The sequence below is a fragment of the Desulfitibacter sp. BRH_c19 genome, from assembly GCA_001515945.1.
In the GTDB taxonomy this organism is placed as follows: domain Bacteria; phylum Bacillota; class DSM-16504; order Desulfitibacterales; family Desulfitibacteraceae; genus Desulfitibacter.
Genome location: LOER01000037.1, coordinates 1 through 47602, shown reverse-complemented (window position 1 = coordinate 47602; position 47602 = coordinate 1). Strand labels below are relative to the sequence as shown.

Annotated in this window: 44 protein-coding genes, 6 tRNA genes and 1 rRNA gene; 14 read left to right on the top strand and 37 right to left on the bottom strand. The window is 35.7% G+C overall.

Features of this window, described 5'->3' with window-relative positions:
* The 8 genes from APF76_00255 to APF76_00220 form a co-directional block, all read right to left on the bottom strand.
* Window positions 1-386, bottom strand: a 16S ribosomal RNA gene (locus tag APF76_00255); the annotation flags it as partial.
* A 382-nt stretch (window positions 387-768) separates the two neighbouring features.
* Window positions 769-1029 (bottom strand): 4Fe-4S ferredoxin, encoded by a 261-nt coding sequence (locus tag APF76_00250; GenBank protein KUO49647.1) that lies wholly within the window; start codon window positions 1027-1029, stop codon window positions 769-771.
* A 12-nt stretch (window positions 1030-1041) separates the two neighbouring features.
* A complete protein-coding gene (locus tag APF76_00245; protein ID KUO49646.1) occupies window positions 1042-1608 on the bottom strand; it encodes a ketoisovalerate oxidoreductase in 567 nt (188 codons plus the stop codon).
* Window positions 1609-1610: 2 nt separating this feature from the next.
* Window positions 1611-2363, bottom strand: a complete 753-nt coding sequence (locus tag APF76_00240; protein KUO49645.1) for a 2-oxoglutarate synthase — start codon at window positions 2361-2363, stop codon at window positions 1611-1613.
* A 12-nt stretch (window positions 2364-2375) separates the two neighbouring features.
* Window positions 2376-3461 (bottom strand): ferredoxin oxidoreductase, encoded by a 1086-nt coding sequence (locus APF76_00235; protein KUO49644.1) that lies wholly within the window; start codon window positions 3459-3461, stop codon window positions 2376-2378.
* A gap of 26 nt (window positions 3462-3487) precedes the next feature.
* Entirely contained in the window at window positions 3488-4153 is a 666-nt protein-coding gene (locus APF76_00230) for an ATP synthase (GenBank protein ID KUO49643.1), read from the bottom strand.
* A gap of 153 nt (window positions 4154-4306) precedes the next feature.
* A complete protein-coding gene (locus APF76_00225) occupies window positions 4307-7831 on the bottom strand; it encodes a pyruvate-flavodoxin oxidoreductase (GenBank protein ID KUO49642.1) in 3525 nt (1174 codons plus the stop codon).
* Window positions 7832-8596: 765 nt separating this feature from the next.
* Window positions 8597-8866, bottom strand: a complete 270-nt coding sequence (locus tag APF76_00220) for a hypothetical protein (protein KUO49641.1) — start codon at window positions 8864-8866, stop codon at window positions 8597-8599.
* Between the two features lie 136 nt (window positions 8867-9002).
* Between APF76_00220 and APF76_00215 the strand changes: the two genes are divergently transcribed.
* The gene (locus tag APF76_00215) at window positions 9003-9236 is read left to right on the top strand and encodes a hypothetical protein (protein KUO49640.1); all 234 of its coding nucleotides are present in this window, start codon (window positions 9003-9005) and stop codon (window positions 9234-9236) included.
* Between the two features lie 343 nt (window positions 9237-9579).
* Here APF76_00215 and APF76_00210 read toward each other — a convergent pair whose 3' ends face one another.
* The 9 genes from APF76_00210 to APF76_00170 all read right to left on the bottom strand — a co-directional run bounded on the left by APF76_00210 (window position 9580) and on the right by APF76_00170 (window position 19040).
* A complete protein-coding gene (locus APF76_00210) occupies window positions 9580-10839 on the bottom strand; it encodes a lysine 2,3-aminomutase (GenBank protein KUO49639.1) in 1260 nt (419 codons plus the stop codon).
* Window positions 10836-11744 carry a hypothetical protein gene (locus tag APF76_00205; GenBank protein KUO49638.1) on the bottom strand — a complete coding sequence of 303 codons (909 nt, stop codon included), beginning with the start codon at window positions 11742-11744 and terminating at the stop codon, window positions 10836-10838. Before APF76_00205 ends, APF76_00210 begins: the two co-directional genes overlap by 4 nt.
* Before the next feature lie 287 nt (window positions 11745-12031).
* On the bottom strand, window positions 12032-12640 hold the full coding sequence (locus APF76_00200) for a recombination protein RecR (GenBank protein KUO49637.1): 609 nt from the start codon (window positions 12638-12640) through the stop codon (window positions 12032-12034).
* An 11-nt stretch (window positions 12641-12651) separates the two neighbouring features.
* Window positions 12652-12969 carry a nucleoid-associated protein gene (locus tag APF76_00195; protein ID KUO49636.1) on the bottom strand — a complete coding sequence of 106 codons (318 nt, stop codon included), beginning with the start codon at window positions 12967-12969 and terminating at the stop codon, window positions 12652-12654.
* Window positions 12970-12993: 24 nt separating this feature from the next.
* A complete protein-coding gene (locus APF76_00190; GenBank protein KUO49635.1) occupies window positions 12994-14628 on the bottom strand; it encodes a hypothetical protein in 1635 nt (544 codons plus the stop codon).
* A 447-nt stretch (window positions 14629-15075) separates the two neighbouring features.
* Window positions 15076-15167, bottom strand: a tRNA-Ser gene (locus APF76_00185).
* Window positions 15168-15674: 507 nt separating this feature from the next.
* Window positions 15675-17090 (bottom strand): DEAD/DEAH box helicase, encoded by a 1416-nt coding sequence (locus tag APF76_00180; GenBank protein ID KUO49634.1) that lies wholly within the window; start codon window positions 17088-17090, stop codon window positions 15675-15677.
* 290 nt (window positions 17091-17380) lie between these two features.
* On the bottom strand, window positions 17381-18667 hold the full coding sequence (locus tag APF76_00175; protein KUO49633.1) for a mechanosensitive ion channel protein MscS: 1287 nt from the start codon (window positions 18665-18667) through the stop codon (window positions 17381-17383).
* 76 nt (window positions 18668-18743) lie between these two features.
* Window positions 18744-19040: a hypothetical protein gene (locus APF76_00170; protein KUO49632.1), complete on the bottom strand. Its 297-nt coding sequence runs from the start codon at window positions 19038-19040 to the stop codon at window positions 18744-18746.
* A gap of 215 nt (window positions 19041-19255) precedes the next feature.
* Here APF76_00170 and APF76_00165 point away from each other — a divergent pair, with 215 nt between their 5' ends.
* Window positions 19256-19825, top strand: a complete 570-nt coding sequence (locus APF76_00165) for a thymidine kinase (protein KUO49631.1) — start codon at window positions 19256-19258, stop codon at window positions 19823-19825.
* Here the strand turns inward: APF76_00165 and APF76_00160 are convergent.
* From APF76_00160 to APF76_00150, 3 genes are all read right to left on the bottom strand, one after another.
* Window positions 19803-20960 carry a hypothetical protein gene (locus tag APF76_00160; GenBank protein ID KUO49630.1) on the bottom strand — a complete coding sequence of 386 codons (1158 nt, stop codon included), beginning with the start codon at window positions 20958-20960 and terminating at the stop codon, window positions 19803-19805. The two genes, APF76_00165 and APF76_00160, sit on opposite strands and share 23 nt — an antisense overlap.
* Before the next feature lie 17 nt (window positions 20961-20977).
* Window positions 20978-22363, bottom strand: a complete 1386-nt coding sequence (locus APF76_00155) for a GCN5 family acetyltransferase (protein ID KUO49629.1) — start codon at window positions 22361-22363, stop codon at window positions 20978-20980.
* 409 nt (window positions 22364-22772) lie between these two features.
* Complete coding sequence (locus APF76_00150) at window positions 22773-23381, bottom strand: hypothetical protein (GenBank protein KUO49628.1); 609 nt, start codon at window positions 23379-23381, stop codon at window positions 22773-22775.
* A 246-nt stretch (window positions 23382-23627) separates the two neighbouring features.
* On the opposite strand from APF76_00150, the gene APF76_00145 reads away from it, so the two are divergent.
* Complete coding sequence (locus APF76_00145; GenBank protein ID KUO49627.1) at window positions 23628-23966, top strand: hypothetical protein; 339 nt, start codon at window positions 23628-23630, stop codon at window positions 23964-23966.
* Window positions 23967-24091: 125 nt separating this feature from the next.
* Here APF76_00145 and APF76_00140 read toward each other — a convergent pair whose 3' ends face one another.
* A complete protein-coding gene (locus tag APF76_00140) occupies window positions 24092-24454 on the bottom strand; it encodes a hypothetical protein (protein KUO49626.1) in 363 nt (120 codons plus the stop codon).
* A 120-nt stretch (window positions 24455-24574) separates the two neighbouring features.
* Here APF76_00140 and APF76_00135 point away from each other — a divergent pair, with 120 nt between their 5' ends.
* Entirely contained in the window at window positions 24575-25027 is a 453-nt protein-coding gene (locus APF76_00135; GenBank protein ID KUO49625.1) for a hypothetical protein, read from the top strand.
* 77 nt (window positions 25028-25104) lie between these two features.
* On the opposite strand, the gene APF76_00130 is transcribed toward APF76_00135, so the two are convergent.
* From APF76_00130 to APF76_00055, 16 genes are all read right to left on the bottom strand, one after another.
* A tRNA-Ser gene (locus APF76_00130) sits at window positions 25105-25194 on the bottom strand.
* 111 nt (window positions 25195-25305) lie between these two features.
* Complete coding sequence (locus tag APF76_00125; GenBank protein KUO49624.1) at window positions 25306-25758, bottom strand: hypothetical protein; 453 nt, start codon at window positions 25756-25758, stop codon at window positions 25306-25308.
* A gap of 22 nt (window positions 25759-25780) precedes the next feature.
* A tRNA-Arg gene (locus APF76_00120) sits at window positions 25781-25857 on the bottom strand.
* Between the two features lie 18 nt (window positions 25858-25875).
* Window positions 25876-25952: transfer RNA gene (locus tag APF76_00115), tRNA-Arg, on the bottom strand.
* 20 nt (window positions 25953-25972) lie between these two features.
* Window positions 25973-26067 (bottom strand) — tRNA-Ser (locus tag APF76_00110).
* A 42-nt stretch (window positions 26068-26109) separates the two neighbouring features.
* Window positions 26110-26199, bottom strand: a tRNA-Ser gene (locus tag APF76_00105).
* Window positions 26200-26273: 74 nt separating this feature from the next.
* Window positions 26274-27548, bottom strand: a complete 1275-nt coding sequence (locus APF76_00100; protein ID KUO49623.1) for a serine--tRNA ligase — start codon at window positions 27546-27548, stop codon at window positions 26274-26276.
* A 584-nt stretch (window positions 27549-28132) separates the two neighbouring features.
* Window positions 28133-28696, bottom strand: a complete 564-nt coding sequence (locus APF76_00095) for a glutamine amidotransferase (protein KUO49622.1) — start codon at window positions 28694-28696, stop codon at window positions 28133-28135.
* Between the two features lie 51 nt (window positions 28697-28747).
* Entirely contained in the window at window positions 28748-29632 is an 885-nt protein-coding gene (locus APF76_00090; GenBank protein KUO49621.1) for a pyridoxal biosynthesis protein, read from the bottom strand.
* 80 nt (window positions 29633-29712) lie between these two features.
* Window positions 29713-32166 carry a DNA gyrase subunit A gene (locus APF76_00085; GenBank protein ID KUO49620.1) on the bottom strand — a complete coding sequence of 818 codons (2454 nt, stop codon included), beginning with the start codon at window positions 32164-32166 and terminating at the stop codon, window positions 29713-29715.
* A 15-nt stretch (window positions 32167-32181) separates the two neighbouring features.
* Entirely contained in the window at window positions 32182-34104 is a 1923-nt protein-coding gene (gene gyrB / locus APF76_00080) for a DNA topoisomerase IV subunit B (GenBank protein ID KUO49619.1), read from the bottom strand.
* Window positions 34105-34257: 153 nt separating this feature from the next.
* Window positions 34258-34533, bottom strand: coding sequence for a hypothetical protein (locus tag APF76_00075; GenBank protein KUO49618.1), 276 nt, complete (start codon window positions 34531-34533; stop codon window positions 34258-34260).
* Between the two features lie 12 nt (window positions 34534-34545).
* On the bottom strand, window positions 34546-35646 hold the full coding sequence (locus APF76_00070) for a hypothetical protein (protein ID KUO49617.1): 1101 nt from the start codon (window positions 35644-35646) through the stop codon (window positions 34546-34548).
* A gap of 17 nt (window positions 35647-35663) precedes the next feature.
* Window positions 35664-35873: an RNA-binding protein gene (locus APF76_00065; GenBank protein ID KUO49616.1), complete on the bottom strand. Its 210-nt coding sequence runs from the start codon at window positions 35871-35873 to the stop codon at window positions 35664-35666.
* 12 nt (window positions 35874-35885) lie between these two features.
* Window positions 35886-37007 carry a hypothetical protein gene (locus tag APF76_00060; protein KUO49615.1) on the bottom strand — a complete coding sequence of 374 codons (1122 nt, stop codon included), beginning with the start codon at window positions 37005-37007 and terminating at the stop codon, window positions 35886-35888.
* Window positions 37008-37181: 174 nt separating this feature from the next.
* Entirely contained in the window at window positions 37182-38582 is a 1401-nt protein-coding gene (locus APF76_00055) for a chromosomal replication initiation protein (GenBank protein KUO49614.1), read from the bottom strand.
* Window positions 38583-39099: 517 nt separating this feature from the next.
* On the opposite strand from APF76_00055, the gene APF76_00050 reads away from it, so the two are divergent.
* The 10 genes from APF76_00050 to APF76_00005 all read left to right on the top strand — a co-directional run bounded on the left by APF76_00050 (window position 39100) and on the right by APF76_00005 (window position 47215).
* Window positions 39100-39234: a 50S ribosomal protein L34 gene (locus APF76_00050; GenBank protein KUO49613.1), complete on the top strand. Its 135-nt coding sequence runs from the start codon at window positions 39100-39102 to the stop codon at window positions 39232-39234.
* Between the two features lie 191 nt (window positions 39235-39425).
* A complete protein-coding gene (locus tag APF76_00045; GenBank protein KUO49612.1) occupies window positions 39426-39665 on the top strand; it encodes a hypothetical protein in 240 nt (79 codons plus the stop codon).
* Entirely contained in the window at window positions 39662-39871 is a 210-nt protein-coding gene (locus APF76_00040) for a membrane protein insertion efficiency factor (GenBank protein ID KUO49611.1), read from the top strand. The genes APF76_00045 and APF76_00040 overlap by 4 nt, the downstream gene beginning before the upstream one ends.
* Before the next feature lie 117 nt (window positions 39872-39988).
* Window positions 39989-40672 (top strand): hypothetical protein, encoded by a 684-nt coding sequence (locus tag APF76_00035; GenBank protein ID KUO49648.1) that lies wholly within the window; start codon window positions 39989-39991, stop codon window positions 40670-40672.
* Window positions 40669-41289 (top strand): DNA-binding protein, encoded by a 621-nt coding sequence (locus APF76_00030; GenBank protein ID KUO49610.1) that lies wholly within the window; start codon window positions 40669-40671, stop codon window positions 41287-41289. Before APF76_00035 ends, APF76_00030 begins: the two co-directional genes overlap by 4 nt.
* A gap of 103 nt (window positions 41290-41392) precedes the next feature.
* Window positions 41393-42781 (top strand): hypothetical protein, encoded by a 1389-nt coding sequence (locus APF76_00025; GenBank protein KUO49609.1) that lies wholly within the window; start codon window positions 41393-41395, stop codon window positions 42779-42781.
* Window positions 42782-42792: 11 nt separating this feature from the next.
* A complete protein-coding gene (locus tag APF76_00020) occupies window positions 42793-44679 on the top strand; it encodes a tRNA uridine 5-carboxymethylaminomethyl modification protein (GenBank protein KUO49608.1) in 1887 nt (628 codons plus the stop codon).
* Entirely contained in the window at window positions 44672-45400 is a 729-nt protein-coding gene (locus APF76_00015) for a hypothetical protein (protein KUO49607.1), read from the top strand. The genes APF76_00020 and APF76_00015 overlap by 8 nt, the downstream gene beginning before the upstream one ends.
* Window positions 45401-45561: 161 nt before the next feature.
* Window positions 45562-46323 carry a sporulation initiation inhibitor Soj gene (locus tag APF76_00010; protein KUO49606.1) on the top strand — a complete coding sequence of 254 codons (762 nt, stop codon included), beginning with the start codon at window positions 45562-45564 and terminating at the stop codon, window positions 46321-46323.
* Entirely contained in the window at window positions 46316-47215 is a 900-nt protein-coding gene (locus APF76_00005) for a hypothetical protein (GenBank protein KUO49605.1), read from the top strand. Before APF76_00010 ends, APF76_00005 begins: the two co-directional genes overlap by 8 nt.
* Window positions 47216-47602 lie beyond the last annotated feature (387 nt).

Below are 47602 nucleotides of genomic sequence, written 5' to 3'. Positions count from 1 at the left end.
CTGCTGCCTCCCGTAGGAGTCTGGGCCGTGTCTCAGTCCCAGTGTGGCCGTTCACCCTCTCAGGCCGGCTACCCATCGTCGCCTTGGTGAGCCGTTACCTCACCAACTAGCTAATGGGACGCGGGTCCATCCATTATCGGAAGCTTCTACAGAGAGGCCTCCTTTTCTTACTCTATGATGCCATAGTGTAAGCTTATCCGGTATTAGCTCCAGTTTCCCGGAGTTGTCCCGGTTTAATGGGTAGGTTACCCACGCGTTACTCACCCGTCCGCCACTAACTTCTTAAGTGTCCTCCCGAAGGATTCTTCTTAATCAGTCCGTTCGACTTGCATGTGTTAAGCACGCCGCCAGCGTTCGTCCTGAGCCAGGATCAAACTCTCCAGTTAATATTTGAACTAACTTTCGTTAGTTACTAACTTTACTAGTTTGATCTAGCTTAGCTTAAATCGGACTTTTTGTTGTCCATTAATTTATTACTGTTGTTTCAATTAACGGGTCTAATTCTTATCACTGTTCAATTCTCAAAGATCATTGGCCTCATCGGCCGGAACTCTAGTTTAACATTTCTTCGTCCTCTTTGCAACTGGTATTTCTTGGTGCTTCTTGCTTTTGTTGCTTTGCCGTTTCGAACGACAATAGTTATACTAACATCTACAGTTCTATTTGTCAAGATTATTTGCCACAACTTTTTAGGTTTTTTTTGGTTTGTAAATTTAGCCTTTCAAGTAAGGTTAGCAGGGTCCAAAACCAATGTCTGGACCCTTGAATTTACTTATTTTCTTTCTTTACCTTTTCAATTAATATAGCGCAGTCTGGACATACGAGTTGACACATTTTGCACGCAATACATGGTTTACCGTGTCCAGGTTCAACCGCTGGTGTCCCAAACACACCTAATTCCTTAGACCAACCTATAGTATCAACAGGGCATTTCTCTATACAGAGACCACAGCCTTTGCATAAGCCAGGAAACAGGTGGAAAACACCCTTGCCATCTTCCTTTATAATAGCTTTAAATTGAACAGCCACTTTTATCCCTCCCTAGACTTGGTCTTTAACAAGATCTATGCCCCGTTCAAGAGCTTTGAAGTTAAGTTCCCTTAATTTTGGATCTTGTTCGAATTTATATCCTAACTTCTTTTCGATGGCAGCTTTAGCTTGTATTTCTGTCACAACACCAGTCATACCTATAACTGCACCCATTATTATTACATTAAATACCCTTGGATGAAACTCTTCCTTAGCTACATCAATAGCAGGTATTCCTATAATTTTCTTTGCATTTTTTGGAAGGTCGTTTTCTATGCCTTTAATTGCAGAATCATACACAAAAAGAGTATCTTTGTTAACATATTTCTGAGTTCTGCGTACCGCTCTATCACTTAAAGCAATGACTATATCTGCAAACTTAAATTTTGGGGAACCAATGGCTCTTTCGGAGATCTGTACATATGCAATGGATACCCCACCTCTTTGTTCAACTCCAAAGTTAGGTATGTATAGGGCTTCTTTACCTTCTTCATAAGCAGCTTCTACTAAAATGTTCGCAACAGATTGTACGCCTTGGCCACCTTCACCCGCTAGGGCTATCTTAGTGCCATTTGCCATGATCAACCCTCCTTACTTTCGCCTGGAACTTTTAATTCACCAATTTTGAAATACTTGGCCATATCATCTTCAACAAACTTCCAAGTTTGCTCCGCATTTGTTCTCCAGTTGGTTGGACATAAGGAAAGAACCTCAACAAAGGAAAAACCTCTTCCTTCTTTAACATTTTCTACTGCCCTTTTTATAATTTTCTTCAATTGCCTAGGATTAGCTACTGTCGCTCTGGCTACGTATGCTCCTTCCTGGGAAATAGCCGTAACCATTTCCGGACCCTGGAATGGAGGTCCAGTTGCTTCTACATCTCTGCCATATGGGCTTGTCTCAGTCTTTTGCCCTGGTAGGGTAGTTGGTGCCATTTGCCCACCTGTCATGCCATACTGTGTGTTGTTGGCTAACAGGACAAAAACTTTATCATTTCTAGCTGCTGCATTCACTAAGTGCTGAGAGCCTATTGCGTAGCCTCCACCATCACCCATATAAGCGATTCCAATTACTTCTTCGTCAGCTCTTTTAATACCAACGATAACTGGCGTTGTTCGTCCGTGGTGTGTCTGGATTGTATCAACATTAAAGAAATCCCATGCCAATAAAGAACATCCAATATCACAACCAAATACCACTTTATCAGCGATCTCAAATTCATCTATAACTTCACCTAAAGCCTTAAGTAGCATGGGATGGCCACAGCCTGGGCAAAACTTATGAGGCTTAGTTTCCAAACACCAGCTTTTAGGCATCTGAGGTTGTATTGACATTTTCTTACCTCCTTAAATTAGTTCTTTGGCTTCTTGAACTACTTCTTCAACAGTTATTCCTTCACCAGGTCTAAAGTATTGTTTAATAGGTGTGCTAACACCATATATGTTTTCTTTAACCATTTTATCAAACTGTCCATATGCAGACTCTACTACTAATATATTCTTAGCTTTTTTAGCATACTTCTTAAGTTCTTCTTGTGGAAAAGGTCTTAAAGTAATAGGTCTAAAATGTCCCACTTTTAATCCTTCTTCTCTTAACTGTTTAACAGCTCCTTGAGCAGCTCTTGAAACCACACCATGTGCAAGGATTAATACATCTGCATCTTCACAATCAAACGTAGCATACTCCACCACTTCTGGGGACATCTTCTTAAAGTCATTTACTATGTCCATAACTGCATCATAAAGCTCATCTTCCATGTTATATGTATTACGTAAGTGAATTGGTTTTCTATCTACACCCGGAATCCCTGGTTTGCGTACAATTGGCTCAGGCTTAACCATCTCTATTCCCCTAGCCTCAGGGTCATACATTACTAATGATTCTCTCATTTTCGACTGATAGCCATCTCCTAAAACAAAGGTCGGAAAGCGATATTTCCATGCAGTATTAAAGGCTTTGATAGTATAGTCAAACAGTTCTTGATGACTTTCTGTTGAGTAAACAATTCTCAAGCCTTCACCATTACCACCAAAACATGTTAGTGTAGTTTCTTGCTGAGAATAGATTACGGTAGCTGTGGATGGACCACCCCTTTGACATATGACAAATACTGCCGGGACTCTCATCATTTCAGCCATTGACATTGGTTCTTGCATTAAAGTATTACCTGGGCCTGCTGTTGCTGTAAATGCCTTTTTTCCACTAAATACACCACCCAAACAGGTAAATCCAGCAGAAATCTCATCTTCAGTCTGCAAGAATTTTTTCCCATGCTTTGGGGCTAGTCTTGTCCAATAATGCATAATTTCATTTTGCGGGGTGATGGGATACCCATACATAATATCTGCCCCTGCCGCTAATGCTGCCCATGCAGTAGCTTCATTGCCTGTTACAAAAACTTTTTTTTCACCTTCAATAGGTTTTGCGGCCATTACATAACACCTCCTAAGAATTCTACTTACCAAAAAGTTTCAGACATAAATCTTTGTATATAAAATACAGGATTACCTGCACAATCTCTATTTCCCAATATATCTTGATGATGCTTTTCGACTGATGTAAAGATAACGGGTATTTTTAATTCCTGAGATGCTTCATTAACTATTTTAGCCCCATTTTGGATAACCTCTATATCAGTTTCATCACCTAAGTGTGTGTTATTAATTATGCCATCCACACGACCCAAATACTTTATATATTCCACTATATCAGGAACTGTACTTGTCATGGGTCTGGACACATTAATAACTGCATATATTTTAAGATATGGGTTATCATAAGCGCCATGAACTAGATTCAAAGTTTTTGCACCTTCCACACCGTAACCTACATCTAATATTAAATCACCCGGCCTTTTTAGAACCCATCTCAATTCCGGTTTAATAATATTACCAGTCTCACCTAAACCCATTGTCTTTCGGCTTTCCCAAGCCATAACCTCTATTCCCATTTCTTCAAGCTTTTTTTTAATAGGTCGTAAAGTATAAAAGGGTTCCACAATATCTAAATCAGCTAATGTAACTTTTCTGCCTTGGTTTTTTAGCCAAAGTGCTCTATTTACAGCATTTTCACTTTTACCACTTGCATATTCTCCTATGTATGCCTCCACAATGGGAATATCCATTTATTCCACCTCAGATTTATTATTAGCTTGAGATTATATATAAATACAAGGATAAGTTATCTTGGCCAAAATTAAAAGGGTTTTTCAAAAAAAGTATCAAAAAAAAGCATCCTGCACATTGTTTGCAGGATGCTTTGATAGTCTTTTTAAAATTTATTTGCACTCCATAGCCATGCGTTTGTATGATTCATAGCGTTCTTTAGAGTCCTTTGCTGCTTTCTCAAATAAAGCTTCAGCTATTTCAGGGAATGCTTGAACTAGGGTAGTGTATCGACCTTCAGACTTTAAGAAATCCTGGTAAGATACAGTTGGTTCCTTTGACTCAAGAATAAAAGGATTTTTCCCCTCTTCTTTTAATAATGGGTTATATCTCCAAAGGTGCCAATACCCTGCATTAACTGCGTTTTTCATTTCTTCCATTGCTTTGGCTAACCCGCCCTTGATAGTATGATTAATACATGGAGCATAAGCAATTATCAAGGATGGTCCTGGATAAGCTTCTGCTTCAGCCAACACCTTGATGGTTTGATTCATATTCGCTCCCATGGCAATCTGGGCAACATAAACTTCACCATAAGTTGTAGCAATCAAACCTAAATCTTTCTTTCTGGTACGTTTTCCAGCTGCTGCAAATTTAGCCATAGCACCTACAGGTGTTGCTTTAGAGGACTGCCCTCCTGTATTGGAATAAACCTCAGTATCAAGAACTAATATATTAACATCTTCCCCTGTTGAGATAATATGGTCTAAGCCACCATATCCAATATCATAAGCCCATCCATCTCCACCAAATATCCACTGAGATTTTTTGTTTAAGAAGTCGCTTCTTTCGTCTATTTCTTTAACAGCAGAATTATTAATATTTGCTGCCAATAAAGGCATGATTTTAGAAGTAGCCTCCGTGGAACCCTTAGCACTATCTTGACCTACTATCCACTCTTGGAAGGCAGCTTTTAAATCATCACTTATATCCTGCCCTATGGCTTCCTCCATAAGCATACCTAACTTTTCCCTGATTTTTTTAACTGCAAGCGCCATACCATATCCAAACTCAGCATTATCTTCAAATAATGAATTAGCCCAAGCAGGACCTTTCCCTTCCTTATTCTTGCAATACGGCATGTTAGGAGCTGAACCACCCCAGATAGAACTACAACCAGTAGCATTGGCAATCATCATTCTGTCACCAAATAACTGTGTTACCAACTTAACATAGGGAGTTTCCCCACAGCCACCACAAGCTCCAGAAAACTGTAGTAATGGTTGGGCAAATTGGCTACCCTTGATGGTTGCCAAATCTAACAGATGGTCTTTTATTGATACATTTTCCATCGCATAGTTCCAGTTATCTTCCTGTAAAGAAATCTGCTCTTCAACAGGTTTCATAACTAAAGCCTTTGTTTTAGCTGGGCATACATTTGCACAACTCCCACAACCTGTACAATCATAAGGACTTACCTGTATGCGGTAGGTTAACCCAGCAAGTTGTTTGCCAACAGCTTTTTTGCTAACAAAACTTTCAGGGGCATTTGCAGCTTCCTTCTCATCTAACAAGAAAGGCCTTACTACTGCATGAGGACATACAAGTGAGCACTGGTTACATTGTATGCAGTTTTCCATCTGCCATTCAGGTACTAAGATGGCTATTCCGCGCTTCTCGTATTCGCTAGTTCCCTGTGGGAAGGTTCCGTCTTCACTCCCTACAAAGGTACTAACTGGTAGCTTATCTCCCTGCTGCCTATTCATGGGGGCCACGACTTTACTAATAAACTCAGGTATGTCTGTGGTGGCAGCCGCCTCTGACTCTGCAATATTACTCCACTGTGCAGGAACATCTACCTTCCTCAGAGCTTCTGTAGCCTTATCAACTGCTTGATAGTTCATAGAAACTATCTTTTCGCCCTTTCTACCATAAGTCTTCTTTATGGCTTCTTTCATATATTTTACTGCATCATCGTAAGGTATCACATTGGCTAGTTTAAAGAAAGCAGACTGCATAACCATATTAATACGACCACCTAGACCAATCGCACCTGCAATATCTACTGCATTAATAATGTAGAACTCAATTTTCTTTTCTGCTATATATTTTTTCATGTTCGATGGCAATTTCTCTTCTAGCTCTTCTAAAGTCCAGTTGCAGTTTAGCAGGAAGGTTCCTCCTTCTTTTAAACCTTCCAATACCTCGTATTGATCCACGTAAGCCTGCTTATGACAAGCAACGTAGTCAGCCTCATCAATAAGATATGTGGCCCTAATTGGCTTTTTACCAAAGCGCAAGTGGGAAACAGTTACACCGCCAGACTTCTTGGAATCATATGCAAAATAACCTTGGGCATACATATCGGTGTGGTCACCAATGATTTTAATGGCATCCTTGTTGGCCCCTACAGTACCGTCAGATCCAAAGCCCCAGAATTTACAACGTGTAGTTCCTTCATCAGCTATGCAGAGCTTTTCTGTCTCAGGTAAACTAAGTCTTGTAACGTCATCTACAATACCAATAGTGAATCCATTCTTAGGTTTTTCTAATTTTAAATTGTCAAATACAGCCTTTAACTGACTTGGCGTAACATCCTTAGACCCTAGTCCATAACGTCCACCAATAACCATTGGCGCATTTTCCATGCCATAAAACATAGTTCTCACATCTTCATATAAAGGTTCCCCTAAGGATCCAGGTTCTTTACATCTGTCTAGTACAGCAATTCGCTTAACACTCTTAGGTAAGACATCAAAGAAATACTTGGGTGAAAAAGGACGATACAAGTGAACCTTAATCATCCCAACCTTTTCCCCTTTTGCTACTAAGTAATCAATGGTTTCCTCTAATGCTTCACAAGCTGAACCCATAGCTATATATATAAGTTCGGCGTCAGGAGCGCCATAATAGTTAAATGGCTTATACTCTCTGCCCGTAACTTCGCTTATTTCTTTCATATACTCATTTACTATATCAGGCACTGCTTCATAAAACTTATTGCTTGCTTCTTTAGCTTGGAAGAAGATATCTGGATTCTGAGCTGTTCCTTTAAGGACAGGGTGTTCTGGGTTTATAGCCCTGTCTCTAAATTCCTTAAGTGCTGCACGATCAATTAAGTTTTCAAAAACTTGATAATCAATAGCTTCAATCTTTTGCACCTCGTGGGAAGTTCTGAAACCATCAAAGAAGTGCATGAAAGGTACTCTAGATTTTATTGCAGCAAGATGAGCTATTCCACCTAAATCCATTACTTCTTGTACACTACCTGAAGCTAACATGGCAAAACCAGTTTGACGGCAAGCCATTACATCTGAATGATCTCCAAAAATTGATAACGCATGCCCCGCTAGAGCTCTAGCACTAACATGAAATACTCCAGGCAATAATTCTCCTGCAATCTTATACATGTTAGGAATCATTAATAGTAAGCCTTGAGAGGCTGTAAATGTAGTAGTTAATCCACCTGCTGATAAAGAACCGTGTACTGCTCCAGCAGCCCCAGCTTCAGACTGTAATTCTGAGACTAATACTTCTTGCCCAAATATATTCTTTTTCCCAGCTGCACTCCACTCATCCACTACTTCTGCCATATTGGATGAAGGGGTAATTGGATAAATAGCTGCTACCTCTGTCATGGCATAGGAAACATATGCGGCTGCTGTATTTCCGTCCATAGTTTTCATGATTTTAGTCATATAGCCTTCACTCCCCCAATTGAATTTTAAAATATCGATATCCTGAAAAATATAGTAGTTCAGCCTTGATAATCTACACACCTCCTACTGTCTTACACATACTTTTTAGCCATTCCGTTAATAAATCATTTTTCAAGATCTATAATTCATAGCAATACCCTTCTCATTATACTCCGTAGCAATCTTAGTTCTTGAAGCCTTACATTACTGCATATACAACCGCTCTCTTATGCCCGTCATGTATAAAGTATTGGAAACTAAAAAGAAGCCTTGCTTTAGCCACTAGTTCCAGCATAGCTATTTGTGCTCAATGGGCATAAATTCCATTCCATAGGGGGCACTAGGCCTTTGTCGTTAGCAACTTATCGAGCATAACATTATAATGGTGTCTATACAGCAGACTACTATCTACCGATAGAAAAATATTTTTTAACATTTTACAATTTATTTTATACCAGTTTTGAAAGGATATAACCATTTACAGTATAATGTATACACCGTTACAAGTCAATAAGCTTTGTTATTTATTTCACAAACATTGCCAGACCAGCCTAGTGGTATGCCACCTATTCGCTGTCCTTGCTATGCTAGTTGATTATGTCATATGAAAACAAGCCTTAGCATGCGCCAGTAGTTCTAGCATTGTGTCTTTTGCAATGCGTAGAAATACCAGTACTTTAGTGCGCCAGTACTTCTAGCAATCAGTCTTTACAGTACTTGGGAATGCCCGTTCTTTAGTGCGTCAAGTCTTAATAGTAATATAATTTAGACTAAAAGCTGTAGTACTAGCATTAACCCTAATCCTGGGAGTCCTAATATTCCTGCTGTTAGTATTGTCACTATATTGGCAGGGATGTACATTCCAAAAATACCTCCCATATAATTGAATGCCCATACTAATACCATCCCAAATACAAGAGAATAACCAAGCCTAAATACAATTTTTACTGGTCTGACAACAATTTTATTAATAATGGCAACTATGACCAGTAGTAAACCTATACCAAAAACAACCTGCATAAATTCAACACCCATATCTAACCCTCCTAAGATTCATTCCCCTGTTTGTTAACATTAATATGCTTTCAAAAGATAAATATACCATTTTTTGGACTTTTATCAATTCTGGCGCATATTGATTATAATAAGAAGCTAATTGGAGGGAGTTTGGATGAAGTTAAAACAATTATTTAAATTTCTAAATAAACAAAAACCCACCACTATAAGTGATTTAGAGTTAAAACTTCTTAATGCAAAAAAAGAATGGCTAGAAGCACAAAAGATATGTGATGAAATAACAGATCATAGAGAGCTTGATACTGCAATCTTGAAGGTTGTTCGTGCGGAAAGAAGGTACATGCACTATTTGGAGCTTATTAAACATATAACAATTAAGCAGGGCTAAAAGACTAAAAGGACTGTACAAGTGCATTTAACCATGCACTTATGCAGCCCTTTTGTAATTTTGTGATTATTTTTTATCCGATGACTACCGCCACTAGCCTTGCATGGGTTCAGCTATGTCAACAAGTTGACAAGTTTCACTCCAAGACTCCTATCTTCTAGCTTTGCACTAGTATTTCTACGCATTGCAAAAGATACAATGCTAGAACTACTGGCGCAAGTGGGAGATAAGTGGCGCTACGTCCCTGGATAACGGTTTTCCCTAAAGGATTAGCTTAGCTACGCCAAACAAGTTGGCAAGTTTCGCTCTATAAAACTCAGATGGAGTCAAAACTCCACCTGAGTTAAGAATCCTGTTTATCGGGATAGCCATTTGGGTATTTATAAGTCTTGCCTTCCCAGTTTCTTATTAAAACATGATCCTTGCCGTGTTGTATTAAATACTGAGGGATTATAGGAGTCTTTCCATGACCTTCAGGTGCATTAATGATATACCAGGGGATTGCCAACCCTGAAGTATAACCTCTTAGTTGCTCCATTATATCCAATCCATCCTCAACTCGAGTTACAAAATGAGTAGTACCTTTAACTGATTTTGCATGGAAAATATAGTAGGGTTTAACATGAATTTTTAGCAACTCATGGTTGAGTTTTTTCATAACATGAGGATCGTTATTAATACCTTTTAACAAGACTGCTTGATTTCCTAAGGGAATTCCTGCTTTAGCTAACCTTCTAGTAGCCTTTAAAGCTTCAGGGGTAACCTCTTTAGGGTGATTAAAATGGGTATTAATATATATCGGGTGATACTTTTCTAGCATATCGCATAATTCCTGAGTTACTCTTTGTGGACATGTAACCAAAGTTCTGCTTCCAAGACGAATTATTTCTACTGTAGGAATACTTCTAATTTCTGATATGATCCATTCCAGGTTTTCATCAGATAAGGTTAATGGGTCCCCCCCTGTAATAAGTACATCCCTTATCTCTGGATTAGCTCTAATGTAATCTATAGCAGCTTGAATATCACTTTGTGGAGCAGGTGCATCAGTCTCTCCAATATTTCTTCTTCTTTGGCAGTGTCTGCAAAACATCGCACATTGATTAGTAACATTAATTATCAGTCTATCAGGATATCTCCTGGTAATACGTGGAGCTGGAGATGTGTATTCTTCTGCCATGGGATCTTCTTTCCCATATGGATCATTTAATTCATGAGCACTAGGTATTGCTTGCATCCATATGGGGCAAGCAGGGTCGTTTGGATCTAATATGCTTAGATAATATGGCGATATTGACCATCTATAGTCTTTTTCTATTTGTTTAATAACTTGCTTTTGCTCATCATCAATTTCAACAAATTTTACAAGTTTATCAACATCACCTATTCTGTTCTTTATCTGCCAATGCCAATCATTCCACTGCTCTTCAGTAGCATTGAAATATTCTAAGATTTTTGCTTTCATTTTTTGGGACCGTTCCTGTAAGTCAAATCCTGTAGTAATTTTGTCTTTGGCATCCAAATAAGGCTTTATGCGTTCTTCAAGTTCACTAGCCCTTTCTATAGCTTGCTCCCTCTTGTCTTTTTCTTTCACAAAAATCACCTCTCATTTAGTTTTTCCTTTTGTTGTTTCTTTTTTACACTATCTTTTTCTGAAACATAAAAAATATTACATCTCTCCCAGATAACCTCTTGTTTTTCAAGTATGTCTAATGTCTGGTCTCTTTGTTTTCGGCCTACTGCAGTTACCAGGGCATTTATTAAACTTAGTGGAGCCGCAAAGGACTCGATAAAGGAACCTATGTTACTTTGACTCGTTAGAGTAATATCTGCCCATTGCGCTAATGGAGATACTACAGTATCAGTAATAACAACTACCTTTGCACCAAGCTTTTTAGCATACTCGACACCATCAATTGTTTGTCGGGTGTATCTTGGAAAGCTTATTCCAATGACTAAATCAGTATTTCTGACTACTGACAGTTGCTCATATATACTACTTACTCCTGACGGGACTACCTTTACCTTTTTCCCTATCATCTCAAGATAAAAACCTAGAAATAACGCCAAACAATGAGCACTCCTCAGTCCAAGGATATAAATTGTTGAAGCATCACTTATTTCCTCGACCGTTTCTTCAAATGCCTCTACAGAAATTTCCTGAAATGTTTTCTTCAGATTTTCCATATCACCAAGAAATAGCTCAGGCAAAACCTGGGTATCCTTTGCCGAATCACTTGTTTCTCTTAGTCGAGTTGTGGTGCTTAGCTTATGTCGAACCATATCCTGCATGGCTTCTTGTAATTCAGGATATCCTTGATATCCTATGGTGGATGCAAATCTAATAACAGTAGACTCACTAGTGCCTACTATAGTACCTAAACGTGAAGCCGTTAAAAATGCGGCCTCTTCATAGTTTTCAAGCAAGTATTCCGCTAGCAGCTTATGGGTTGCAGATAACTTATGAAATTGATTTTTAATCTTCTGTTTTAAATGAGAATCTATCATATTTAATTGTCACTCTCCATAGATATATGCAGTTCCTTCGCCGAAATATGATAATTCATGCAATAATTCCTGCACGCTTGGCTTTTTAAAAAGAAACATATATCTGAAACTGTTTCTTCGGTTAATGTTTGTATTTTTCTCTTATAATAATATTACACCTTTTCAAGGTAATTCCTGCAAAGATTTATAATTTTTTTATTTTTTATGTTTTTTCTTAAAACAGCATATGCTTTAAAGTGATAGGAGGTCCCTAAACTTAAACTGAATTTTAAGTTTAGGGACTATTTTTATACTGATGTCATACTTCTTCTTCCTTCGAAAGCTCTTGCAAGTGTGACCTCATCTGCATATTCAAGGTCCCCTCCTACTGGTATCCCGTGAGCTATTCGTGTTACTTTTATTCCAAATGGATTTATTAATCGCGCAATATACATTGCAGTTGCTTCTCCTTCAACAGTAAGGTTGGTAGCCATTACTATTTCTTTAACTTGATTGTTTCCTATTCTCTGCAATAATTCCTTTATTCTTAACTTTTCTGGACCTACGTTATCCATAGGTGAAATAACACCATGCAAAACATGATATAAACCCTTATACTCTCGGGTTCTTTCCAGCGCTGCAACATCTCTGGCATCTTCAACTACACAAATAATTTCTTGATCTCTATTTTCATCAACACATGTCATACATGGGTCAATATCTGTTAAATTGCAACATTTAGAGCACAGCTTGATAGAGTGTTTGGCTTCCAATATTGCTTCAGTCAAACCTTGGACTTCCTTTTCACTATAGTCCAAAATGTGAAAAGCTAACCGCTGTGCTGTTTTTGGACCAATTCCTGGAAGCTTATTTAGTTCTTTAATTAGTTTTGTTACCGGCTTTGCGAAATCAAACAATTTCTCAACTCCTAAAACACACCTGGAATACTTAGACCACCAGTTATCTTTTGCATTTCTTCCTGCATCATTTCCTGAGTCTTTTGTAAAGCCTCATTAACAGCAGCTAAAATCATATCCTGTAGCATTTCAACATCTTCAGGATCAACAGCCTCTGGGGAAATAACTATTGACAGTATTTCCTGCTTACCATTTGCAATAACCTTTACAGCTCCACCACCAGCTGTTGCTTCAAGGGTTCTTGTTTCCATTTCTGCTTGCATTTTCTTCATGTCTGCCTGCATCTTTTGAACCTGTTTCATCATTTTACCCATATTTGCCATACCCATAGTAAAATTCCTCCTTAGATTTCCTTAATCTTTTATTTCTATAACATTACCACCAAAAATTTTGATGGCCTCTTCCAGTAAATCATTCTCAGGTTTTCCTTTTTCTTTATCTTGTCCAGAACCTATAACACATTTTATTTTAACCCTATTTTTAAGTAAATAAGCTAATGCATCTTCAATTATTTGTTTGTTTTCTTCCTGCTCAATTTTTTCTTTATGAAAAGAATGGCTAGTATGGAATTGGATTACAAGACATCCTTCCTCATAATGAACTGGTGTACCCTCCAATAAAAATGCGTGGGTGGTAATTTTATTCTTTTTAACAATATCCAGCACTTTGCTCCAATTGTCTCTTATCAAAGTTAAATCTACACTATTTTTACCAATGCTTTCGTCCTTTGGCACTTTTGATGTATCTACTTCTTCCTTTTCATGAACCTTTGGATGCTGAACGATTTTACTTTTTTCCTGCTTTATTTGAATAGTTTGCGCAGTAGTAATCTGATTATTATCCTTTAGCTTTTGTATTTCAGCCTCTAGAAGACTTATTCTTTCTAACACAGAGGTCATTGCGCTTTCTTCTTGGAAAATAATTTTAAAAAAGGCCATCTCCAAAAGAAGTCTAGGATTATTACTCCATCTCATTTCTGTTTCTACTTTGTTAATACAATCAGTTGCATACTCTAACTGATTAACACTGACTTGAGGATGCTTCAAAAAAAACTCTTTCTTGTCATCTATACTATAAACAAGAAGGCTCTCACCACATGTCTTGTATATTAATAGATCCCTAAAGTAGTCAAGGAGTTGACTGGTGAACTGCCGAATATCCTTACCTTCATCTACTATTGTATTCACCTTAGTTATCAACTGTTTAATCTGACTAGAAATCAATAAATCAACTATATCAGCAACATAATCTGTAGCTACAATTCCCAAAGATTCATTGATTTGCTTTAATGTTAGCTTTTGATCGCCATAGGAAAGGCATTGATCCATTAAACTGAGGGCATCTCTCATGCCACCCTGGGCTAAACGAGCAATAACTGTTAATCCTTCCTCATCATAGTCAATACTGCTTTTTTTACATATATCCTCTAAGTGTAGAACAATTGTTCCTGGGTCAAGTCTACGAAAGTCAAAACGCTGACATCTTGATAGAATTGTTGCTGGCATCTTATGGGGTTCTGTTGTAGCCAAAATAAAGATTACACATTTTGGGGGTTCTTCTAGAGTTTTTAGCAATGCATTAAATGCTTCAGTAGTTAACATATGCACTTCATCAATAATATAAACCTTATATTTACCTTGAGCAGGAGCTAAGTTAACCTTTTCTCTTAAATCACGTATCTCATCAATACCACGATTTGATGCTCCATCTATTTCAAGAACGTCTAGTGAATTCCCAGAGTTAATTATATTACAGGAGTTACATTCATTGCATGGTTCACCATTTTTAGGATTTAGGCAATTAACTGCTTTAGCAATGATTTTTGCAGTAGTGGTTTTGCCGGTACCTCTTGGACCACAGAGTAAATACGCATGAGAAAGCTTATTTGAAGCTAATGCATTTTGTAAAGTCCTGCTTACATGTTTTTGGCCTAACAGCTCATTAAAATCTTGTGGTCTCCATTTTCTATAAAGTGCAATATAACTCATTAAATCACCGCCCAAAGTAAAATCCCTAACAGTAACTATTATAACAGAACAGTACATAAATTGCAGTTGTACTGTTGTAGATAAAGAAGACTGGAGATAAAAAATCTTAGGTTATTTACAACCTAAGATTAGCTTAAATAGAATATAATATTTTAAGACCGTGCACCTATCTTCGAATATTGCGCTCCCAAGCGGTAACCTCCTAGTTAGCTCCTACCAAGCAACCCTACGGCACACGAAAATGTTCACTTACCGCTGCTTCCTTCCGGATCTGACGGGGTTCATGAGTTTCCATTGCGTAGGACTTGATTATCAGCACCACTTTTGAGGTTCAGTCCTTAACAGAACAAACCCTAGGATAGGCATCAGCCCTACTATAGCGGATTGTAGGTACAGGGCACCGCTACCTCCCCACCTAGCACGGTCAAAACTCACATATTAATTAGATGGCGGAGAGGGTGGGATTTGAACCCACGGTACCAGTTAAGGTACACCCGCTTTCCAGGCGAGCGCCTTCAGCCAGACTCAGCCACCTCTCCAGATGAAAATACTTGTATTCCTATATCTTTTAAAACATTATTTCGCAAATAAGCTACCTAAGAATACTAACACCTTGCACCTCTTTTGTCAAGATTATCTCCCTGTCCACAGCTTGTTCCGCAGCTTGTAAATGTTGTCAGATGCCTTGATAAAGAAAGAGCACCATATTAATATAGTACCCTTTTCCTGCTAACATTTTATCCGATGACTATCACCGCTAAGACTCCCATCTTCTAGCCTTGCACTAGTATTTCTACGCATTGCTAAAACACAATGCTAGAACTACGGTCGTAAGTGGGAGACAAGCGGTGCTATGTCCCTGGATAACGGTTTCCCCTAAAGGATTAGCTCAGCTAAACATTTAATCTGCTGATTAAATGAAGTTTCGCTCTATAACCTTTAGATGGAGTAATTCAGTGAAACTTAGTTCAGATGTTTTTCCCTGAACTGTAGTTGAACTAATCCTGTGGGAAACTCCACCTGAAGTCAAGAATCCTGTTTATCTTCTAGCGTCTTTTTTGTGACTGCTTATGTTTCTTATTGCCATATGTCTCCCGTCTCTGCCCTTGGCCATAACCACGTTTATTATCTGTCTTTTTCTGTCTAAGTGGTGCTTCCGCTGTTAGGTTTATTGGGGAAGTATCAGACTCCTTTGTAAACAGTTTTAAAGCTGCTGACAATAGTGTTACAGAATCATTTTCCTCGAGTAACCCCTCTGCTAGATCTTTATATGGAAATAGCTCTCCTTCTTCAACAGCTCGCATTATTTTGTCTACAGCTAACCGTTGTTGGCCTTCTATTGCCTCGTTTACTGATGGTATAGGTTTACGAACCATTCTTTTATTAGTCAATTTCTCAATCAACCTTAAATGACCTATTTCTCTGGGAGTTACAAAGGTAACTGCCAATCCATGTCTTCCAACGCGGCCAGTACGACCTATTCTGTGTACATAGCTTTCAGGATCTTGAGGAATATCAAAATTGTAGACATGGGTAACACCACTAATGTCTAGGCCCCTAGCTGCAACATCTGTGGCTACCAATATATCTGTTATTCCTTCTTTAAAATGACGTAATACACTCATACGCTTGGCTTGTGTTAAATCGCCATGAATGGCTTCTGCAGAATAACCACGTTTATTAAGTGCCTCAAATAATTCATCAACACGCCTCTTAGTTCTTCCAAAAATAATGGCTAGTTCAGGAGACTGAATATCTAGAAGCCTACAAAGCACATCAAATTTTTGTTTTTCATGAACCTCGTAATAATATTGCTCAGTATTAGGAACTGTAACCTCTTTTGTCTTTACACTTAGAAACTCTGGATCCTTCAAAAAACGTCTAGCCAAGTTCTGTATCGGCCTTGGCATTGTTGCTGAGAATAGCACAGTCTGCCTTTCCTGGGGAATTTCTTTGAGAATAGTCTCTATATCCTCTAAGAAACCCATATTTAACATCTCGTCAGCTTCATCAAGAACAACCATTTCTATACTATTGAGTTTGACTGTCCTTCTTCGCATATGATCCATTAAACGACCAGGTGTTCCAACGATGATTTGCGGTCCATTCTTAAGAGCCCTTATTTGGCGGTTTATATCTTGTCCTCCATAAATTGGCAGAGAACGAACGCCCTTAAACTGGCCTATTCTATTTAATTCCTCAGCAACCTGTATCGCAAGTTCTCTTGTTGGTGTAATGATAATTCCTTGAGTTTTCCCAGACCCAACAATTATTTTCTCTATTAGAGGAATACCAAACGCTGCTGTTTTGCCTGTTCCTGTCTGGGCTTGACCGATTACATCTCTTCCTGCCATTACAACAGGAATAGCTATCTCTTGTATTGGAGTAGCTTCCTCAAAACCCATATTTGTTGTAGCCTGAATTAGGGGGCGGCTAAGTCCCATTTCTTGAAATGTTGGCATATTTTACATAACCCCTTATTATTTTTTATACTATACCTAAAACTAACCATCAAATAGCATCCGCTAACTTACCTCTATAATTAACTAAACTTCACAGATAGAAAACACATTAAGCTTATACTCTGTTTATAGAATGCTCTGTAAATTGTCTATTTATAACATATTGACTCTTTTAATTATAAAAGGACATCTCAAATTGTTAATGAAATGCCCTCACCAGACTATTTTGATATATAGTTAGTTTTAATCTATAACAACATGTACAATACTACCCCACCCTAGATAAAAAGTCAACTGTTATCTGGTTTATTCTGTATATTTTTGTGTGTTTTATCAGTTTCACGAGCACCTAACCCAGCCCTCATATCATATCCGGTTGGGTTTTGGAATACCCTTAATCCAAATTGAGACGATACTGCTAGTATATGATCAAAAATATCTGATTGTATGTTTTCATAATTAATCCAGTCAGTATCATTGGTAAATACATAGACCTCTATTGGAAGACCATGTTCCCCAGGTGCCAGTTGCCTAACCATTTGGATCATTTCCTTATGAATTTTGGGATGGTTTTTTAAATACTGCTCAATATATATTCTAAATGTACCAATGTTGGTAAGTCGTCTGCCATTAATTAAGTCAACAATATCTACATTAAGCTTTTGATTATACTCCTCTATTTCTCTTTGCTTAGTTGTTATATATTCAGACAGGTAAAGAATCTTTTTAAATCTCTCAATCATTTCCTCTGTGCAAAAGGCTATACTATTTGTATCTATAAATATAGAACGCTTAATTCTCCTACCCCCAGAATCCTGCATGCCTCTCCAGTTTTTAAAAGAGTCCGATATTAAAGCGTAGGTAGGGATAGTTGTGATTGTTCTATCAAAATTCTCCACTTTAACAATGTTTAAGGTAATGTCTTTTACATCTCCATCGGCTCCATACTTTGGCATTTCTATCCAATCACCGATGCGAACCATGTCATTTGCAGACAGCTGTATGCTGGCAACCAGTCCAAGAATAGAATCTTTAAATACTAATATTAAAACAGCCGACAAGGCTCCTATGCCACCTAGAAGAACAAAGGGGCTTTCACCAATCATATTACCTATAATTAGGATGCCGCCTATAATATATACAATAATTTTGATGACCTGAATATAGCTCTTTATTGGCTTAGTTTTGGATACTTCATAGCATCTATAGATATCCTCCACGGCGTTTAAAAAAGCACTAGTAACAAATATTCCTACTATAATAATATAGGCAGCCGCAAACCTTTGTATCCATATCTGTAAGCTCGGAAAAAATTGGGCAAAGGAAAAAATAATGAGAGCTGGCACTATATGAGAAAGTCTTTCGAATACCTTCCTTTCCAGCATAATATTGTCCCATTTTATCTGATTGTTTGTAATATAATGGGTCATTACCCTCAAAACAATCTTCTTAGCGATGAAATTCCCCAATACACTCAATAACAAAATAAAGAGGATCAATATCCCGTTAGTAAAGTATCCAGCTATAGTTGAGCTTATTCCAATATCCATCAGTAGATTAGTAATATATTCTAACATCATCTTATCCCCCAAAATACAGTAATTTTACAAAGCTAGCTAGGGCAACTTTGCTTTTTGAGCTATCAGCTATCCTTCAGCGGGTTTTTCTATTTCTAAACATCGGTATGATTGTATCCATAATAATCCCTGTTATAAAACCCGACAATGCCCCCGATAGAAGCAGAATAGCAATTACAGCTTTTGCCAAATTCTCAAATCCACCTTCACCTGGTGAAGTTCTAGCAATGTAGATATTAATAATACCTGCCAAGAAGGCTCCAAAAGAAGGTATAAATTTATAAAGTCTGTTCCTAAAAATCTTATCTAATCCCCAAGTTAGTAATGCAAAAATTAAAATAACACCTATTAGTATTATTAACAATCTATCCATGGTACATAGCCTCCATTTAAAATAATTAGATGAAACGCCTAAATAATATCCATTCTCCTTCTAAAACCCTTTTTCCTCCCAAAACTATTTAATTTAGCTATCTTAGCTGTCACAAAAAATATCTTTTATTTACTCGTTTAGAAATGCTAATATAGAGTAAGAAATGGTAATATTTTTATCGAAATATATTAAAACTATCTCAAAGGGGTTACGTTATGGCACAATTATTTTTTCGCTATGGTCAAATGAATGCTTCAAAATCTGCCCAATTATTGATGACAGCCCATAACTATGAAGAGCAGGGCAGAAGGGTATTAATCTTTTCTCCTTCCATTGATGAAAGGTATGGTAAAAGAAAAGTAGCATCTAGAATTGGTATTAGTAAAACTGCCATTCCAATAGATAATAATTTAGACATTATTTCTACTGTCAAAAATGAAATGCCCGACTGCGTTTTAGTAGATGAGGCTCAGTTCTTACGAGAGAATAATATTTTGGATTTTGTATATATTGTTGATAAGTTAAATATTCCTGTGATATGCTATGGCTTGCTCAGGGACTACAGGGCAAAGCTATTCGAAGGTAGTGAAGTACTCGTCAGATTTGCAGATAAATTAGAAGAAATTAAAACAATCTGTACGTATTGTAACAGAAAAGCCACAATGATTCTCAAGTTTAAAGAAGGTAAACCAGTTTATGAAGGAGATCAAATAGAAATAGGTGGGAATGAATTGTATAAATCAGTATGTAGAAAGCATTGGTTTAACCCACCCCAGCCCCAGTAAGCACTTGCCCTAATTGAAAAGCTATTGCTTTAGCTAATAATGGAGGTACTGCATTCCCAGTCTGAACCCTTCCTTGTACGATACCTCCCTTAAAAATATAATCATCAGGAAAACTTTGGATTCTAGCTCTTTCTCGAATTGTTAAACCTCTAGGAACCTCTGGATGCCCAAATTGAAATTGCGATCTGATGCCTCCAGCTAATTGAGTAGGACTTTGGGTATCCCATGACAACCGTATTCTTTGTTTATAGTTTTCGTACATAGGTTGGCCTGGTATTGTTTGCTCTATCCGTTTAATAGTAGCTTGTGGATGATTAGGGGCTTGGTAATTAAACAAACCCTGTGATCTCTCTCTCATCAACTCCTGGTACTTACTATTAGGATTGCTTCTATATTCATTAGCAGATTCTCCTGAAAGAATAAATGGTAGATCACTAATTGCATCCCAAACGGTAGTATGTTTTAAGGGTAATCCGTTTCCATGTGTAGGATTTGGAAATAGAAATTCATTTATGTTGAGTTTCTTCTTTAAGCCAATGAATATTAACCTTTTTCTATATTGGGGAACTCCAAAGTCCACAGCATTAACCATTCCATGTGTCACATTATATCCTGTCCCAACATTGGATAATGCCTGTTCTATATTTTTAACAAACGAACCCTGGCCTGTTGACTTCATCCCTGAAACATTTTCAATTAGTATTATATCTGGTTCAACATTATTAGCTAGTCTTATTACTTCTAAAAACATAAAGTTTCTTTCATCGTATGCATTTCTTTTTTTATTTGAAATGGAAAACCCCTGGCAAGGAACCCCAGCGGCTACAACATTAACCTGCATATTGCCTATAGTATCCAAAAACATCTTATCAGTTATTTTTCTAATATCTCCGAGAATGGTAGAAGAAAATGGATGGTTATGTCTAAATGTCTCCATTGCCGAAGTATAGATATCTAAGCCCAAGACCACTTCAAATAGATTAGTTAGTTCAAAACCTGCTGATAATCCTCCCGCTCCACAACATAAATCAATTAATCTATATTTATTAGATAATTTATTCTGTTGCTTTTTCTCAATAATTGGCTCCTCTTCCCAGTAATATGGGCTTTTTTCAACAAGGCTCAACCTCTCCACTAAGCTTCCTCCCTCGGTTAGATATCGCTTTTTAGCTTATAAATCATTCTAATATAGGATTTTTCAAATCCCATTTTTTCATAGAGCTTAATAGCTCGGTTATTATCTTTTGCAACATGAAGGGATATTTTCCCATCTGATAACTCGATTGCCTCATTAAGAAGCTGTGTAGCTATACCTCGCCCTTTAATTGATCTTTTGGTGGCTATATAGCCTATGTGATAGGTTGGTAAAAAGTCCTCGAAGCCGGTATGTATTGCTACTGTAATTCCAGCCAACTCATTATTGTAATATGCCATTAATACAAACCCATCTTCAAAGGCTGCTCCTAGAGCCTCCCTAATCTCACACTTTGGATCTGTATATTCCATGAGCCATTCGTCCATCATCGAGACAAGTTCATCAATAGAAATGTCTATTTCGGACCTTTCTACTTTCCTAACACTTAGATCAACACGTCCATCGTTTAATAAGATAACATGATTTCCATCACATAGGTTGCCCTTTTCTACTTCCTTCATAAATCCTGCTATGGCGTATCCCTGTTCTGTATTAAACTTAATGTCTTCAGCTTCCTTAAAAGCATTTGTGTACCTTATTAATTCTTCTTCACTTATTCCTGTAATGGTACCATTTGCATCATAAATTGAATCCAGAGCATCCTGTGCTATAGAGCTATCAAAGTTTAGTAAATGTCTATTGTATTTATTAATTTCTATAGCTGCATTGGTCATGGGTATGATTTTTAAACTATTTTTTTTGAACGATTCATATATTACATTGCCATAATTGATTGTACAGTTATAAAACTTGGGTAACTTTTTTATTTTGTCGTTAATCCATAAATGCCTAAAGCCCAAGTTCAGGCCAGCAACGGAAAAACCATAACTCATTAGAGAAAAAACTGTATCTATCTCTCCCCTTACCTGGTTATGTAGCTCATCAGATATAAATGATAAGGCAGTCATATTTAAAATGTTATTCTCTAACCCTAAAGTGGCATTATACCAGCCATTTTCAGTACATAATTCCTTACTATAAGCAATACAATCTGCCTGGTTCTTGCCATATTTAATTATTCTTATGTTATCCTTCTCAAATATTTTTTCTTTAAATACTTTACTTTTGGAATTACTGATAAAGACACAGTCAATATCATAATGCTGGGAGATTAGGGCCAAGGATTTAGATAATGCACCATGGGTTCCTGTACATATAGTCTTTTTGTTTATTGATATAGCATCCTTAATTAATAAGTAAGCTAATCTATCTATCCTTTGCCCTGATGGGTTATTTCCTTCTAACTTGAGATAGATTTTTGAAATACCCAGCTTCTTTTCTAGTTTTTCTGCTCTTACCAAAGGTGTTTTTCCTACCCTGTTAATAATAGTATTTTTATTCATAAGCTACCTCCTCGTATAATATGTTTAAATCATCATTTCTACTGTTTTTAGCCTGCTACCCATAACCCATCATTGATTTTCTAAAGGATAAAGGAAAGAATCGATAAATAGTAGCTATCTTATTATTTCGCTAAGTATTTATATAACCCTTTTAAGAATTTCCAGAAATTTCTTTTTAAAAGTCAGCAACCCTCCTCATTTATGTCTAGGGTAATGATTAATTTCTTATATCCATTCTTAATTTAAGTTTTGGTCTTTTCCTATAAAATAATGTGCTATATGGCTTACTCAAAAAAAGCTACAAACAAAAGCTCCTTCCGGATTTATATTCGCAGAAGGAGCTTCCTCGTCTTTAGTTACTTTAAAGTGAACAATTATGGGTGAAATAGCAACATATCTAGAAGTTCTTTTATCTATCAACAGTAACTAGATAGGAATATTCTTTACTTTCTACAGTAAAGGATACCCTAATATCCTTTGATATTTCATCAGCTCTCATAAAGAAAAATATTGAACCATAAGGTGTGGCACTTCCGTCGCTCCAAAGAATATATGTTCTTCCCTGGACTGAATATCCTGAGATACTTCCATCAGAATCGGTTTCATTAAATACCAGGTTTCTAATAGCTGCACCTTTGACGCTCACAGAGTTAATCACTTTTATGGTTTTTTCAACAGTCCCAGTAAAATAACTGTTGCTATTTCCAGCTCTCATCTTAATCTGATAGTTTATTACGTAAGTTCCGGGTTTTTCAGCATAAAATACCGCCTTTGATATGTATTCATTCGTATTCTCATCAAAAACAGTACCCTCTGCTGTTGCACCATTCCATTTTTCCTCATAAGATGAACCTTGCTTGACTGTAACCGCTGACAGTTCAATGCTTTCCCCTACATTAATGATATCGGGTATATTTGAAACAGATACTTCAGCTTCTTTGGATGGTGTCTCCGCAAATGCAGTTGTAGGAAAACTTAATACAAGGGTTATAATTAATATAGTAACTATCTTCCTCATACTTTTACTCCTCCATATCGTATAATTTTTATGATTCCATTATATATGGCGGAGCACTACATAGATATCGCACCTTGGTCTTATATTTTATGGGAAGTTCCTACTAGTCTCAGACTCCCATCTTAACATCTAGTGAACTCATTCAGGCAAAGCTGAACATCGGGGAATCAGACGGGGACTCTGCTCCACCTGATTTAGCCATATTGGGGACATTCCTGGTTCTACTCACAGGTGTGCGCTGCTATTATGTTCATCAATGTTCCGGTGCAGACCTTTATTATACAAAGGGCAACACCTAATGAATACATGTCTAGGATGTTTTCAATTGTTGGAATGATTACCAAGGGCGGTATGCCTTTTGGTGCATTAGTGTATGGATTTGTCCTCAACAGTGTTGAGATGCATTGGACTATACTGACAGCTACCCTATTGATGATGTTAATTTCAGTTGTTTTGGCGGGGCTGTTCCCATGCCCGAATAATCCTTCCAAACCCGCAAGTTTGGAAGGGTGTTTTTATGCCTTAAAAATGAAAGGGCTGTTAGAGGGACAACTTCTACCCCCTCTGCTGAACCTTGAAAATTGAATAGGTGTTTTCCGGTACGTTCCCTGTATGTCCTGGGAAGGAAAGCCAGATTGCAGGTACGCCAAGACACCTGTCCGTCATCAGTTGGATCACAGCCGATGTATCCAACCATTGTAGGCACACCTTCAACCATCAACCCGAGAATAATTGAGCAGTCTCTTGTTTTTCAACAGGTACTTTTCACTCCATTCACCTAATTCTATAATCACCGGTAAAAAAGCTTCACCGACTTGCGTAAGTGAATATTCAACTTTAGGAGGTATCTCGTGGTAAATCTTACGTGCAATTACCCCATCACCCTCAAGCTCTCTTAATTGTTTTGTCAATACAGATTGAGAAAGATTCTGAGGCAGCATTCTATGTAGGTCATTAAATCGCACTGCACCATTTCTTAAACTCCAAATAATTGCAATCTTCCATTTTCCTCCAATCGCAGAAACTCCTGCACCAACTGGGCAAACGCCATTAACATATTCGAAATTCCTCATAACTCCTCCAATAGTACTAAATTAGCACTAATTAATAAAAACATCAGTACTTGATATTTCTATTATACATGATAAACTTACATTATCAAATTACTTGTAAAAAAATAAGGAGGAAATTTTATGGCAAATACATTTGAAACAATGAGCGCCTATCTCAAGCAACACTCAATTTTAACATTAGCGACAATAGGTGCTGATGGCAATCCAGTTTTAGATACCGTTGACTATATGTGGACGGGTGAATCGCTGTTTTTCTTCACAGATCTTCGTTCCAGAAAAGCTGCTAACATGAAAAACAATCCATATATAGCAGCTATTGTTACTGAGCAGGATGCAGAATTTTTGACGGCAAAATCTGTAGAAATATATGGAACTGTAAAAATATGTGAAGAGCCAGCAAAAATTGGCGCCTATATGCAAAATTTTATGACACGCAGGCCCCAGTTCGCATCACTCCCGCCAAATCCCGAAATACAGCACAATATGGCAGTATATGAAATTATACCTACAAAGCTGCGTATGTTGGACAACACAATTGCCCCGGGCAACATTGACGAATTAGAAATAGCGTAGTAAATTTAATCAGAACAGCAATGAAAAGCCCTTGAAAAATCAAGGGCTTTTCATTGTATTAAAATCATAGTTCTTTTTGGCGGAGAGTCAGGGATTTGAACCCTGGGTACATTTACATGTACACTGGTTTTCGAGACCAGCTCCTTAAACCGCTCGGACAACTCTCCGAATATAAACTTATTTGAGTACCTCGGATAGAACTTGGATAGAACAGCTCAAAAACCTGTCCTGATTCGAACTCCGAGAGTTTGGAAAACTTGCTAGTGTATCTAGGAACCCTATTTGTTCCTTAATCTTTTAAAAAAAGATTGCAGGACTTCTTTGCAATCTTCCTCTAGTACTCCTGTTATGATTTCAACCTGATGATTAAATCTAGCATCTTCTAATAGATTAACTAGTGTTCCCGCAGCTCCACCTTTAGGGTCATAGGCTCCAAAGACAAGCCTTTTTATCCTAGAATTTAAAATAGCCCCTGCACACATTGGGCAGGGTTCTAAAGTAACATACAGAGTGCAGTCCTGTAAACGCCAGTTTCCCTGTACTCCTGCACCTTTTCTTATAACCCGAATTTCTGCATGGGCTGTTGGATCATTGGATTTTTCACGGTAGTTAAAATCCCTGGCTATTATATTATTATTTTTAACCAGGACAGCACCAATAGGAACCTCTCCAAGTTCTAAAGCCTTGTATGCCTGCGCTAAAGCTTCCTTCATATAAAATTGGTGATCCATATTTATCACCACTTATTCTCAATGGTGTTCCCGGCGGGATTCGAACCCACGGCCTACTGCTTAGGAGGCAGTCGCTCTATCCTGCTGAGCTACGGAAACCTTTTAATTATAGTTTAATGGCGCGCCCGGGAGGGCTCGAACCTCCAACCTACTGATTCGTAGTCAGTCACTCTATCCAATTGAGCTACGGGCGCATATTTTTGGAAATAAAAAATGGCGGAGAGAGAGGGATTCGAACCCTCGATACGGATTTTGGTCCGTATAATCGCTTAGCAGGCGACCGCCTTCAGCCGACTCGGCCATCTCTCCACGCTTAATAATTGTACCACAAAATAACAGGAAAATCAATTATGGCGGAGGGGGTGGGATTCGAACCCACGGAACCCGCAAAGGCTCAACGGTTTTCAAGACCGCCTCCTTCAACCGCTCGGACACCCCTCCAACAAAAGATATTGATTTTTACAAGCAAAAGTTATTATATAACATTATTAAGAAATAGTCAATGCATATCAACGTTAACTTTTTTCCAACTTTACCATACCGCCCATATATGGACGTAATGCTTCTGGTATTATAACACTTCCATCCTCCTGTTGATAGTTTTCTAAAATAGCTGATAATGTTCTGCCAACAGCCAACCCGGAACCATTTATTGTATGAACATATCTAGGCTTGCCTTTTGCAGGTCTATAACGGATATCTGCCCTTCTTGCCTGAAAATCCTCAAAATTACTACATGAAGAAATCTCTCTGTAAGTATTAAATGAAGGTAGCCATACTTCTAAATCATATGTCTTAGCAGATGAGAAACCAATGTCCCCTCCGCATAATGTTGCAACCCTATAAGGAAGTTCTAATATCTGGAGCACCTTTTCAGCATTTTTTGTTAATTTTTCAAGCTCCTGATAAGAGTTTTCAGGAGTAGTGAACTTAACTAATTCTACCTTATTAAACTGATGCTGACGGATTAATCCTCTTGTATCTCTACCATGTGCCCCAGCTTCTGCCCTAAAGCATGCACTATAAGCTGTATGATAAATGGGCAGGTCTGCTTCATTTAATATTTCCCCGCTATATATATTAGTCACTGGAACTTCTGCAGTTGGAATTAACCAATAATCAGTATTGGCTATTTTGAACATGTCATCCGCAAATTTAGGTAACTGCCCTGTTCCTATCATGGACTGACTATTTACCATAAATGGAGGAAATAGCTCTATATATCCATGCTCAGTAATGTGTAGGTCTAACATGAAATTAATTAAGGCTCTTTCTAGTCTAGCTCCTCCACCTCTATAGAAAACAAATCTAGCTCCTGTAACCTTGGATCCTCTTTCAAACTCAATTAGATTAAGCTCTTCTCCAATATCCCAATGAGCTTTGGCTTCAAAGCTAAATACTTTCGGTTCCCCCCACTTTCTTTCTACTCTGTTATCATCATCACACGATCCAGCTGGCACAGTTTCATGGGGTATATTTGGAATGATTAAAAGAATTTCTTGTAGCTTACTTTCTACTTCTTTAGCCTGTTCGTCCAATCCCTTTATGGCTTGAGAAACCAGTCTCATTTCCTCAATCATTTCATCAGCATTTTCTTTTCTCTTTTTAAGGACAGCAATTTCCTCAGATACTGTGTTTCTTTTATTTTTTAAAAATTCAACCTCACTAAGCAATTTTCTTCTTTCTTCTTCAAGGGTTTTGAATTCTGTTAAATCTATGATTGTTCCTCTCTTTTTTAAGCCTTCTTCAACAATATTAAGATTATCCCGTACAAATTTTAAATCTAGCAATGTACTTTCCCCCTTTCTAATTTTATATAAAACAAAACTTGACTTTCGCCAGTAGTTCTAGCATTGTGTCTTTTGCAATGCGTAGAAATACCAGTGCAAAGCCGCCAGTAGTTCTAGCATTGTGTCTTTTGCAATGCGTAGAAATACCAGTACTATAGTGCGCCAAGTCCTTAGACGTAGCGGAAGCCTTAGTCTTTGTGAATACTATCTACCTTGTTTGAACTTATACTTTCCGATAGTATAAAAAAGCCCTCATCCCCAATAACAGGGGCGAGAGCTCTCACGGTACCACCCTTAATTAACCTTATCTAATAAAGGTTATCTCTAAAGCTATAACGGTTCAACCCGTAAACTGGTTATGATATTTCCTTCCCAGCACCCTCCGAAGTGGATTCGCCAAAGCATTCTATTGGTTTGCACCACACACCAACTCTCTATATAAAAATAAAAATGCATTTAGTTACTTTTCTTTTTCATAGGGTTTTTAAGATATTTGGTTTTGTAAAATAATACCATATTTTAATGGAAATTTCAACCTAAATCTATATATTGTTAGTATCTTCATCTTTTGATGGTATATACACTCATATCATATCTACAAAGTACTGATGAATTCTTAAGTCATCTGTTAATTCAGGGTGATAAGAACACCCTAATAGCTTACCTTGTTTAACCATTACAATTTTACCATCATGTTTTGATAATATTTCAACGTTTGGGCCAACATTAGTCACATAAGGTGCCCTAATAAATACACTAGAAAAAGGCTCATCTAAACCCTGAATTGATAAATCAATTTCAAAGCTATTTACCTGCCTACCATAGGCATTTCTAACTACTTCTATATCTAGAACACCCAATCTCGGCTGGTCACTATCTTTAATGTCTTTTGCCATTAATATCATACCAGCACAGGTGCCAAAAAGGGCCATTCCTTCATGTACTCGTTTCTTAATAGCATCCATTAGGTTCCACTCGATTAGTAATTTACCAATAGTTGTACTTTCTCCCCCTGGTATTATCAAAGCAGAACACTTGTCCAGATCATCTACTTTTCTAACCTCTATTACATCAACGCCACATTTAATAAGAGACTGTCTATGCTCTCTAAAGGCTCCCTGCAATGCTAAGACTCCTACTGTTTTCACATAAATCTCTCCCTATATCTCTATTGCTGCATCTAGAGTGGATAAAGGTTTTTACCAGCCTCTTTCTTGCATTCTTTGACTTTCCTCAATATTGGCAATCTCTATTCCTGGCATAGCCTCTCCTAAATCTCTGGAAACTTCGGCTAATATTTTTGGATCATTAAAATGTGTTGTCGCTGTTACTATAGCTTTTGCTCTCTTTGCAGGCTCATTAGACTTAAATACACCTGAACCTACAAAAATTCCATCACACCCTAGTTGCATCATCAATGCAGCATCCGCAGGTGTTGCAATTCCACCAGCTGCAAAATTCACTACAGGAAGTTTGCCATTTTCAGCTATATACTTTACAAGCTCATATGGAGCTTGAATATCTTTAGCTATTGTGTATAATTCATCTTCTCTCATGTTTGCTAATCGACGGATTTCAGACATCATCATTCTCATATGACGAACAGCCTCTACCACATTACCAGTACCAGGTTCTCCCTTGGTTCTGATCATTGCTGCACCTTCATTTATTCTCCTAAGCGCCTCTCCAAGGTTTCTGGCTCCACAAACAAATGGAACATTAAAAAGATTTTTATCTATATGATACTGCTCATCTGCAGGAGTTAAAACTTCTGATTCATCAATATAATCGGCTCCCAAGGATTCTAGAATTTGGGCTTCTACAAAGTGTCCTATCCTTGCCTTTGCCATTACAGGGATGCTAACTACTGCCATAATATTCTTTATAATAGTTGGGTCAGCCATACGTGCAACGCCACCATCTGCTCTTATATCTGATGGTACCCTTTCTAACGCCATTACTGCACATGCTCCAGCTTCTTCAGCAATCTTTGCCTGCTCAGCTGTAGTCACATCCATAATAACTCCGCCTTTTAACATCTCTGCCAAACCTTTTTTAACTTTCCAAGTACCTTTCTTTTCCATATAAAATTCCTCCTGTATATTATTAACTTATTTTTTACATAGTTTGCTATTAAATTTACCAATATATTTTACTATACTTTCTAATCTAACTCAATATCTTCATTTTCTTTATGAATATTGAGTTTTGCAACTGCACTAACTATATCTTTTTTCCCCATTCTCATTAATTTTACTCCTTGAGTAACTCTTCCCATTTGGGATATTCCTTCCACTTGGGTTCTGATAATAATTCCACCCTTTGTAACTATCATCAATTCCTGCTTTTCTTGAACAACTCTTAGAGCTATAAGCAATCCGGTTTTTTCATTAAGTTTTAATGCTAAAGATCCTTTTCCACCTCTTGATTGAACTCTATATTCCTCTGAATTTGTTCTTTTTCCAAACCCATTTTGAGTAACACAGATTACTTGGCTATCCTTATCAATTATATCTCCAGAAACAACCTTATCCTCTACTGCAAGGTTGATGGCCTTAACACCTCTAGCTGTCCTACCCATTCTTCTTACTTGTTTTTCAGAGAACCTAATTGATTTTCCTTGCCTGGTTCCTAGTATTAATTCTTTATCTCCATCAGTCAAGCGAACCCCAATCAATTCATCTTCCTCTGATAGGGTAAGAGCAATTATTCCATCTTTTCTGGAGGTATCATAATCACTTAAGTCTGATTTTTTAACTATTCCTTTGGCTGTCATAGTTAAAAGATATTGTCCTTTTTCAAATTTCTTTACGGGAATTACTGTAGTGAGGTTTTCTCCACCTTCTAAATATAGTAGATTAACTATAGACGTACCCTTAGCCTGCCTACTTGCTTCTGGAATTTCATGAACTTTTAATCTATATACCTTGCCTCTATTAGTGAAAAACATCAGATATTGATGGGTATTTGCTACAAAAATATGTTCAACAAAATCCTCATCCCTTGTAGCCATACCACTAATACCACGACCACCTCTTTTTTGTGATCGATAGGTATCTACACTTAATCTTTTAATGTATCCGCGATGTGTAATAGTAATTACAACATCTTCTTCCTCAATGAGATCTTCTATCTCAAATACATCATCTTCTAGATTTATATGTGTCCTCCGTGGATCATTATAAAGCTTTCTTACATCTTTTAATTCACCTTTAACTATATCTAAAACTATCTTTTCATCAGCTAATATTTTTAGATAATACTCTATCTTTTCCATTAGTTCTTTATATTCATTCTCTAATTTTTCCCTTTCTAGGGCTGTTAAACGTTGTAATCTCATATCTAGAATGGCTTGAGCCTGTGCGGCACTTAAACTAAAATTGTTTATTAGACCACTTTTAGCTTCTTCTGTATTCTTCGATGATCTAATTAGTTTAATAACGGCATCTAAATTTCGGAGTGCTATTCTTAAGCCTTCAACAATATGAGCTCTCTCTCTTGCTTTCCTGAGATCATATTTTGTTCTTCTTACAATCACATTTTTCTGATGCTCAACATAATGTTCTAATACTTCTTTAAGAGTAAGGACCTTAGGTGCACCGTCAACAATTGCAAGCATTATAACTCCAAAACTATCTTGCAATTGGGTATGTTTATATAATTGATTTAACAAAACATTGGGATTTACATCTTTTCGTAATTCAATTACAATGCGCATTCCCTTTCTATCAGATTCATCTCTTAAATCAGTAATGCCTTCAATTTTTTTATCTCTGGCAAGTTCCGCAATTTTTTCTATTAGTCTAGCTTTATTTACCTGATACGGAAGCTCAGTTACGATAATTTTATTTTTGTTATTATTCATTTTTTCTATTTCTGTCTTAGCTCTTATTTTTATAGAACCTCTTCCAGTTCTATAAGCTTTTTTGATTCCTTCAGTCCCTAAAATAATTCCATATGTCGGAAAATCTGGACCCTTTATTCTTTTCATGAGACTATCTATAGAAATCTCTGGATTATCAATTAAATCAATGACACCATCAATCACCTCACCTATATTGTGAGGAGGTATATTTGTAGCCATACCTACTGCTATCCCTGAGGAACCATTAATAAGAAGGTTAGGTACCTTAGCTGGAAGTACAGAAGGCTCTTCAGTTGATTCATCGTAATTCGGAATAAAGTCAACTGTTTCTTTATTAATATCTCTTAATAATTCCATGGCAATCTTGGCCATTCTAGCTTCTGTATAACGCATCGCAGCAGCTGAATCTCCGTCAACTGAACCAAAGTTTCCATGTCCATCAACAAGGGGGTATCTATATGAAAAATGTTGCGCCATTCTAACCATGGTATCATAAACAGCCGTATCCCCATGGGGATGGTATTTTGCTAAAACATTACCAACAACATTAGCAGACTTTCTATGAGGTTTATCAGGAGTCATTCCTGATTCGTACATTGCATAAAGAATTCTCCTGTGTACTGGTTTTAAACCATCCCTAACATCAGGTAATGCCCTACCAATAATTACACTCATTGCATAATCGATATATGATTTTTTCATTTCCTGTTCTATATTGACAGGAACAACCTTTCCTTCTAAAATCTCATCCATTTAACAACACCTCGATTATATATCTAAATTCTTAACATCTTTTGCATTGGCTTGAATAAAATTACGCCTTGGTTCTACCTTATCGCCCATGAGGATAGTAAAAATTTCATCAGCTTTTACAGCATCCTCCAGAGTAACCCTTAAGACGGTACGACTCTCGGGATTCATGGTTGTATCCCATAATTGATCAGGATTCATTTCACCAAGACCTTTATATCTCTGAATACTAAAGTTTCTATCCTTTGCTTTTCCGATACTTCTCTCTAATTCATTTTCAGAATAAAGATATGTCTCTTTTTTCCCCTGTTTTAATTTGAATAATGGAGGTTGAGCTATATATATATATCCTCCTTCTACAAGCTCTCTCATATATCGATACAAAAGAGTTAATAAAAGAGTTCTAATGTGAGAACCATCAACATCAGCATCACACATAATAATTATCTTGTGATACCTTAGCTTGCTAACATCGAATTCTTCCCCAATTCCTGTTCCAAGGGCTGTTATAATAGTTCTTATTTCTTCATTGTTCAAAATTTTATCTAATCTTGCTTTTTCAACATTAATTATTTTACCACGTAATGGAAGAATAGCTTGGAATCTTCTATCTCTACCTTGTTTAGCAGAACCTCCAGCTGAGTCACCCTCAACCATATACAATTCTGATTCCTTTGGATCTCTACTTGAGCAATCAGCAAGTTTGCCTGGTAAAGCACTTATTTCTAGAGCGCTTTTTCTTCTTGTTAATTCTCGGGCTTTTCTTGCAGCTTCTCTTGCCCTCTGTGCATTAATACATTTCTCTATTATTTTCTTGGCTATAGGTGGATTTTCATCTAAGAAAGTCCCTACCTCTTCGCCAACTAATGAATCAACAAGACTTCTTACCTCTGAATTACCCAATTTTGTTTTAGTTTGCCCTTCAAACTGAGGTTCTTTTACCTTTACACTTAAAACAGTAGTTAAACCTTCTCTAATATCATCGCCTGAAAGATTACTATCTTTTTCTTTCAAAATATTATGCTTTCTAGAATAATCATTGATGATTCTTGTTAGGGCATTTTTAAATCCTAATTCATGAGTTCCACCTTCGTGTGTATTTATATTGTTTGCATAGGAATAAAGATTTTCAACATATGCATCAGTCCACTGCAAGGCTAATTCAACCTGAACTTCATCTCTTTCGCTATCCATGAATATTACTTCTTTATGTAAAGAATCTTTGTTTTTATTTAAACTCTTTACAAAATCTATAATTCCTCCACTATGATGAAAAATTTCAGAAGAACTTGTCCTATCATCTTGTAATGTTATTTTTAAACCTTTATTTAAAAAAGATAATTCTCTTAATCTTTTTGATAAAATTTCTATTGAAAATTCCATTTCCTCAAAAATTTGATCATCGGGTTTAAAAGTAATTTCTGTTCCATTTTCGGTTGAAGTACCAATAACTTTTAAATCACTAGCTTTAATACCCCTTTGAAATTCCTGCATATATAGCTTTCCATCTCTTCTTACCTTAACTACTAAATTTTCAGATAAGGCATTTACTACTGACATACCTACACCATGAAGACCACCTGATACCTTGTATCCGTTTCCTCCAAATTTTCCTCCAGCATGTAAAATGGTTAAAGCTACTTCCACAGCAGGTAATCCTGTCTTTTGATGTATATCTACAGGGATACCTCTTCCATTGTCACTTACTGATACACTATTATCTTCTTTAATAATTACTTTAATAACATCACAGTATCCTGCTAGAGCTTCATCAACACTATTATCTACAATTTCAAAAACCAGATGATGTAGCCCTCTAGGACCTGTACTACCAATATACATTCCTGGCCTTTTTCGTACTGCTTCTAATCCTTCTAATACTTGTATATGACTCGCATCATATAAATCATTATCAAATTTTTCATCTACTTTTTCTTCCATGAACTGACCTCCTGACAACTTATAAGTAAAGAAAACAATATATCTCAATATTATAAAACAATATATTATTATAACATATAATGGTAAATATTCCTAATAACTAGTATTGTTTATATTCTTTCCATTTTGGCATTTATCAAATCAAAACCGCAGTTATTCCTGCGGTAAAGTTACATTACTTATACTTTCATTCCTAAATCTCTCAATTCTTTTAGTTAATGTATACGAAGAGATTGATGATAAGTAAACCTTGCTCGGAGTTATTATACATGTTTTGGCTTCTTTAACACTAATTATTTCAATAAGCTTTTTGTTATAGATAGCTGTTTCATAAAACTCTTTATTTGCCTTTGATAATTTTTCAATATTTAAGATTGCTATTATGTCATTTAATGATACAACCCATTGGCCGCCTATATGAAGGTGCAATTAAACTCCTCCTCACGAACTAATATTTACAACATTACCATCTTCAATCTTCAATATTGTACTCTTCTTTACTAATCCCTTTATCATATCAAGATCAGTCGTTGTAATAAAAGTTTGAATATTATCTTTTATAGTATCAGTTAATACTATGCGTCTTTCTAAGTCTAATTCTGACATAACATCATCAAGTAACAAAATAGGATATTCTCCTATTTCTTGGTTAGCTATTTCTAAATATGATAATTTCAGGCACAAAGCTACTGTTCTTTGCTGTCCCTGAGATCCATATTTTTTGACATTATATCCATTTATATAAACATTAAAATCATCTCTATGAGGTCCAAATATGGAATTACCTTTTTCTATTTCCTCACTCTTTAAACTATCTAATTTTTCTAGATAGGTATTTAGATCGACATTTATTTCACCTATTTGACTAATTTCATATATTATATCAATATTTTCCTTTCCCTGTGTAATTTTTTTTAAATAATGACTCATATATGGCTTTAACTTAGTCAAAAAGTCTATCCTTTTTGTGACTATTTTATATGCTAATTTTTTATAAATATCTGTCCAGTCCTCTACTTGGCACAAAAGATGCTTATCTCTCTTAACATATTTCAATAAAGTATTTCTCTGATAATTTACGTTATTAAATTTTTTAAGTAAATCATAATACAAAGGATATATTGTAACTAAATCTCTATCTATAAAATTTCTTCTTTTTGATGGATTACCTTTTATAAGAGCTAAATCATCAGGCTCAAAAATACACACAGATATATAGCTAAAAAGATCTGATAATTTTTTAATTTTTATGTCATCTATTAAAATTCTTTTCTCACTATTATTTAAAACAGATTTTAAGTTAAATAAACCATTCTCATTTTGGCAGTTTGCTTCCACTCTTAAATAGTCAGAATCCCATTTAATTAGTTCTTTATTTTGATTTGTTCTAAAAGAAACACCATTTCCTAAATAATAAATTGCTTCGATAAGGTTACTTTTTCCTTGAGCATTATTTCCATAAAGTATGTTAAAACTTGATGGCTTTACAATTGTGTTTTTATAATTTCTAAAATTTATTAAATTTATTTCATTTATATTCAAAACACACCTCATTAAGCTTACTTAATTATTTTATAAAGTTGGTTATTTATCGCTATTATATCACCAATATTGAGTTTTTTACTTCTCCTTTTTTCTAAGGAATCATTCACTTTAATATGTCCTTCATTAATTAGAATTTTTGCCTCTCCTCCTGAGCTAACTATGTTAGCCCATTTCAGAAACTGATTTAATTGAATGGTATCAGTACTAATTTTTACTTCTTCCATTAGGCATCCTCCCTAGGATCTTACTGGTAATATTAAACTTAAATAATTCATATTACTTTCATATGGTTTAATGATACCAGGACTTAGATTTCCATTTAATTCAATAATAACTTTATCAGTATCAATTATCTTTAGAATATCTATAAGATAATTTCCATTGAAAGATATATTTATATCTTCCCCTTCTTTATCAGCTATTAAAGTATCATTAAGTTGTCCAATATTTGGAGAATAAGACCTTATATGAATAATATTATCATTTACTTCTAATTTAATCGTACATGTTTTATTAAAATTTTCATCACTAGAAATTACAGTAGCTCTTTCTATTGAAAGCAATAGTTCTTTAGTATCTGCTATAATTTTCGTGCTATATTCATTTGGAATAACATTCTGGTAAGCAGGAAATTTTCCATCAATAAGTCTTACTCTTATCTTAATACTATCATTTTCAAACTGAGCTTGATTATTATCTATTATTATTTTAATACTTTCTTCTTTGTCGATTAATCTACCTAATTCCATCAAAGCCTTTGCTGGAATTATTATTGGTTTCAAGTCTTCTTCTAAATCCTTATCTAATCCTGTTTCAATTAGTGAAAGGCGATATGTATCAGAAGATACTAATGTTAACTTATGATCGCCAACTTCAAACAAAGCACCGTTTAAAACTGGACGTGTAATATCATGGGAAAACGAAATACTAACTTTTTTAATCATGTTAGAAAATAATTCGTTATTAATTGTAATAGTATGTGTGTTGCTAATATTTGGTAAAAAGGAAAACTGTTCAGTTGGAAATGTATTTAAAGATAATTGAGATTGGTTATAGTTAATAGTTAAATTATTATCTTCTGGTGTCGTAGTTAATGTAATTTCAGTATTTGGTAATTTTCTTAGAATATCAATTAAATATTTAGCTGGAACTACCATCGAACCTATTTCTTCTATATTTGCTTCCACAGTATGTTCTATTCCTATTTCTAAATCAGTTGCTTTTAATAAAAGAGTGTTTTTATTAGTACATTCGAGATATATACCTGTTAGAGCTGGAATAGTGGTTTTTGATGCTACTGCTCTGGAGACTATTTGAGCAGCTTGTAATAGGTTTCCAGTATCTATGGAAAATTTCATTTTTTGACCCTCCTATTTATTATATATATATATATTATTTATAAAGCTTTTATAGTAGCAATAGTAGTAGTACATGTGAAAGTGTGGAAAATGATAAGATACTTACTAACTAAAGAAGATTATTACAGTGTAAAGGTGTTTATAAAAGTCAATATATAAAGATTGTTATCCACATTATGAAGATGAGATAGTTTCCGTTAATTTTTTAATAGATAATTGTAGTTCTACATCTGTTTGTAAAGAGGTTTCAATTTTCTCTTGAGCATGTAACACAGTAGTATGGTCTTTACCTCCAAAGCTGTCTCCAATTTTAGGAAGTGAGCTATCTGTGAGTAATCTACATAAGTACATAGCAATATGACGAGGGTAAGCAAAGTTGCGTGTTCTTTTCTTACCTTTTAAATCTGTTACCTTAACATTAAAGTGTTGAGCGACAGTTTCTTGAATAAGGTTAATAGTTATTTTTCTATTATTGTTTGAAGAAAAAATATCTTGCAAGGATTTTTCCGCTAGTTCGGAATTAATTTCTTTTCCTTCAAAAACTGCATATGCTGCTATTCTGGTTAGAGCTCCTTCTAATTCACGAATATTAGATTTGATGTGTTTTGCTATAAATAGGAGAACTTCGTCTGGAATATCTATATTATCGTTTGCTGCTTTTTTACTAAGAATTGCAATTCGTGTCTCTAAGTCAGGGGGTTGAATATCAGTTATTAAACCACACTCGAACCTAGAACGAAGCCTATCTTCTAAAGTAGGTATTTCTTTTGGAGGTCTATCACTTGAAATAATAATTTGTTTATTAGCTTCATAAAGAGAATTAAATGTATGAAAAAATTCCTCTTGTGTACTTTCTTTACCAGCTAAAAATTGAATATCATCTATTAAAAGAACATCTATAGTTCTGTATTTGTTCCTAAATTCCACAGTCTTATAATCTCTTATGGATTTTATAAGTTCATTAGTAAAGGTTTCAGATGAAACGTATAATACAATAAGATTTGGATATAGTGAAAAAACTTCATGGCCAATTGCATGCATTAAATGGGTCTTTCCTAAACCTACACCACCATATATAAAAAGTGGATTATATGATTTAGCAGGTGATTCAGCTACAGCTAATGAGGCAGCATGGGCAAAACGGTTACTACTACCTATCACAAATGAATCAAATTGATATTTTGGATTTAAAAATGAGAGTAAGTTTTTACTAACCTTGGTATTAAGTACTGGATTTTGGTTAATATAATTATCGTCTTCTTGAATATGAATATCGCTCTCATCAACTTGTGATTTACCATTATCATTTAAATAGGTTTCTATTTCAGAAGGTAAATAAAAATAAAGGTCAATATTATGGTTAATAATTAATTGCAAGGTATTTTTAATAATATTATAATAACGACTCTGCAACCAGTCCTTTGCAAATTCATTTGGTACAGAGACAATCATTACATTATTATTAAAGAAAGCTAAATATGTAGATTTTAACCATGTATCAAAAGTCGGTTTACTAAGCTCTGAACTTAGAATGTCTAGTGTTTTGTTCCATATATTATTTAGTGAATGATCCATTAAATACCCTCCTATATAAGTGTGTATAAAAATGTGGAAAACTCTAGTAGGGTTAAAAGTCTTGTCTCCCAATCAATATTATTAAATAAATTAACATTAATGTATTGTAAAGACAAAATATCAACACTATTATCCACAGGCCAAAACAAAGATAAATTAGCAAATATGGATAGTTATAAAGACTTCTCAATAGATTAATGTGAATAAAATATTTGAATGGGGAAAATCTATAAAGAATGTGAAAAAGATTGCATTTAATTAATATAAAGGTATGAGTAAGAGAGAAGAGAATGCTGTGAATATACTATCAAAAATTATCCACAACTTCAATATAAGTATAAGTATAATTATAGAATAACATGAAAAATATAGAGAGGTTGTGGAAAAACCTACCTATTTTTAATTATATACTGTTTTTTTTGAAAATACTACATCTAACCTTGACAGTTATATAACTGTGGCCTATAATTTTACTACGTGTGTAGGTATTAGGTATGGAAAAAAGGGGGTTTAAATTTTGAAAAGGACATATCAACCCAAAAAGCGTAAAAGATCAAGAATTCATGGGTTTTTAAGTAGAATGTCAACAAAGGCTGGTAGAAATATCATTAGAAACAGGCGCCGTAAGGGAAGAAAGATTTTAAGTGCTTAAAAAGGCCGCTTCAAGTGGCCTTTTTAACTTCTATTGATTAGAATTAAGAATAGAGGTTAATAATAAGACTAGTAAAAAATGTAAAATTTTTGCGGGGGCAGTATTATGTTACAAAAGCAATATAGATTAAAAAAAAAAGTGACTTTAATAAAATCTACACACAGGGAAAAACAGTTGTAGGTGGATCTGTGGTGGTCTATTATAAAAAGTCGGAGAATTTTAGAATAGGCTTTAGTGTTTCTAAAAAAGTTGGTAATGCAGTAGTTAGAAATAAAGTAAAAAGGTCATTAAGAGAAATTTGCAGAAAAAACTTGCATTTATTTCCTCATGGCTATGACTTTATTTTTATTGCAAGACCGAAAATAAAAGGATTTTCCTACCAACAAGTCGAAAGAGAAGTAGTTAGGAAATTAAAAGAGGTAAAATTATGATTGTAAGTTTTTTAATTAGAATCATAAGTCTCTATCAAAAGTATCTTTCTCCTATGTTTGGAAGAAGATGTAGATTTTATCCTACTTGTTCTCAATATACAATTCAAGTTTTAGATAAATATGGATTATTTATTGGTTTATTAAAAGCGTTAAAACGAATAATCAAGTGTAATCCCTTTCATCCGGGGGGACATGATCCTGCATAGTCTAAAAGGTGATTTTGCTAATTAGATATCAGGTTAATAAGGGTAAAAAATTAAGTATTACTCTATAGTTAGAGGAGGTGGGCCTGTCATATCTGATTAATCAGAGTGCAGGGAATAATGGGCACATTGCAAGCGTTTATATCACAGTCAATTCAGTTCTTTTATGAAATTACTTTATCGTTAGGTCTTCCTAGTTACGGGGTAGCTATCATCATGTTCACAATAGCTATAAAATTGGTATTGATGCCCCTTACTATGAAACAAGTTAAGGCAATGAAGACAATGCAGGTAGTTCAACCGCAGGTTCAGGAGATACAAAAGAAGTATAAAAGCAATCCCCAGAAATCGCAACAGTTAATTATGGAATTATATAAGAAGCATAATGCCAACCCTTTTTCAGGATGCTGGCCGATTTTGGTTCAAATGCCTATATTGTTTGCATTATTTAGATCCTTACGTGTATTTTTTGATCCTGAATTAGCACCTGAATACGTTAATTTAGCACACGCTGCTTTTTTATGGGTACCAAATCTAGGAATGCCGGATCCATATTTTCTCCCGGTGATGGTTGCTTTAGGAACATTTCTTCAACAAAAAGTAACAATGAGCTCTGCGACACTTGAACAAAATCCTAGTCAAAAGATGCTACTATATTTTATGCCATTATTCATAGGATGGATTAGCAGAACCTTTCCTGCAGCATTGGCGTTATATTGGTTAATGTATAGTATTGTTGGGGTATTTGAACAGTTATTACTAAGACGTTCAGCAGCTATAAAGGAGGAAGTTGGTTCCAAATGATAACAATGGAGACTACTGGAAAGAGTATTGATGAAGCAATTGAAAAGGCTCTCAAGGAAATGCAAGTTACTAAGGATAATGTTCAGGTAGAAATCATTGACGAAGGAAGCAAAGGCTTTTTAGGTCTAATAGGTACAAAAGTTGCAAGAGTGAGAGTTACAAAAAACATTGATCCTGTCGAAATAGCTAAAGAGTTCTTGACTTTCGTGACACAGAAAATACGTGTTGAGGTTGAGTTCAATGTTGAGAATAGAAGTGATCATATTTATATAAATGTTACTGGGAAAAACATTGGAATTTTAATAGGTAGAAGAGGAGAGACATTAGAGTCTCTTCAATATTTAACAAACTTAGCTGTAAACAAAAAACTTCAGGAACGCGTGAGGATTATACTCGATATGGAGGGTTATAGGACCAGAAGAGAAGACACATTAATTAAGCTTGCCAATAGGCTATATGAAAGAGTTAAAAAAGCACATAAAAGTATTACATTGGAGCCTATGAATCCTCATGAGAGAAGAATAATTCATACTGCATTACAAAATAAGAGTGGGATACAGACCTATAGTGAAGGCGACGAGCCTTATAGAAAAGTGGTTATTAGTCTAAAAAGATAGAACTTAAACCCAGTGATTCAAATTACTGGGTTTTATTATATAGAGTTTGAGCATAATAAAGAAAAATTACAAGAATAAACAATAATCTAAAGTGGTGATAATAATGCATTATACACAGGAGGCTATTGTAGGGATAGCTACCCCTCCCGGAGAAGGTGGAATAGCTATAATTAGAATTACTGGCAGTCAATCAACTGATATAATAAGTGATATATTTGTTTCAAAATATAAGAAAAGTAAAGATTCATTTAAGGATAGATACTTCTATTTAGGCAAGATATACGATGACAATCAATTTATAGATCAAGTAATGATGGTTGTAATGAAATCACCTAAAAGCTATACAGGTGAGGATGTGGTTGAGATACATTGTCATGGAGGAGTTCTAGTAACAAGGAAAATTCAGGAACTTGTTTTAAAAAAGGGTGCTAGAATGGCAGATCCTGGTGAATTTACTAAAAGGGCATTTTTAAATGGAAAACTAGATTTAACCCAGGCAGAAGCCATAATTGATATCATAACAGCGAAAAGTGAAAGTGGGTTAAAATCAGCAACTAAGCAATTAGATGGTAACCTAAAAGAATCTATCAACAATATAAATGCTAATCTAGAGAAGATTCTAGCAAACTTGGAGGCAGAAATTGACTTTCCCGATGATGATATTGAAACTATGAGTATCAAAGAAATGGACCAATTAATAGACAAAAGTATTAGAGATATTGATATTTTGATTGAGGAAGCCGAGGCTGGTAGAGTATCAAGGGAAGGGGTTAATACTGTAATAGTAGGAAAGACAAATGTTGGAAAATCAAGCCTATTAAATGCATTGGTTAGAGATGATAGGGCTATAGTTACAGAAATTCCTGGTACTACAAGAGATGTTATTGAGGAGCATATTCAAATTAAAGGAATTCTATTTAAGATAAACGATACTGCTGGGTTTAGGGATACGCAAGATATTGTTGAAAAAATTGGTCTAGAGAAAAGCCAGAAGCTGTTACTAGATGCCGACCTTATACTATTTGTGATTGATGATACCCAGAGATTAACAGAAGATGATTATAATTTAATGGAACAGCTTAAGAGTATTGATAAAAAGATACTTGTAATAATTAATAAAATTGATTTAAAAAGATTTCATTTAAAGGATGAAATTCATAGACAATTGCCTTTAGCAAAAATAATTGAAATATCAGCGCTAGAGAAAACAGGGCTAGGGCTCGTGGAAGATGAATTGGTAAACATGGTGTTTAGTGGAGAGGTAATACAAAATCAAGAATATATTATAACAAGAACAAGACATAAAAACGCCCTGGTTACGACAAAAGGCTTTCTGCAGGAAGGGAAGAAGACAATTGCAAATGGCTTAACAGAAGAGTTTTTAAGTATTGACTTGAAAGATGCTTGGATGGCGCTTGGCCAAATAACCGGTAATACCATTGATAAGGATATTATGGATAAGATTTTTAGTGAATTTTGTATAGGTAAATAGGAGTGGAGATAATGGATAGCACTATGGATAATTATGATGTTATTGTTATAGGAGCAGGACATGCTGGGTGTGAGGCAGCTTTGGCGGCTGCTAGAATGGGATGCAAAACACTTGTAACCACAATAACCTTAGAAAATATTGCCTTAATGCCCTGTAATCCTGCAATAGGGGGCCCAGCAAAGGGACATTTAGTAAGAGAGGTAGATGCATTAGGTGGACAAATTGGGATCAATACAGATGAAACATTGATTCAAATTAGATTATTAAATACAACTAAGGGACCAGCGGTACAATCTTTAAGAGCTCAGTCAGATAAAGATTACTATCAGTTATTGATGAAAAATGTAATACAGGCTCAGGAAAATCTTGATCTAAAACAAACTGAGGTAGTTAAGATTTTATATAAGAATCAAAGTATCTGTGGAGTGGAAACTCGTACAGGCATAAGGTATTATGCAGAATGTGTAGTTGTTACTACGGGAACATATATGGAAGGTAAAGTATTTATTGGTAGCGCAACTTGGGATGCAGGGCCTAATAACATTTTAGCCTCCAAAGGACTGAGTCAGTCATTTAAAGAATTGGGTTTAAAGTTCGGAAGATTTAAAACTGGAACTCCACCAAGAGTTGACAAGAGATCAATTGATTTTGAGAAAATGAGTGAACAAAAGGGTGATGAGAACAACTTGAATTTCTCCTTCATGACAGATGTATTGTCTAGGCCAAATATTTCATGTTGGCTTACCTATACTAATGAAGATACACATGCAGTAATCAGGGACAATCTCTATAGATCTCCTTTATATGAAGGTATGATAGAAGGCGTTGGACCTAGATATTGTCCATCCATAGAAGATAAGGTGGTAAGGTTTTCAGATAAACTACGTCATCAAATATTCCTAGAGCCCGAAGGAATGAACACCTTTGAGTACTATGTCCAGGGGTTTTCTACAAGTCTACCGGAGGATGTTCAAATCAAAATGCTACATACTATTAAGGGGCTAGAGAACGCAAAAATAATGAGGCCAGGGTATGCGATTGAATATGATTATATAGATCCTAAACAACTCAAGCTAACACTTGAAACTAAGGAAGTAAAGGGCCTGTTTTTTGCTGGTCAAGTAAATGGAACCTCAGGGTACGAGGAAGCTGCAGCACAGGGATTAATGGCGGGAATCAATGCTGCTAAAATGGTACAGGGAAAAGAGCCAATTATACTTTCACGAGCACAAGCATATATTGGAGTTCTAATTGATGATTTAGTTACAAAAGGGATAAATGAGCCATACAGAATGTTAACATCTAGGGCTGAATATAGACTTTTATTAAGACAGGATAATGCGGACTTGCGTCTAACTGAAATAGGCTATGAAATCGGTACTGTTAAAGAAGAAAGATATACTAGATTTAAAAATAAAATATCTGATATGGAAAACCTCAGAATAATTCTAAAAGAAACCTTTGCATTGCCTAATGACGAGGGACTTAAGGAAATATTAAATGCAAAGGAAAGCAGCCCTATTAAGAACAAAATGTCTTTAGAAGAATTATTAAAACGTCCAGAAGTAATGCTCAAGGATTTAGAAAAGATGTATCATATTTCAGATGATAATCAAGATGCAAATAAACAAGTAGAAATTCAAATTAAGTATGAAGGATATATTAAGAAGCAGTTAAATCAAGTAGAGAAGTTTGAAAGACTAGAGAACAAACAGGTTCCTTTAGAAATAGATTATTTGCAAATAAAGGGCCTCAGAAAGGAAGCACAACAGAAGCTAACAGAAGTAAAGCCTAAGTCTATTGGGCAAGCATCAAGAATTAGTGGAGTTAACCCAGCGGATATCAATGTTCTGTTAATATATTTAGAACAAAGAAACAGGAGCAAGGCAAATGATTGAAAAGAATTATCAAGAATTACTAAAAGAAGGATTAATTAAGCAAAAAGTTTCTTTTGACAACACGAAAATAGAGAAGCTTGTTAAATTTTTAGACATGTTGCTAGATGCAAACAAAGAAGTTAATCTTACATCTATAACAGATCCTCAGGAAGCAATATATAAGCATTTTATAGATAGTTTGTCTGTTATCCCCTATTTAAAAGAGTATAAAAACTTACGTATTATAGATGTGGGAACAGGGGCTGGGTTTCCTGGGATACCTATACAAATTGTTATGGCAGATACCAAGATGACCCTTATTGATTCGACCAATAAAAAAGTTAACTTTTTAAAAAGGGTTGTTGATGAGCTTGATATTGCAGATGTGGATTGTATTCATACAAGAGCCGAGGATTTAGCAAGAAATTCCGAACATAGGGAAGAATATGATTTAGTGCTATCTCGTGCATTAGCTCCATTGAATTTGCTGCTTGAGCTTTGCATGCCCTTTGCAAAAGTTGGTGGAATATTTATAGCATACAAGAGCAAAGAGGTCTACAAGGAGATTGAAAAGAGCAAAAAAGCTTTAAAGCTACTTGGGGGACAAATAAAGGAGTTAAAAAGGGTTGAAGTTACAGGGGTAGAAGCAGAGAGATACTTAGTAATTATAGAAAAAACTAAGAAAAATTTACCTGCTTATCCCAGAAAACCAGGAATTCCACAAAAGAGACCCATAGAATAATAGCATAACAGGTGTTATCGTTATATTGATAGCACCTGTTTTATTTTTTTATTAAATTTTTTAGGCAGTAACATTATACAATAGGTGCAGGACTATGGTTAATAAATGTTGAATAAGACTATATTAACCAGATTTTCTGCCAAAAGAGAGGTGAAGCAATTGTGGGGGTAATATATGCAGTAGCTAATCAAAAGGGTGGTGTTGCTAAAACAACTACGGCCGTCAATTTAAGTGCATGTTTGGCAGAGGCAGAAAAAAGTGTGTTGTTAGTGGATATTGATCCACAAGGCAATGCTAGTAGTGGGCTTGGTGTTGATAGATATAATATAAGAGAATGCATATATGATGTACTTATAAACGAAACAGCTATTAATGAAGTAATCTTACAAACAGAGATACCAGGGTTAGAAATTTTGCCAGCTACCATCCAATTAGCAGGAGCTGAAATAGAACTAGCAAGTTCTGTATCAAGAGAAATTAGATTAAAAAATACCCTGAGGAGCATTAAAAATGATTATGATTACATAATTATAGACTGCCCTCCCAGCTTAGGGTTACTTACACTTAATGCTCTAACAGCAGCTGATGGAGTGATAATTCCTATACAATGTGAATACTATGCTCTGGAAGGCTTGGGACAATTAATGAATACTATATCCCTAATACAAAAACATTTAAACACCCAATTAGAAATAACAGGCATTGTACTTACTATGTTTGATGCTAGGACAAATCTATCTATTCAGGTTGTAGATGAAGTAAAAGAGCACTTTAAGGGCAAGGTTTTTAGTACCATCATACCAAGAAATGTTAGATTAAGTGAGGCTCCCAGCCATGGAAAGCCTATAACCAAGTACGATTTGAAATCTAGGGGAGCACAGGTGTATATTGATTTAGCAAGGGAAGTGATTGAAATTGATTAAAAAAGGGCTAGGAAAGGGATTAAAGGCTTTAATACCTCCAGTCCCACTTGCAGACGAGGAGAATAAAGATATACAGTGGCTTGATTTAACCTATATTCAACCCAATGAAAATCAGCCAAGGAGAAATATTGATAAAGAAAAATTAAATGAATTAGCAAGATCAATAAAGGAACACGGAGTAGTTCAGCCGATAATAGTAAGAAGAAAGACAGACAATAGATATGAGATTGTAGCAGGAGAAAGACGTTGGCGTGCTTGTCAGTTAGCTGAAATGGACAAGATACCTGCCATTATAAAAGATTATAGCCCGCAACAGGTATCAGAGATAGCGTTAATAGAAAATATCCAGAGGGAAGACCTTAATCCAATTGAGGAGTCCTGGGCATTTAAGACGTTAATTGAAGAATATAATTTAACGCAAGAGGAACTTGCAAAAAAAGTGGGTAAAAGCAGGCCATATATAGCAAACACCTTAAGATTATTAAACTTACCTGCAGAAGTAAAAAGCCTTTTATCGGAAGGGCAGTTATCTACGGGACATGCTAGGGCATTGCTTTCTATCCAGGATGATGCAATTCAAAAAGAAATAGCATATAGAATTATTGACGAAAAACTTTCAGTTAGGCAAGTAGAAGATATGATTGCACATATGGGAGAGAGTTCCTCTCGCGAGGATGAGAAAGAAGACAAGAAAACCAAAGAGCTAAAAACAAATGAAAACAAAATAGATCCTTTAGTGGACGAACTGGAAGAAAAGCTACAGACATACTTCGGCACAAAAGTTCAACTAAAATATCAAAAAGGTAAGGGAAGAATTGAAATTAGTTACTATTCGGATGATGAATTAGATAGGCTGTTAGAAATCATATTAGAAGATGAGCACAGCGCATAGGATTGAAACATTTAAGGGGGTTGCAATAAAAGCAACTCCTTTAAATGTTTCACGTGAAACATTTGCTATGCTCATGAAACAAAACTTAGTTTAAGACAAAGCTATTGTTCAGGCGGAAGCTTTAGTTGAATTAATACTATTTACCTATGAAAATTATGCTCAATGATAGTGCAAATTGGCTAGTTTTACTCCAAGACTCCTATCTTCTGGCCTTGCACTGGTATTTCTACGCATTGCAAAAATCACAATGCTAGAACTACTGGCGGCTCTGCACTGGTATTTCTAGGCATTGCAAAAATCACAATGCTAGAACTACTGGCGGCTCTGCACTGGTATTTCTAGGCATTGCAAAAATCACAATGCTAGAACTACTGGCGGCTCTGCACT

What these genes read in the sequence shown, in the direction of transcription:
- APF76_00245 (KUO49646.1), bottom strand. Translation starts at nt 1,608, where the DNA reads ATGGCAAATGGCACTAAGATAGCCCTAGCGGGTGAAGGTGGCCAAGGC.
- APF76_00240 (KUO49645.1), bottom strand. Translation starts at nt 2,363, where the DNA reads ATGTCAATACAACCTCAGATGCCTAAAAGCTGGTGTTTGGAAACTAAG.
- APF76_00235 (KUO49644.1), bottom strand. Translation starts at nt 3,461, where the DNA reads ATGGCCGCAAAACCTATTGAAGGTGAAAAAAAAGTTTTTGTAACAGGC.
- APF76_00230 (KUO49643.1), bottom strand. Translation starts at nt 4,153, where the DNA reads ATGGATATTCCCATTGTGGAGGCATACATAGGAGAATATGCAAGTGGT.
- APF76_00225 (KUO49642.1), bottom strand. Translation starts at nt 7,831, where the DNA reads ATGACTAAAATCATGAAAACTATGGACGGAAATACAGCAGCCGCATAT.
- APF76_00220 (KUO49641.1), bottom strand. Translation starts at nt 8,866, where the DNA reads ATGGGTGTTGAATTTATGCAGGTTGTTTTTGGTATAGGTTTACTACTG.
- APF76_00215 (KUO49640.1), top strand. Translation starts at nt 9,003, where the DNA reads ATGAAGTTAAAACAATTATTTAAATTTCTAAATAAACAAAAACCCACC.
- APF76_00205 (KUO49638.1), bottom strand. Translation starts at nt 11,744, where the DNA reads ATGATAGATTCTCATTTAAAACAGAAGATTAAAAATCAATTTCATAAG.
- APF76_00195 (KUO49636.1), bottom strand. Translation starts at nt 12,969, where the DNA reads ATGGGTATGGCAAATATGGGTAAAATGATGAAACAGGTTCAAAAGATG.
- APF76_00190 (KUO49635.1), bottom strand. Translation starts at nt 14,628, where the DNA reads ATGAGTTATATTGCACTTTATAGAAAATGGAGACCACAAGATTTTAAT.
- APF76_00180 (KUO49634.1), bottom strand. Translation starts at nt 17,090, where the DNA reads ATGCCAACATTTCAAGAAATGGGACTTAGCCGCCCCCTAATTCAGGCT.
- APF76_00175 (KUO49633.1), bottom strand. Translation starts at nt 18,667, where the DNA reads ATGTTAGAATATATTACTAATCTACTGATGGATATTGGAATAAGCTCA.
- APF76_00170 (KUO49632.1), bottom strand. Translation starts at nt 19,040, where the DNA reads ATGGATAGATTGTTAATAATACTAATAGGTGTTATTTTAATTTTTGCA.
- APF76_00165 (KUO49631.1), top strand. Translation starts at nt 19,256, where the DNA reads ATGGCACAATTATTTTTTCGCTATGGTCAAATGAATGCTTCAAAATCT.
- APF76_00155 (KUO49629.1), bottom strand. Translation starts at nt 22,363, where the DNA reads ATGAATAAAAATACTATTATTAACAGGGTAGGAAAAACACCTTTGGTA.
- APF76_00150 (KUO49628.1), bottom strand. Translation starts at nt 23,381, where the DNA reads ATGAGGAAGATAGTTACTATATTAATTATAACCCTTGTATTAAGTTTT.
- APF76_00145 (KUO49627.1), top strand. Translation starts at nt 23,628, where the DNA reads ATGTTCATCAATGTTCCGGTGCAGACCTTTATTATACAAAGGGCAACA.
- APF76_00140 (KUO49626.1), bottom strand. Translation starts at nt 24,454, where the DNA reads ATGAGGAATTTCGAATATGTTAATGGCGTTTGCCCAGTTGGTGCAGGA.
- APF76_00135 (KUO49625.1), top strand. Translation starts at nt 24,575, where the DNA reads ATGGCAAATACATTTGAAACAATGAGCGCCTATCTCAAGCAACACTCA.
- APF76_00125 (KUO49624.1), bottom strand. Translation starts at nt 25,758, where the DNA reads ATGGATCACCAATTTTATATGAAGGAAGCTTTAGCGCAGGCATACAAG.
- APF76_00090 (KUO49621.1), bottom strand. Translation starts at nt 29,632, where the DNA reads ATGGAAAAGAAAGGTACTTGGAAAGTTAAAAAAGGTTTGGCAGAGATG.
- APF76_00085 (KUO49620.1), bottom strand. Translation starts at nt 32,166, where the DNA reads ATGGATGAGATTTTAGAAGGAAAGGTTGTTCCTGTCAATATAGAACAG.
- gyrB (KUO49619.1), bottom strand. Translation starts at nt 34,104, where the DNA reads ATGGAAGAAAAAGTAGATGAAAAATTTGATAATGATTTATATGATGCG.
- APF76_00065 (KUO49616.1), bottom strand. Translation starts at nt 35,873, where the DNA reads ATGGAAGAAGTAAAAATTAGTACTGATACCATTCAATTAAATCAGTTT.
- APF76_00060 (KUO49615.1), bottom strand. Translation starts at nt 37,007, where the DNA reads ATGAAATTTTCCATAGATACTGGAAACCTATTACAAGCTGCTCAAATA.
- APF76_00055 (KUO49614.1), bottom strand. Translation starts at nt 38,582, where the DNA reads ATGGATCATTCACTAAATAATATATGGAACAAAACACTAGACATTCTA.
- APF76_00040 (KUO49611.1), top strand. Translation starts at nt 39,662, where the DNA reads ATGATTGTAAGTTTTTTAATTAGAATCATAAGTCTCTATCAAAAGTAT.
- APF76_00035 (KUO49648.1), top strand. Translation starts at nt 39,989, where the DNA reads ATGGGCACATTGCAAGCGTTTATATCACAGTCAATTCAGTTCTTTTAT.
- APF76_00030 (KUO49610.1), top strand. Translation starts at nt 40,669, where the DNA reads ATGATAACAATGGAGACTACTGGAAAGAGTATTGATGAAGCAATTGAA.
- APF76_00025 (KUO49609.1), top strand. Translation starts at nt 41,393, where the DNA reads ATGCATTATACACAGGAGGCTATTGTAGGGATAGCTACCCCTCCCGGA.
- APF76_00020 (KUO49608.1), top strand. Translation starts at nt 42,793, where the DNA reads ATGGATAGCACTATGGATAATTATGATGTTATTGTTATAGGAGCAGGA.
- APF76_00015 (KUO49607.1), top strand. Translation starts at nt 44,672, where the DNA reads ATGATTGAAAAGAATTATCAAGAATTACTAAAAGAAGGATTAATTAAG.